At 51.0% G+C, this 57671-nt stretch carries 49 protein-coding genes, 5 tRNA genes, 2 pseudogenes and 1 riboswitch (2 of these 57 cut by a window edge); of the genes and pseudogenes, 26 read left to right on the forward strand and 30 right to left on the reverse strand.

Features of this window, described 5'->3' with window-relative positions; genetic code table 11:
* Window positions 1-839, forward strand: partial view of a C69 family dipeptidase gene (locus PTW35_RS17960; RefSeq protein WP_281028348.1) — the 3' portion only. 634 nt of this gene lie to the left of the window's left edge; 839 of the gene's 1473 nt are visible here — the last part of the coding sequence; its start codon lies off the left edge, out of view; its stop codon occupies window positions 837-839.
* A 121-nt stretch (window positions 840-960) separates the two neighbouring features.
* Here PTW35_RS17960 and PTW35_RS17965 read toward each other — a convergent pair whose 3' ends face one another.
* The 4 genes and pseudogenes from PTW35_RS17965 to PTW35_RS17980 all read right to left on the reverse strand — a co-directional run.
* Window positions 961-1932 (reverse strand): TAXI family TRAP transporter solute-binding subunit, encoded by a 972-nt coding sequence (locus PTW35_RS17965; RefSeq protein WP_281028349.1) that lies wholly within the window; start codon window positions 1930-1932, stop codon window positions 961-963.
* Window positions 1933-1991: 59 nt separating this feature from the next.
* Window positions 1992-2843, reverse strand: coding sequence for a 3-keto-5-aminohexanoate cleavage protein (locus PTW35_RS17970; RefSeq protein WP_281028350.1), 852 nt, complete (start codon window positions 2841-2843; stop codon window positions 1992-1994).
* A 44-nt stretch (window positions 2844-2887) separates the two neighbouring features.
* Complete coding sequence (locus PTW35_RS17975) at window positions 2888-4219, reverse strand: aspartate aminotransferase family protein (RefSeq protein ID WP_281028351.1); 1332 nt, start codon at window positions 4217-4219, stop codon at window positions 2888-2890.
* 140 nt (window positions 4220-4359) lie between these two features.
* Window positions 4360-5166 (reverse strand): annotated as a pseudogene (locus tag PTW35_RS17980) (alanine dehydrogenase); the annotation flags it as partial.
* On the opposite strand from PTW35_RS17980, the pseudogene PTW35_RS17985 reads away from it, so the two are divergent.
* Window positions 5152-5469: pseudogene (locus PTW35_RS17985) on the forward strand (ABC transporter permease subunit); the annotation flags it as partial. The pseudogenes PTW35_RS17980 and PTW35_RS17985 overlap by 15 nt on opposite strands.
* Window positions 5470-5811: 342 nt before the next feature.
* Here PTW35_RS17985 and PTW35_RS17990 read toward each other — a convergent pair.
* Complete coding sequence (locus PTW35_RS17990; protein ID WP_281028352.1) at window positions 5812-6447, reverse strand: alternative oxidase; 636 nt, start codon at window positions 6445-6447, stop codon at window positions 5812-5814.
* A gap of 410 nt (window positions 6448-6857) precedes the next feature.
* Here PTW35_RS17990 and PTW35_RS17995 point away from each other — a divergent pair, with 410 nt between their 5' ends.
* On the forward strand, window positions 6858-7865 hold the full coding sequence (locus PTW35_RS17995) for a substrate-binding domain-containing protein (protein ID WP_281028353.1): 1008 nt from the start codon (window positions 6858-6860) through the stop codon (window positions 7863-7865).
* 51 nt (window positions 7866-7916) lie between these two features.
* Here PTW35_RS17995 and edd read toward each other — a convergent pair whose 3' ends face one another.
* A complete protein-coding gene (gene edd, locus PTW35_RS18000; RefSeq protein WP_281028354.1) occupies window positions 7917-9713 on the reverse strand; it encodes a phosphogluconate dehydratase in 1797 nt (598 codons plus the stop codon).
* Window positions 9710-10264, reverse strand: coding sequence for a gluconokinase (locus PTW35_RS18005; protein WP_281028355.1), 555 nt, complete (start codon window positions 10262-10264; stop codon window positions 9710-9712). The genes edd and PTW35_RS18005 overlap by 4 nt, the downstream gene beginning before the upstream one ends.
* Window positions 10265-10477: 213 nt before the next feature.
* Here PTW35_RS18005 and PTW35_RS18010 point away from each other — a divergent pair, with 213 nt between their 5' ends.
* The 3 genes from PTW35_RS18010 to PTW35_RS18020 all read left to right on the forward strand — a co-directional run bounded on the left by PTW35_RS18010 (window position 10478) and on the right by PTW35_RS18020 (window position 14236).
* Window positions 10478-11095: a bifunctional 4-hydroxy-2-oxoglutarate aldolase/2-dehydro-3-deoxy-phosphogluconate aldolase gene (locus PTW35_RS18010; protein ID WP_281028356.1), complete on the forward strand. Its 618-nt coding sequence runs from the start codon at window positions 10478-10480 to the stop codon at window positions 11093-11095.
* A 126-nt stretch (window positions 11096-11221) separates the two neighbouring features.
* Window positions 11222-12706 (forward strand): PTS cellobiose/arbutin/salicin transporter subunit IIBC, encoded by a 1485-nt coding sequence (ascF, locus tag PTW35_RS18015; protein ID WP_281028357.1) that lies wholly within the window; start codon window positions 11222-11224, stop codon window positions 12704-12706.
* Window positions 12707-12805: 99 nt separating this feature from the next.
* Window positions 12806-14236 carry a 6-phospho-beta-glucosidase gene (locus PTW35_RS18020; RefSeq protein ID WP_281028358.1) on the forward strand — a complete coding sequence of 477 codons (1431 nt, stop codon included), beginning with the start codon at window positions 12806-12808 and terminating at the stop codon, window positions 14234-14236.
* A gap of 79 nt (window positions 14237-14315) precedes the next feature.
* Here the strand turns inward: PTW35_RS18020 and PTW35_RS18025 are convergent, their stop codons facing one another.
* A complete protein-coding gene (locus PTW35_RS18025) occupies window positions 14316-15230 on the reverse strand; it encodes a D-alanine--D-alanine ligase (RefSeq protein WP_281028359.1) in 915 nt (304 codons plus the stop codon).
* 386 nt (window positions 15231-15616) lie between these two features.
* Window positions 15617-17203 carry a Na+/H+ antiporter NhaC family protein gene (locus tag PTW35_RS18030; RefSeq protein WP_281028360.1) on the reverse strand — a complete coding sequence of 529 codons (1587 nt, stop codon included), beginning with the start codon at window positions 17201-17203 and terminating at the stop codon, window positions 15617-15619.
* Window positions 17204-17286: 83 nt separating this feature from the next.
* Window positions 17287-17457: riboswitch (Lysine riboswitch) on the reverse strand.
* 187 nt (window positions 17458-17644) lie between these two features.
* Between PTW35_RS18030 and PTW35_RS18035 the strand changes: the two genes are divergently transcribed.
* Window positions 17645-19558 (forward strand): BCCT family transporter, encoded by a 1914-nt coding sequence (locus PTW35_RS18035; protein ID WP_281028361.1) that lies wholly within the window; start codon window positions 17645-17647, stop codon window positions 19556-19558.
* 82 nt (window positions 19559-19640) lie between these two features.
* Here the strand turns inward: PTW35_RS18035 and PTW35_RS18040 are convergent, their stop codons facing one another.
* Window positions 19641-20765 carry a M14-type cytosolic carboxypeptidase gene (locus PTW35_RS18040; RefSeq protein WP_281028362.1) on the reverse strand — a complete coding sequence of 375 codons (1125 nt, stop codon included), beginning with the start codon at window positions 20763-20765 and terminating at the stop codon, window positions 19641-19643.
* 174 nt (window positions 20766-20939) lie between these two features.
* Between PTW35_RS18040 and PTW35_RS18045 the strand changes: the two genes are divergently transcribed.
* From PTW35_RS18045 to PTW35_RS18055, 3 genes are all read left to right on the forward strand, one after another.
* Window positions 20940-21383: an NUDIX domain-containing protein gene (locus PTW35_RS18045; protein WP_281028363.1), complete on the forward strand. Its 444-nt coding sequence runs from the start codon at window positions 20940-20942 to the stop codon at window positions 21381-21383.
* 129 nt (window positions 21384-21512) lie between these two features.
* Window positions 21513-21603: transfer RNA gene (locus PTW35_RS18050), tRNA-Ser, on the forward strand.
* Between the two features lie 41 nt (window positions 21604-21644).
* Window positions 21645-21721, forward strand: a tRNA-Asp gene (locus tag PTW35_RS18055).
* A 229-nt stretch (window positions 21722-21950) separates the two neighbouring features.
* On the opposite strand, the gene PTW35_RS18060 is transcribed toward PTW35_RS18055, so the two are convergent.
* Together PTW35_RS18060 and PTW35_RS18065 are read right to left on the reverse strand one after the other, a co-directional pair.
* Window positions 21951-23126 (reverse strand): iron-containing alcohol dehydrogenase, encoded by a 1176-nt coding sequence (locus tag PTW35_RS18060; protein ID WP_281028364.1) that lies wholly within the window; start codon window positions 23124-23126, stop codon window positions 21951-21953.
* Between the two features lie 103 nt (window positions 23127-23229).
* Window positions 23230-23574, reverse strand: coding sequence for a hypothetical protein (locus PTW35_RS18065; protein ID WP_281028365.1), 345 nt, complete (start codon window positions 23572-23574; stop codon window positions 23230-23232).
* 120 nt (window positions 23575-23694) lie between these two features.
* Here PTW35_RS18065 and PTW35_RS18070 point away from each other — a divergent pair, with 120 nt between their 5' ends.
* The 3 genes from PTW35_RS18070 to PTW35_RS18080 all read left to right on the forward strand — a co-directional run bounded on the left by PTW35_RS18070 (window position 23695) and on the right by PTW35_RS18080 (window position 24666).
* A complete protein-coding gene (locus PTW35_RS18070; RefSeq protein ID WP_281028366.1) occupies window positions 23695-24270 on the forward strand; it encodes a protocatechuate 3,4-dioxygenase in 576 nt (191 codons plus the stop codon).
* A 100-nt stretch (window positions 24271-24370) separates the two neighbouring features.
* Window positions 24371-24461 (forward strand) — tRNA-Ser (locus tag PTW35_RS18075).
* Between the two features lie 128 nt (window positions 24462-24589).
* Window positions 24590-24666, forward strand: a tRNA-Asp gene (locus PTW35_RS18080).
* A gap of 181 nt (window positions 24667-24847) precedes the next feature.
* Here the strand turns inward: PTW35_RS18080 and soxR are convergent.
* Complete coding sequence (gene soxR / locus PTW35_RS18085; RefSeq protein ID WP_281028367.1) at window positions 24848-25294, reverse strand: redox-sensitive transcriptional activator SoxR; 447 nt, start codon at window positions 25292-25294, stop codon at window positions 24848-24850.
* Between the two features lie 177 nt (window positions 25295-25471).
* Between soxR and PTW35_RS18090 the strand changes: the two genes are divergently transcribed.
* Window positions 25472-25993 (forward strand): NAD(P)H-dependent oxidoreductase, encoded by a 522-nt coding sequence (locus PTW35_RS18090; RefSeq protein WP_281028368.1) that lies wholly within the window; start codon window positions 25472-25474, stop codon window positions 25991-25993.
* Window positions 25994-26097: 104 nt separating this feature from the next.
* Here the strand turns inward: PTW35_RS18090 and PTW35_RS18095 are convergent, their stop codons facing one another.
* From PTW35_RS18095 to PTW35_RS18145, 11 genes are all read right to left on the reverse strand, one after another.
* Window positions 26098-26574, reverse strand: coding sequence for a TetR/AcrR family transcriptional regulator (locus PTW35_RS18095; protein WP_281028369.1), 477 nt, complete (start codon window positions 26572-26574; stop codon window positions 26098-26100).
* Between the two features lie 251 nt (window positions 26575-26825).
* Complete coding sequence (gene tkt / locus PTW35_RS18100) at window positions 26826-28817, reverse strand: transketolase (protein WP_281028370.1); 1992 nt, start codon at window positions 28815-28817, stop codon at window positions 26826-26828.
* Between the two features lie 82 nt (window positions 28818-28899).
* A complete protein-coding gene (tal, locus tag PTW35_RS18105; protein WP_281028371.1) occupies window positions 28900-29850 on the reverse strand; it encodes a transaldolase in 951 nt (316 codons plus the stop codon).
* Between the two features lie 469 nt (window positions 29851-30319).
* Window positions 30320-31732: a YfcC family protein gene (locus PTW35_RS18110; RefSeq protein ID WP_281028372.1), complete on the reverse strand. Its 1413-nt coding sequence runs from the start codon at window positions 31730-31732 to the stop codon at window positions 30320-30322.
* Window positions 31733-31782: 50 nt separating this feature from the next.
* On the reverse strand, window positions 31783-32847 hold the full coding sequence (locus PTW35_RS18115) for an alanine/ornithine racemase family PLP-dependent enzyme (protein WP_281028373.1): 1065 nt from the start codon (window positions 32845-32847) through the stop codon (window positions 31783-31785).
* 183 nt (window positions 32848-33030) lie between these two features.
* A complete protein-coding gene (locus tag PTW35_RS18120; protein WP_281028374.1) occupies window positions 33031-33957 on the reverse strand; it encodes a LysR family transcriptional regulator in 927 nt (308 codons plus the stop codon).
* 134 nt (window positions 33958-34091) lie between these two features.
* Entirely contained in the window at window positions 34092-36899 is a 2808-nt protein-coding gene (locus PTW35_RS18125; protein WP_281028375.1) for a hybrid sensor histidine kinase/response regulator, read from the reverse strand.
* Between the two features lie 153 nt (window positions 36900-37052).
* On the reverse strand, window positions 37053-38543 hold the full coding sequence (locus PTW35_RS18130) for a lactate dehydrogenase (RefSeq protein WP_281028376.1): 1491 nt from the start codon (window positions 38541-38543) through the stop codon (window positions 37053-37055).
* A gap of 393 nt (window positions 38544-38936) precedes the next feature.
* Window positions 38937-39647, reverse strand: a complete 711-nt coding sequence (deoD, locus tag PTW35_RS18135; protein ID WP_039457361.1) for a purine-nucleoside phosphorylase — start codon at window positions 39645-39647, stop codon at window positions 38937-38939.
* Between the two features lie 65 nt (window positions 39648-39712).
* Window positions 39713-39883 (reverse strand): XapX domain-containing protein, encoded by a 171-nt coding sequence (locus PTW35_RS18140; protein ID WP_039457360.1) that lies wholly within the window; start codon window positions 39881-39883, stop codon window positions 39713-39715.
* 436 nt (window positions 39884-40319) lie between these two features.
* Window positions 40320-41684, reverse strand: a complete 1365-nt coding sequence (locus PTW35_RS18145; protein WP_281028377.1) for an amidohydrolase family protein — start codon at window positions 41682-41684, stop codon at window positions 40320-40322.
* 162 nt (window positions 41685-41846) lie between these two features.
* Here PTW35_RS18145 and PTW35_RS18150 point away from each other — a divergent pair, with 162 nt between their 5' ends.
* Window positions 41847-42365: a porin family protein gene (locus tag PTW35_RS18150; RefSeq protein WP_281028378.1), complete on the forward strand. Its 519-nt coding sequence runs from the start codon at window positions 41847-41849 to the stop codon at window positions 42363-42365.
* Window positions 42366-42605: 240 nt separating this feature from the next.
* The gene (locus PTW35_RS18155) at window positions 42606-43379 is read left to right on the forward strand and encodes a hypothetical protein (protein ID WP_281028379.1); all 774 of its coding nucleotides are present in this window, start codon (window positions 42606-42608) and stop codon (window positions 43377-43379) included.
* 32 nt (window positions 43380-43411) lie between these two features.
* Here PTW35_RS18155 and PTW35_RS18160 read toward each other — a convergent pair whose 3' ends face one another.
* The gene (locus PTW35_RS18160; protein WP_281028380.1) at window positions 43412-43567 is read right to left on the reverse strand and encodes a hypothetical protein; all 156 of its coding nucleotides are present in this window, start codon (window positions 43565-43567) and stop codon (window positions 43412-43414) included.
* On the opposite strand from PTW35_RS18160, the gene PTW35_RS18165 reads away from it, so the two are divergent.
* The 8 genes from PTW35_RS18165 to tsgA all read left to right on the forward strand — a co-directional run bounded on the left by PTW35_RS18165 (window position 43562) and on the right by tsgA (window position 50640).
* Window positions 43562-43768, forward strand: coding sequence for a DUF3283 family protein (locus tag PTW35_RS18165; RefSeq protein WP_281028381.1), 207 nt, complete (start codon window positions 43562-43564; stop codon window positions 43766-43768). The two genes, PTW35_RS18160 and PTW35_RS18165, sit on opposite strands and share 6 nt — an antisense overlap.
* A 210-nt stretch (window positions 43769-43978) precedes the next feature.
* Window positions 43979-44704, forward strand: a complete 726-nt coding sequence (locus PTW35_RS18170; protein ID WP_039457345.1) for a response regulator transcription factor — start codon at window positions 43979-43981, stop codon at window positions 44702-44704.
* 29 nt (window positions 44705-44733) lie between these two features.
* Window positions 44734-46179, forward strand: a complete 1446-nt coding sequence (locus PTW35_RS18175; RefSeq protein ID WP_281028382.1) for an ATP-binding protein — start codon at window positions 44734-44736, stop codon at window positions 46177-46179.
* Between the two features lie 4 nt (window positions 46180-46183).
* Entirely contained in the window at window positions 46184-47431 is a 1248-nt protein-coding gene (locus PTW35_RS18180; RefSeq protein WP_281028383.1) for an ABC transporter substrate-binding protein, read from the forward strand.
* 293 nt (window positions 47432-47724) lie between these two features.
* Window positions 47725-48240: a histidine phosphatase family protein gene (locus PTW35_RS18185; RefSeq protein WP_044620548.1), complete on the forward strand. Its 516-nt coding sequence runs from the start codon at window positions 47725-47727 to the stop codon at window positions 48238-48240.
* 103 nt (window positions 48241-48343) lie between these two features.
* Window positions 48344-48434: transfer RNA gene (locus tag PTW35_RS18190), tRNA-Ser, on the forward strand.
* Between the two features lie 249 nt (window positions 48435-48683).
* Entirely contained in the window at window positions 48684-49391 is a 708-nt protein-coding gene (gene deoD, locus PTW35_RS18195) for a purine-nucleoside phosphorylase (protein ID WP_281029099.1), read from the forward strand.
* 76 nt (window positions 49392-49467) lie between these two features.
* On the forward strand, window positions 49468-50640 hold the full coding sequence (gene tsgA / locus PTW35_RS18200) for an MFS transporter TsgA (protein WP_281028384.1): 1173 nt from the start codon (window positions 49468-49470) through the stop codon (window positions 50638-50640).
* Between the two features lie 75 nt (window positions 50641-50715).
* On the opposite strand, the gene PTW35_RS18205 is transcribed toward tsgA, so the two are convergent.
* Complete coding sequence (locus PTW35_RS18205; RefSeq protein WP_281028385.1) at window positions 50716-51390, reverse strand: Crp/Fnr family transcriptional regulator; 675 nt, start codon at window positions 51388-51390, stop codon at window positions 50716-50718.
* A 155-nt stretch (window positions 51391-51545) separates the two neighbouring features.
* On the opposite strand from PTW35_RS18205, the gene PTW35_RS18210 reads away from it, so the two are divergent.
* Complete coding sequence (locus PTW35_RS18210; RefSeq protein WP_281028386.1) at window positions 51546-52574, forward strand: linear amide C-N hydrolase; 1029 nt, start codon at window positions 51546-51548, stop codon at window positions 52572-52574.
* Between the two features lie 120 nt (window positions 52575-52694).
* Complete coding sequence (locus PTW35_RS18215; protein WP_044620552.1) at window positions 52695-52958, forward strand: hypothetical protein; 264 nt, start codon at window positions 52695-52697, stop codon at window positions 52956-52958.
* A 111-nt stretch (window positions 52959-53069) separates the two neighbouring features.
* Here PTW35_RS18215 and PTW35_RS18220 read toward each other — a convergent pair whose 3' ends face one another.
* From PTW35_RS18220 to ebgA, 4 genes are all read right to left on the reverse strand, one after another.
* Window positions 53070-54500, reverse strand: a complete 1431-nt coding sequence (locus PTW35_RS18220) for an amino acid permease (protein WP_281028387.1) — start codon at window positions 54498-54500, stop codon at window positions 53070-53072.
* Window positions 54501-54693: 193 nt separating this feature from the next.
* A complete protein-coding gene (locus tag PTW35_RS18225; RefSeq protein WP_281028388.1) occupies window positions 54694-56127 on the reverse strand; it encodes an amino acid permease in 1434 nt (477 codons plus the stop codon).
* A 94-nt stretch (window positions 56128-56221) separates the two neighbouring features.
* Window positions 56222-56674 carry a beta-galactosidase subunit beta gene (locus tag PTW35_RS18230; RefSeq protein ID WP_281028389.1) on the reverse strand — a complete coding sequence of 151 codons (453 nt, stop codon included), beginning with the start codon at window positions 56672-56674 and terminating at the stop codon, window positions 56222-56224.
* A 14-nt stretch (window positions 56675-56688) separates the two neighbouring features.
* Window positions 56689-57671, reverse strand: the 3' portion of a protein-coding gene (ebgA, locus tag PTW35_RS18235; protein WP_281028390.1) for a beta-galactosidase subunit alpha. Its footprint extends 2122 nt past the window's final position; the window shows 983 of its 3105 coding nt (coding positions 2123-3105); its start codon lies beyond the right edge, outside the window; it ends in the stop codon at window positions 56689-56691.

The following is a 57671-nucleotide window of genomic DNA, read 5'->3' on the forward strand; positions in this document are numbered from 1 at the left end:
GCTTGCGGATCCACGGTGTCGACCTGGATGCACCGGATGTAATGCACTCCAAAGGGCTGCTGCAGTTTGTTAAACAGCATAAATTGCTGGATAAACCCGATGCTCGTTCATTCAATTTTGCCAAGGCCTTTGGGGTCATTGGTGATACCTATAATGTTGACCGCGAGTGGTTGGGGCAGGCGATGCTGACACCTTCGCAGGTACAGGACACCCGTGAGCAGCAGTATCCGCTGTTCATGAGGCCCGATGACAAAATTTCGGTCAAGGATGTGGCCAGCGTACTGAGCTCGACCTATGAAGGCACCGAGCTGGCAGAGAAGGGTGAGCGGCCTATTCGGGTAGAGCGCCAGCTTGAATCGCATATTATTCAGCTTCGCCCGGACATGCCTGAAGAGTTCCAGGGGATCATCTGGCAGAGTTATGGTGTGCTGTCCGAGTCTGTGTTGGTTCCGCTCTATACCAGTCTGCAAGAGTACCCAGTGCCTTATACGGTCGGGACTGATACCTACAGTGATGACTCGGCTTACTGGCAGTTCCGCAGCCTGACGGCATTGGCAACCGCCAATCCGGATAAGTACCTGCTAATGTTGAAAGCAACTTGGGATAAGGAAGAGAGCAAGTTGTACAAGCAAGTCAGCAACATGGATATGCTGCTCAAAGATATGTACAACCAGGACAAGGCGACAGCGGTAGAAATGGCGTCGGATTTCTCTTACGGCCAACTGCAGCGTACCTTGAGTATGGCAACAGAGATCCGCTACAAGATGATGACGGATCTGACTAAGAGCACCGAGAAGAAATATAGCGAAGAAGAGTTCAAGAAGATCATGAGTCTTTAACTAGGTATTGTTTTAGTAGGTCTGCTGAACTTAACCTTATTCTTTCTGAAATGTTTGCCATCAATAAAAAGAGCGCGTAAGCGCTCTTTTTTAGTTTTAGCATGGCTTGCTGTTAATCAAACTACATCAAGCCGACTTCTTTGTAGTACTTCTCTGCGCCCGGGTGAAGCGGGGCAGAAAGACCGTCTCTGATCATCTCTTCTTTTTTCAAGTGAGCAAAGGCAGGGTGAAGTCTCTTGAAGTCATCGAAGTTTTCGAATACCGATTTGACGATGCTGTACACCACATCGTCCGGCACTGACGTTGAAGAAACAAAGGTGGCACCGACTCCAAAGGTAGTGACATCAATCGCATTCCCCTTGTACATACCGCCTGGCACTGTCGCCACACGGTAGAAACTGTTGTCCTCGATTAGCTTGTTAACCTTGTCGCCGGCAACGGTAATGATTTTGCTATCGCAAGATGTGGTGGCTTCTTTGATGGCGCCGCTAGGGTGGCCAACGGTATAAATCATGGCATCAATCTTGTTGTCACACAGTGCTTTGGATTGTTCGGAGGCTTTTAGCTCAGAGGCCAGTTTGAAGTCTTTCATTGTCCAGCCGTACCTGTCCATCAGCACTTCCATGGTGCCGCGCTGGCCAGAACCTGGGTTGCCGATATTGACGCGCTTGCCCTTGAGATCTTCGAAGGTTTTGATCCCCGAGTCAGCACGGGCAACAATGGTAAACGGCTCTGGGTGGATGGAGAACACAGCTCGCAGATCTTTGTATGCCCCGTTATCGGCAAATTTGCTGGTGCCGTTGTAGGCGTGGTATTGCCAGTCAGACTGGGCGATACCTAAATCAAGCTCGCCAGCACGGATAGTATTGATGTTGTAAATAGAACCACCGGTACTTTCGACCGAGCAGCGGATATTGTGATCTTTTCTGTCTTTATTGACCAAGCGGCAGATTGCCCCACCCGTTGGGTAATATACTCCTGTCACGCCTCCGGTACCTATGGTGACAAAACGGCTTTCGGCAAAAGATAGTGCCGAGGTACCCAGTAGAACGGCGGCACTGGTGTAGGCAAGAAGCTTGTTGATAGATCCCATAAAATTCCCTTTATGATGAGTGTTATACAAAAAGCAAAGCCAATGTTTACTGCTTCTGGCTAGGCAGTGAGGAGCTGGCGAAAATGGTAAGCGTCAAGGGTCGCCAGGCCAAGTTGCTTGGCGGTTTCGGCAAGGTTAGCCACTTGTTGTGCGTTGCTTGAGGCTAATGTACCTAGATGATTAACATGATTATTTTCAAAGCCAACTCGAATATCTCCACCCATAATCATAGACGCTGTCAGGCAAAGGTGTTCATATTTTCCGAACGCGCAGACAGCCCAGCGCTTGCCATGGCTGAACAGACGCTCCTGTAAAAAAGGTGGCAGATCTTTCGGCGAGGCGGTTTGGTGTTTATCGTAGCGACCGAGCACCAGCAGTATGTGGTGGTTGCTTGTTGGCAGCAGCCCTTGATCAAACAGGGTAAAATAACGCTCGAGATCTCGCGGGCTGTAGAGAATGTACTGGGCGATGATCCCCTGTTCAGCAACATGGTGGAAAAAGGCGCTCGCCTTATCTAGCTGTGCTGTATCTGGGCCGTATCCGTCGGCGAGCAACTCGCTAAGAGCCAAAGAAGCCGCTTCCGGCCTGACCTCATTGATCAAGGCCATTTGTTGGGCTGGGGAATATTGCCCGATGGCTTCGGTGGTCAACTGGACAATAATACTCTCACCAACCCGTGCTTTGAGGCCATGGTATAGGTGGAGGTTATCTTCGATCTCCAAGGAGTGTTTGCCGCTTTTATCTCTGGCATGGAGGTGCACCATTGCCGCCCCTGCGTCGCGGCAGGCGATAACCTCGTCAATAATTTCCTGCTGCTCCATTGGTAGGGCAGGGTGATCGGTTTTGGTTTTCCTTGCCCCGTTGGGAGCCACAATAATGGCCGATTGCACGACTGACTGTATTGGCTGCATTTTGTTTCCTTTTTAAGCCTGAGAGTTTCTACAATTCCTAGTTCCTAGCTCCATAGAGCCGAAGCTTGCAACAGGGAGGTATGTAGTTTGCTAACCAGTTCATCCAATTGGTGTTCTTCAATAATGAAAGGCGGTGCCAACAAAATATGGTGGCCGGCTTTACCGTCGATTGTCCCAGCCATGGGGTAGCACATCAGCCCGTTGTTCATGGCGACTGTTTTAATGGCTTTGTGGGCCTGCGAACAGCTGGGAAGGGGGGCTTTCGACTGTTTGTCTGCGACTAACTCAATACCAATAAACAACCCCTTCCCACGGATATCGCCGACATAGGGCAGTGGCCCCAGTGTGTCGTTGAGCTTTGACAAAAGTTGCTTACCACGCAGCTTAACCTTGTCGAGTAGGCTGTCTTCGATAATGGTATCGATAGTTGCCAGGGCCGCTGCACACGCCATCGGGTGACCCATAAAAGTGTGACCATGCTGGAAGAAGCCAGATCCTGAGGCGATCGCCTGGTAGATATCGTCATGGACAATAGCTGCACCGATAGGCTGGTAGCCTGCGCCAAGCCCTTTGGCGACAGTGACAATATCAGGCACGATAACTTCCTGCTCAAAGGCGAAAAAGGTGCCGGTCCGACCGATACCGCACATCACTTCATCAAGGATCAGTAATACATCATAGGTATCGCAAATCTCCCTGATCCGCTTGAAATAGCCTTCAGTAGCAGGCAGGGCCCCAGCGGTTGCACCGACCACGGGCTCGGCAATGAATGCCATTACGTTGTCGGCGCCTAGCTCAAGGATCTTTTGCTCTAGCTCATTCGCTACCCTCATGCTGTAGGCCAGCTCTGATTCTCCCGGCTGCTGATCACGGTAGGCATAGCAAGGGGCGATATGGTGGGCTGCGGAGAGTATCGGCCTGAAAGGTTCGCGCCGCCATTCGTTGCCGCCGACCGAAAGTGCCCCGAGGGTATTGCCGTGATAGCTCTGGCGCCGGGCGATGAACTGGCTTTTCTGCGGCTTTCCCTTCTCGACAAAGTATTGCCGCGCCATTTTCAGCGCCGCTTCTACCGCTTCGGAGCCGCCGCTGACAAAGTAAGTGTGTTTCAAAGCATCGGGTGCGAGTTCTGCCAGTCGTTTGGCGAGTTGCTCACTGCTAATGCTGGTGAAAAAACCGGAATGGGCGTAGGGAATAGCCCCAAGTTGTTGGGCGATTGCGGCTTTTACCCGCTGGTGGTTATGGCCCAAATTAGAGACGGCGGCACCGCCGCAGCCATCGAGGTATAGCTTTCCGTCGCTGTCGGACAGGTATATTCCATGCCCGCTAACTACTGTGGGAAGCGGGGTATGGCAGTGGCGGTGGAAAACATGGCTCATTGTTAGATTCCTTGCATATCAACAGATGTGTTGATTGTTGAGCCAATTCACTTTCGTGGGCAAACGAATAAAAGTGGAGGGGTATGAGAAAAGGGAATAGGCCGGTAAGCGTTGAGTGACTCGCTACCGGCCTTTTTTGCTTACGCTAACTCGAGCGCTTTATCCTGAGCGATGAAAGACAAATCAAGGCTCTTGGCGACACTTTCGTTGGTCACCTTGCCGTGGATGACATTCAGGCCATTCTTGAGGTGCTGATCGGCCTGCAAGGCCCGCTTGTAGCCAAGGTTGGCCAGGCGCAGAATATAGGGCAGGGTCGCATTGTTGAGGGCAAAGGCCGAGGTACGGGCGAGGGCGCCTGGCATATTACCGACACAGTAGTGCACCACATCATCAACAATGTAGGTGGGTGCATCATGGGTGGTGACCCTTGAGGTGGCAAAACAGCCCCCCTGATCAATTGCCACGTCAACCAAGGCCGAGCCGGGGTGCATTGCCTTTACCATGGCTTCACTGACCAGCTTCGGTGCCGCGGCTCCCGGTATAAGTACCCCGCCAATGACCAAATCAGCGCCGACGACGGCATCTTCGAGGTTTTGCTGGTTCGAGTAGACCGTTTTCACGCTCGCGCCAAACTGGACGTTGAGCTTGCGCAGGGTATCGATGTTGTTATCCAGAATTGTGGTTTCTGCACCGAGGCCAACCGCCATTTGAGCAGCATTGGAGCCAACCACGCCGCCGCCAATAATGGTCACTTTGGCCGGAGCGACCCCGGCGACCCCGCCCAGCAGCAGGCCGATCCCACCATGGGATTTTTCTAAACAGGCCGCGCCGGCTTGTATCGACATGCGCCCTGCTACCTCAGACATCGGTGCCAGCAAAGGCAGGCTATTGTTAGGCCCGGTCACCGTTTCATAGGCAATACACACCGCCTCGCTTGCCAGCAGATCCAGGCGGCTTATTCAATGGGCGCAAGTAAATTTCAGGTGCTTTACCATGTGATCATCAAAAGTGCGATGCCGGAAATTCTGACCGGTTTGCGTATCGGGATCGGTTTCGGTTGGACAACCCTTGTAGCGAGTGAGATGGTCGCAGCCCAAGCCGGGATCGGGTATATGGTGCTCAACGCCGCAGAGTTTCTGGTAACGGATGTCGTGATTGCCGGGATCATTATCATCGGCTTGATAGCTTACTCTTTTGATCTTTTTATGCGCTGGTTAGAGAAGAAACTGGTTCCATGGAAGGGGTATTAATCTGTTAGCCCACTTGAGAGCGCCAGCCTTGTACTTGTAGGTGCTCCCAAGGTAGTAAAAACGACATCAAAGCATCCCGAAACAGTCATTCTATGCTGCGATGATAAAGAGGCTAAGAACCAGTGCCTGGCTATAGGCACATACTTCTCCCGCTTTTTGCACCAAACGAGGCTGTTTTGGCTGGCTCTGAGTACTTCACTATTTTGCGTTATCTTGAGACAGTTGTTTTCCGCTCAAATCATTATGATGGTTTGAGCGGATTTTTTATTTGTTGAAGTTATAGCTTGAGGTGAAAAAGGTGGTCATTTTAGCGACTGGCCACCTTCTGTTTAGAGAGTGAATTTAGTTCTGATGCGCAGGTAGCGACTTGTTCTCGTAGGCATCGGCAAAACCATGGTTCCTGTCTCGGTGGCCCGCTTCGTCTTCGCGGATACGCAGGATGACATCCCTTAACTTGGCATTGGCCGCGAGCTGGTAGTATTCAATCGCAATGTCTGGTGCGTTGATGTTCTCAACTTCACCGGCATCGATTTTTTCGAGATATTCGGTGTAGCTTTTGCAGGCTTCTTCCTCGAAATACCCCACCACACGATGGGCGATCCGTGATGATAGTAAGTAGATGAAACTGTACACCACAATAAAGACACCTTGTCCGAGCAAGACTAGCATCCGCTCTATCCAGCTTGGCTTAGCGATATCCAGGAAGATCATTAGGTGCATCCGCTCGTTCTGCGCTTCATCAAGCAGCTGTTTGATCCAACCTTCGTCATCTCTCATTCGGCGCAGAGACTTAAGGTGGTTGAACATACCTGCAACCATACCCGGTACGGCAGCAATGGTTTCTAAAATGACGGCTCTTTTGGCGTACTTAGAGCCATAAAACAGGTTAAGGGAAAATTTAAGGAACTGCGTGATTTGATAGGCAACTCGCTCCGAGAGCTTGGTTGCGCTTCGGTGGGTTATTTTGAAACCTGACATAGTTAATCCCCTACTTATAATAATGTTTTAACGCGGCAGCATTAAAATTCCCGAATAATATATAAAACCGCTTTGTAACCAACTGTATTGTTCAACTAGGGACTGTTGTGCCGGGTAACTGATTGTTTTGATTGTAAATAACCATTTGTTTTTAATGGATTATATTTGCTCTTAACCATTTGCTATTGTTGAAGAAGTTACTTTTGCCAAATGTAACGGAAGTGGCGTGAGATAATTAACGGGTTAGGATGATAAATCCCTGTTATTTATAATGACTTATCGATAAGTAACATCTTACGAGCATTGCGTGAGCTTGGATAATGATGAACAGGTAAATCATTGCTTTCTGGCTAGGCAAAGTGGTATGTTACTGTAACATTTCAAACCTAGCTGTAACTTATCCTATTGTTATGACACAAGAACAACGAAAAGCGCGCCCAACCCTGCAAGATATTGCTGACCGTGTCGGCATCACTAAAATGACCGTGAGCCGCTATATGCGCAATCCTGAATCTGTGTCGGCCAAGACAAGGGATAAGATTGCCGAGGTGGTAGAAGAGCTGGGGTATATCCAAAACCGCGCGCCAGCCATGTTGTCGAAGTCTTCCAGCAAGGCGATAGGGGTGTTGCTGCCTTCTTTGTCGAACCAGGTGTTTGCCAGCTTTGCACAGGGCATTGAAGCGGTGACCAATGCCAACGGCTATGAGATCCTGATTGCCCACTTCAGTTACGATGAAGAAATTGAAGAGCGCAAAATTGCCTCTTTGCTTTCCTACCAGGTTGATGGCCTTATCCTGACCGGTACCTCCCATACCGAGCGGACATTGCAGATGATTAAAACTGCCGGGGTTCCAGTGGTGGAAGCAATGGAGCTGCCGAGTAACCCTGTCGATATGGTGGTGGGGTTGGATCATATCCACGCATCCTATACGGCGGTGAAAACCATGCTCGATAAGGGCAAGCGCCACATAGCCTACTTTGGTGCCCGCTTGGATACCCGTACCAAACTGCGTATGGAAGGCTATGACAAGGCGATGGAACAAGCCGGTTTGCCGAAATACCACATCCTGACCCATGAACATTCCAGCTTCACTCTTGGTGGAGAGCTGTTAAGCCGTGCCTTGGCAGAGTGTCCGGAGTTAGACGGCGTGTTCTGTACCAATGATGATATCGCCATTGGCACAATCCTGGCCTGTAATGAGCGGGGTATCGAAGTACCCCAGCGGATCAGTGTTGTTGGTTACAACGCCTTGGATATCGGCCAGGCTATCACGCCGCGTCTGACCAGTATTTACACCCCACGTTACCAAATTGGTGAGAAAAGTGCAGAGCTGCTGCTCCAAGCCCTTGACGGTAAGCGCAGCGAACGAAATGTTTTCGATATGGGCTTTACCATCAGCCGGGGCGAAAGCTTGTAGCGAACCGCTTTTAAAAAATAGAAATGGGAGCAAGCCGCTCCCATTTTTGCCTTAGAACAAGAAGCTCGCCCCCTCATCGGCACTGCCGACATTTTCCCGCATCACTTTGAAGATATCCCGTCCCCAGGTAATTTGGCTGGCTTCGGTGTCGAGTTGAACCGGTTGGCGTTGGTCAAAATCAACCGCGGCTTCCAACAGGCCGGTGTTACAGTCAAGCTTCACGATATCGCCATTTTTGATCATGCCGATGGCACCGCCGCGCAGCGCTTCCGGTGATACATGGATAGCCGCCGGGATCTTGCCTGATGCACCCGACAAGCGGCCGTCGGTAACCAAAGCGACCTGATGGCCTGCTTTTTGGATATTGCTAAGGATGGGCATCAGTTTGTGTAGCTCTGGCATACCATTGGCAGCAGGACCATTGTGGCTGACGACGATGACGCAGTCCCCGGTGAACTCACCGGCCTGATAAGCCGCTTCTACGTCATGCTGGCAACGGAAAACTTTGGCTGGCGCTTCAATGAACTGGTGTTCCTGCTTGACCGCAGAGACCTTGATAACGGCTTGGCCCAGATTGCCTTTGAGCACTTTGGTTCCACCAGTTTGGTTGAATACTTGGCCGTTGGCGGCGATGACTTCAGGGTTGTGGCTCTCGCCAACAGGTTGCCATATTAGCTTGTTATCCTCGATAGCTGGCTGGGTCAGCTGGTCGGCAAACTCACCAAATACCGTTTTTACGTCTGAGTTAAGTAGGCCGCGCTCATGCAGGGCTTTCATCAGTGCCGGAACACCGCCGGCTTGCTCGAAGGCGTTGATATCTGCCGGGCCATTCGGGTACATCTTGGCCAGCAGCGGCACGATATCAGACAGCTCACTGATATCATCCCAGGTAAGGAGCAGCCCGCCAGCGCGGGCGATTGCCAGCATATGGATAGTGTGGTTAGTACTGCCACCCGAGGCCAGCAAGGCCACTACGCCATTGACCAAGTTTTCGGCAGTGAATACGTCAATAAGAGGGCGGTAGCTAGGGGAATCCGCAGTCATGGATGCCAGTGCTAGGCTGGCGTGCTCGGTCAAGGCTGAGCGCAAGTCAGTGTTGGGCGCCACGAAAGCCGAGCCCGGTAGCATCAAGCCCATGGCTTCGAAGACCAGCTGGTTGGTGTTGGCTGTGCCGTAGAACGTACAGGTGCCACCGGAATGGTAGGCTTGGCACTCCATCTCTAGCAGGGCGTCTTTGCCCACTTCGCCGGCGACATACTGCTGGCGCACGGCAACTTTCTTGTCGTTGGTAATGCCTGTAGGCATTGGGCCTGCCGGAATGAAGGCGGTAGGCAGATGGGCGTAGCTAAGTGCCCCCATCAACTGTCCCGGGGCAATTTTATCGCAAATGCCCAGCAGCAATGTGGCATCGAATACATTGTGGCTCAGCGAGAAGGCGGTGGACTGGGCAATTAAATCTCGGGAGAACAGCGACATATCCATACCCGGTTGGCCTTGGGTTACCCCATCGCACATCGCGGGTACACAGCCGGCGATTTGGGCCGTATGGCCGAGCGACTGCAGGGCTAACTTGATTTGATCCGGGTAGTTTTTGTAAAGCTGGTGGGCACTTAGCATGTCATTGTAAGACGAGACAATGGCAAGGTTGGCACGGGTGAAATCGAGGATCTGCTGCTTTTCCTGCTGGCAGGACGCTGCTACCGCGTGGGCAAGGTTGCCACAGGACAGGCTGGCTCGGCCTTTTCCCTGCTCAGCCTGATACGCTGTTTTATCTTCAAAGTTCGCACGGATTACTTGGCTGCGGGCTTTGATACGCTCGGTGATCCGGGTAATGGTTGGGTGGATCATGCGGTGATCTCCTGGGCCGTAGCTGGTGTGCCTTGTTCATTCATAGCGTGCTCTGTCAGAGCAGCAACAGCGTCATCCAATATGGCTTCAATACTCTGGTCAATGTTCACGGTGATGACGTCGGTTTCATCAATAGGTGTTTCAAGGACCGCAAATTGGCTGGCGATCATGTTTTCTTTCATGAAATGCCCTTGCCGTAGCCGGATACGTGCTTTAATCACCTCTTGAGAGCCTGACAGATACAAGAAAGCTAAGTTGCGATTTCCCTTACGAATTTGTTCCCGGTAACATTTCTTCAAGGCTGAGCAGACAATCACGCCCGTTTCGTTCTTGCTTTCAATGCTGAATGCGGCATCGCGGATCCGCTCTAGCCAAGGCTCACGGTCTTGGTCGTTCAGTGGCTCCCCTTGGGCCATTTTCAGGATGTTGGCTTTTGGGTGCAGGTCATCCCCATCGATAAACTTGCCGCCAATACGCTGGGCAAGTTCATAACCGATAGTACTTTTCCCTGATGCAGATACCCCCATCACTATGATGCTTTTCCCCACCATGTAAGCTCCTTGAATCTTTTTCTGATCTGGATCTCATTTTTCAGATGATCTTCAAAATCGGGTTTATTTTACCAATGTTATTGGTAACATGTTACCCGTAACTTGAATGGTTGTGAACCACTGAATCAACAAATCATCAAAACACCATGTTCTGCACAGTCATAATTTTGTTCCAGTGTTAGAGAACGCCTGTGCCATGGAAAGGGGAGAGAAATGGAACAAACAATTGAAAGCAAGTTAAGTGCGATGAAGGTCGTGCCAGTCATTGCTATCAAAGATGCCGACCAGGCAAAACCACTGGCCAAGGTCTTGGTCGAGAACGGTTTGCCGTGCGCCGAAATTACGTTTCGCACCGAAGCGGCAGCTGAGTCGATTCGCCTGATGCGCGAAGCATACCCAGACATGCTAATCGGCGCGGGCACGGTGTTGACAAACGAGCAGGTTGATCAGGCGGTTGAAGCGGGCGCGGATTTTATCGTTAGCCCGGGTTTGAATCCGACTACGGTGGCGTACTGCCAACAGAAGAATGTCGCGGTTATTCCGGGTGTCAACAACCCGAGTCTGGTGGAACAGGCGATGTCGCTTGGCTTGAAAACACTGAAGTTCTTCCCGGCGGAGCCTTCAGGTGGCATTGGCATGCTAAAAGCGCTATCGGCGGTTTATCCGGTTGAGTTTATGCCGACGGGCGGTATTAGCCCTGCCAATGTGGCCGACTACCTGGCACTGGAGAAAGTGATTGCTTGTGGCGGCACTTGGATGGTTCCGAACAACCTAATCGAGCAAGGGGATTGGCAAGCCATTGGTCAACTGGTGAGTGAAATCAACCAGTAAGCAAAATAACAAATTGATGGTCACCAGAATTTACATTTTACCGGGTGACATTTAACGCATTTTATTGGGGAATAGGCCGCACATTGAGCAAGCCAACTATTCTCCGTACACGCAGGAGTTGAGAAGATGTCGAAAGATTACAGCGCGGTAGCCCGCTCGGTCGTCGAAAAATTGGGGGGCGCCAATAACGTTGTTGCCCTTACCCACTGTATGACCCGCCTACGTTTTGTGTTGAAAGATGAGGCAAAAATTGATGCCGCAGCGCTGAAAGGCGTGAAGGGGGTTATGGGCGTCGTGCACAATGGCGACAAGTGTCAAGTGATCATTGGCAACAACGTGGCCTACGCCTACCAGGAAGTGATGAAACTGTGCAGCCTTGATGGTGCAGCTGCAGATACACCGGCACCGAAAGTCAAACTGACGCCGAAAGTCATCGGCGCGAAAATGCTCGATGCGCTAGTTGGCACCATGTCGCCATTGATCCCGGCGATTATCGGTGGTTCGATGGTAAAACTGGCTGCCATGCTGCTGCTGATGTTCAATATCTACGAAGCCGATCACTCAACGATCATTTTGCTTAACACCATCGGTGACGGCGCCTTTTTCTTCCTTCCTATTATGGTAGCGGCTTCTGCATCGATTAAATTCAAAACCAACATGTCGCTGGCAATCGGTATCGCCGGTGTGTTGGTACACCCGAACTTTATCGACCTGATGGCACAGGCCGCTGACGGTCGTGCGGTTGACTTGTTCGGGATTCCGGTGACTTCTGTCCGTTACACCTATACCGTTATTCCGGTTCTGATCATGACATGGATACTGTCATATATAGAGCGCTGGGTGGATAGTATTACGCCTGCCGTGACCAAGAATTTCTTGAAGCCGATGCTTATCGTGTTGATCGCCGCACCGATCGGTATTCTTCTGGTTGGCCCGATGGGGATCTGGATCGGTACAGCAATCTCTGCTGCAGTATATGCAATTCACGGTACTCTCGGCTGGCTGGCTGTCGCTATCATGGGGGCGCTATGGCCGCTATTGGTACTCACCGGTATGCACCGGGTATTTACCCCAACGATTATCCAGACCATCGCGGAAACGGGCACGGAGGGCATGGTAATGCCGTCTGAAATCGGTGCAAACATCGGTATGGGTGGTGCGTGTTTGGCTGTTGCGTGGAAAACCAAAAATATTGCACTTAAGCAGACGTCTATGGCGGCGGGGGCATCGGCACTGATGGCGGGTATCTCTGAGCCTGCACTATACGGTGTGCTGGTTCGTCTCAAGCGTCCACTAATTGCTGCGCTGATCACGGGCTTCATAGTTGGTGGTCTGGCGGGCATGGCCGGTATTGCCAGCCATTCAATGGCAGCTCCGAGCTTGTTCACCAGTGTTCAGTTCATTGATGTCAACGATCCGATGAGCCTGGTATGGGTACTGGGTCTGATGGCATTGTCAGTCGTCCTGTCATTTGTACTGACGCTTATCCTAGGGTTTGAAGATATCCCTAACGATGAGGATGAAGCCAGCCCGACAGCGGCAAAAGAGTCGGCGAAAGAAAACGCTGAAGAAATCGAAACACCGGTGCCAGCAAAACCTGCTACGGCCTAGTGCTCCCTGAAGAGTAAAACGGGCCACCTCAGAATGAGGTGGCTTTGCGGCAATTAGCGGTAACGTGCGGTAATTAGCGACACAATTAAGAGGCAAACCATGTCTGATATTACATTCCCGCAAGGGTTTCTATGGGGCGGCGCAATTGCGGCCAACCAATCTGAAGGTGCTTACCGCGAAGGCGGCAAAGGGCTAACCACTGTAGATATGATCCCTTACGGTGAAAACCGGATGCCGGTTAAGCTGGGCCAAGTTGATAAGGTTGAATTAGACGCGGACGAATTCTATCCAAGCCATCAGGCCATTGATTTCTACCACCGTTACAAAGAAGACATCGCGATGTTGGCCGAAATGGGTTTCAAGGTGTTCCGTATGTCGATTGCCTGGGCACGTATTTTTCCAAATGGTGATGAAGAAACCCCGAACCAGGCCGGTATTGATTTCTACCGTTCTGTTTTCGAGGAGTGCAAGAAATACGGCATTGAGCCACTGGTGACCCTTTGCCACTTCGATGTCCCGATGCACCTTGTCAACGAGTACGGCTCTTGGCGCAATCGCAAGATGATTACTTTCTTTGAGCGCTATGCCCGCACGTGTTTCGAAGCGTTTGATGGCTTGGTGAAATACTGGCTGACGTTCAACGAAATCAATATCTTGCTAGCAAGCCCGTTCTCTGGTGCCGGTATTGCTTTCCAGGAAGGCGAGAACCACGACCAGGTTAAATACCAAGCGGCGCACCACGAGTTGGTAGCCAGTGCGCTGGTGACCAAGATCGCCCATGAAATCAACCCGGAAAACCAGGTTGGTTGTATGCTGGCTGGTGGCCAGTTCTACCCGTATTCGTGCAAGCCGGAAGATGTTTTCACGGCGATGCAGAAAGATCGTGAAAACCTGTTCTTTATTGATGTCCAGTCACGCGGCTACTATCCGTCTTACGCCCAGAAAGTGTTTGATGAAAAAGGCGTGAAACTGGAAATCCACGAAGAAGACTTCGACATCTTGAAAAATACCGTCGACTTCATTTCATTTAGCTACTACGCATCCCGCTGTGCATCTGCCGATATGAACGAGGGTAACACCAGTGCGGCAAACGTGGTGAAGTCGATTAAAAACCCGCACCTAGATGCCAGTGACTGGGGCTGGGTGATTGACCCGCTTGGTCTGCGTATCACCATGAACACGCTGTATGACCGCTATCAAAAGCCGTTGTTCTTGGTTGAAAATGGCCTGGGTGCCATCGATACCGTTGATGAGAATGGTGTGATCAACGACGATTACCGCATCGATTACCTGCGCGCTCACGTTGAAGCAATGAAGGATGCGATTGCCGATGGTGTGCCGTTGATGGGCTATACGCCATGGGGCTGTATTGATCTGGTGGCGGCGTCTACGGGTGAAATGAGCAAGCGTTATGGCTTTATCTATGTCGATCGCGATAACGAGGGCAACGGTAGCTTGGATCGCACCCCCAAGAAATCCTTCTACTGGTATAAGAAAGTCATTGCGAGCAATGGCGAAGATCTAGCTTAAGTGTGTTCTGTTGTCTGAGGGGAAACCTCTGACAGTTTGCCGGTAAGGCCCACTCTGCTCTTACCGGCTTTTTTGTATATTATTTCACATCATCAAAGGTTGCACTTTCGAGCAACGCAGCGATGGTGTCTTCGAAGCTCATGCCGGCTTCTTTGGCCGCCATCGGGAAAACACTGCGGGTGGTCATTCCCGGTACTGTATTCATCTCGATCAGGCAGATATCGCCGTTGTCATCCAAAAACGTATCAACCCGGCCCCAGCCCCGGCACCCCAGAGTCTTGTAGGCTTCAAGTGCTGCGCTCTGCATGGCTTCTTCTTGCTCGGCAGTCAGGTCTGACGGACAGTGGTAGGTTGCACTTTGATCACCGAACTTGGCGTTCCAGTCGAAGAAGGTATCTGATTTGATTTGTACAACAGGCAATGGCTTGCCATCAAGGATGGCACAGGTGTATTCACGCCCGGTGATGAATTGTTCGACGAGGATGTCATCGTCATATTCAAAGGCATCAACCAGTGCATTGAACAGCTCTTCTGGAGAGGAGGCTTTAGATACCCCGATACTGCAGCCTTGATTGAGGGGTTTGACTACAACCGGGTAGGAAAGATCCGCCAGTGTTGTTTTGATGGTATCGGTTGGCGTGTGCTTGTTGACTTTGATCCAGTCTGCTGTCGGCAGGCCATTGGCACGCCACACTTCTTTGGTCTTAAGTTTGTTGAGGGAGATGGAAGAGGCCAGGAGGCCACTGCCGGTATAGGGGATTTTGAGTAAATCCAGAAGGGCTTGGATATGTCCGCTTTCCCCCATACCGCCGTGAAGGGCAATGAAAACCTTGTCGAGGTTGAAGAAGCCCTGCAAGGTGATGTCTATGTGGCGAGGATCAATCTTGATAGCCTCATGGCCCAATGACTCAACGGCATCGGCAATGCAATTGCCAGACTTTAATGAGACTTCGCGTTCGCTAGACTCACCCCCATATAATATTCCGATTCTCATGGTATTGTTCCGATTAAGCTCTGCAGTGGAAAGTCGTAAAAGAAAAAGCAAGCAATTATTTGCGTGTAAGTGCTTGTATACCCAGAAAGTTTTAGTCACTGGGAATAGTAATATTAAATCGCGTGTATAGTGCGCGGTGGCTTATTGTAATGATTTGCTCTTGTGGTTGAATTTTTATGCCCAATAAATTTGACATTGTGCATAATTTTTTCTTCACCGGCAGAGCCGGATGGCTTTTTTTTGACCAGGGAAGAAGGGCGTCGGTGCGGTTGGGGGCTGTGATGTGTATTGCTCTTATTTGGCAAGCAAGCTGAGTCGCTAAGCAATAACATCTAAAAAAAGAGCAAGGCCATGGCCTTGCTCTGAGGAGGGACGATCGGTGCGCTTTAGCTCGTTACAGGCTCGGCAGCCATAACTGGCTTGCTCTTGCGAACGGCAAAGGCGCAGAATGCCAAGAACCACAGGCCGCTGACAGCCACACCGGCCCATGCCGAGTGGGTGTAGCCAATGGCGAGGTAACCCAGTAGAGCACCGAAAGCAACCGAACAGGCGTACGGTAGCTGGGTCATAACGTGATCCATATGGTGGCAGCCGGCACCGGTTGCCGACAGAATACTGGTGCTGGAAATTGGTGAGCTGTGATCACCAAATACCGCACCAGCCAGAACCGCTGATAGCATCGGCAGCAGCAGCGCAATGTCACTGGCCGCGGCAATATCACCGGCTAGCGGGAGCATGATGCCGAAGGTGCCCCAACTCGTGCCGGTCGCAAAGGCCATGGCACAAGATAGCAGGAAGACAACTGCAGGCAGTAGCTCAACCGGCAGGTTGCCGTTAGACATTGAAGCTAGGTAGATGCCGGTTTGCATATCGCGTACAACCGCACCAATCGTCCAGGCGAAGAACAGGATGATAATCGCAGGCATCATGGCTGAAATACCCTGCGGGGCCGCCTTCATCCAGGTACCCGCATCCAGTTTCAGACGCAGGGCAAGAGCGATAGACACCACCAAGCTGCAGATCGCACCGTACACCAGCGATGAGCCGACATCGGTGTTCTCAAATGAGCCGAGCACACTGAAGGCTTCACCGTTGGCTGCCAGTACATCGGCACCCGACTGCACCATGAAAAATACCGTTGCCATGGTCAGGGTCAGGATCGGCAATACCATGTCGATCATACCGCCTTGGGCAGATTCCGGCGCCTCGACGTCCAAGCCAGCAGGCTTGCCTTTCGACTCATCCCATAGCTTGCCTTCTAGCGCCCACTTCTCATGTTTGCGCATTGGGCCGATATCGAGCTGGAATGCAATCACACACAGCACCATCACAAGCGTGAATACCGCGTATAGGTTCATCGGCATCATCTCGACAAAGGCAGAGATAGGGCTTTGGTCGGTCACGCCATGCGCCACCATGATGCCGCCAACCAGGGCGATGATGTAGGCTCCCCATGATGAGATAGGCATCAGTACACAAACCGGAGCTGCAGTGGAGTCGAGCAGGTAGGCCAATTTCGCGCGTGAAATATTGAAGCGGTCGGTAACCGGGCGGCAGATTGCGCCGACTGACAGGCTGTGGAAGAAATCGTCGATAAAGAAGATGAATACCATCAGGCCGGTGAGTGATTTGGCACTGCGGCGGTCTTTACAGCGTACCGCTGCCCAGTCGGCGAAGGCCTGCGTTGCCCCCGAGACACTCATCAGGCTGATCAGCGCGCCGAGCAGCAGCATGAAGATGATCATGTTGACGTTGTCGCTGTTCATCGCTCCGTCAGCCCACACAATCGCCAGCACTTTGCCGACTAGGTATTGCAGAGACTCAAGCGGTGAGTATTGGTTTAGCATCAAGGCACCGGCAAAGATACCTGCTCCGAGGGAGAGTAAAACCCGCCTGGTGGTGACCGCAAGAATAACAGCCAGCATGGCAGGGACTACGGACATTAGCGAGTCCGAAAAATCGACAAGGTTCATGATCTCATCACACCTACAACTTAAAGGTGGAGATCTACCGAAAGGAAGTGTAACTAAGACGCAGAAAGGTATGACTTGTTACCCCTTCAGGTAGCGCTCCATAGGTAAATACTATGGCAGTTCTGTGCCTATTCGACACAGACCCAGCGACTGAGTTGATGGCTGCAGTCACTTCGGCGCTGACTCCTTTCTCCGGCTTCACAGGTATCACCCTCTGCTCGGTTACTCTTAGGCAGCGCGCCTCTACTGATTTAGGGTTTATCACCGTCAATCCTACTGGATTATGGCAATAAGTCTAACATTATATACGGCTGAATAATTATGTCAGCTAATAATAAGCTTTTTTCATCTTTATCATCAGAACCTTGGTTTGAAGCGTTGGCCCTTTTTCTCTGATTATCCCTATAACCATTGCTGGTTTTATTTTTTTAAGGAGCTAACGTGTTTTCTCGCAAACACTTTGAATTGATTGACAAACCTACGTTCTTCGGGGCGCTGGGGATGTTGATCTCGGTTGTGGTGCCTTTGCTGCTGTTTCCGGCGCAAGGGGCAGAATGGATTGCTATCGCCAAAACGTTTATGACCGATAAGCTCGGTTTCCTCTATCTGGCGCTTGGTGTCGGTGCATTTTTCTTTATGATCTATATCGTTTTTTCCGATATCGGCCAAATCAAGCTGGGGGATCCCGATGAACAGCCTGAGTTCACGACGGCCTCGTGGGCAGCGATGCTGTTTTGTGGCGGGATCGGGGCCAGTATTCTGTATTGGGGTACGATTGAGTGGGCTTATTACTACCAGGCACCGCCGTTCCAGCTTGAGCCGGGGAGCGAGGAAGCGGTGCGCTGGGCGGCCACCTATGGCTTGTTTCACTGGGGGCCGATTGCCTGGTCTATTTATTTAGTGCCAGCCTTGCCGATTGCCTATTTCTTCTACGTCCGCAAGCAGCCTGTGCTGAAGGTATCGGCAGCCTTGATGCCGGTGATCGGTGAGGCCCGCAGTTACGGCTGGCTGGGTAAAGTTATCGATGTGCTGTTTATCTTTGGCTTGCTGGGTGGTGGTGCCACGACACTGGGTCTGGCTGCCCCGTTGATCACCGAAGGTGCCAATTACCTATTCGGTGTGCCTAAAGATACCGTCACTCAGGTGATTGTGCTGATGATCTGTACCGCGATTTTCGCCTACTCGGCTTACGCGGGGATGGAGAAGGGCATCAAGCTGCTCAGCAATATCAACTTCTGGGGAGCCCTGGGCCTGCTGGCTTTCATTCTGGTGGCCGGTCCGACGATTTTCATGCTGGAAACCGGCTTGGATTCATTAGGCCGTATGTTGTCGAACTTCTTTGTCATGGCAACATGGGCTGAACCGTTCGGCGGCTATGGCTCGTTTGAAAATACCCACTTCCCGCAGGATTGGACGATTTTCTACTGGGCGTGGTGGCTGGTATTTGCCCCGAGCATGGGCTTGTTCGTGGCGAGGATTTCCCGTGGCCGTACCATTAAGCAAATGGTCACCGGTTCGATCTTCTTCGGTTCGATGGGCTGCTTCCTGTTCTTCATGATCTTGGGTAACTACGGTTTGTCGCTGCAGCTATCCGGTGCGCTTGATGTGGTCAGTATTTTGAACACGGAAGGGGCGACCAAGGCGATTTTCTCAATCCTTGAGCAACTGCCGTTCAGTACTTTGGTCATCGCGGCGTTTACCCTGCTGTGTTTGATTTTCACGGCCACGACGTTTGACTCGATCTCCTATATCTTGGCTTCAGTGGTGCAGAATAACGTGACCGAAGATCCGATGCGTTGGAACCGCCTGTTCTGGGCGTTTGCCTTGTCATTCATGCCGTCTGTACTGTTGTTCATGGGCGGTCTATCGACGCTGCAAACGGCGGCGATTGTCGGTGGTTTACCGCTGTTGGTGATTGCTGTAATGCTGATGATGTCGGCTGTGAAAGCGGCAACACTCGATTTGACCCATCAGGAAGGCTATGAAGATCCGGTGATCAATATCGAGGAGCTACCTGATGTTGACCCATGGTCGAAGGAAGGTATGGCTCTGACCAAGTTCGAGGAGCTCAAAGAGATCGCTATGGCAGCGGCAGATGCTGAGCGTGAAGCGCTCTATAAAGTATGGAAGCTGAAGAAGAAAATCCGCGCCGAAGCAGTGGCTAACGGTGAGTCTGGCATGGACTTCAGTGATGCGCCGCAAGAGCGGTTGGATCATCTCCAGCAGTTGATGGACGATGCCATGACAGCCAAAGAGAACAAACTGGCTGCTTCGGAAGAAGCGCAGGAAGCCCGCAAGGTGTTCAACGAGCTGATGCGTACTCGTTTGGAAGCAATGGTCGAGCAGGAAGTGTAAGTAAGTACTGACCTGTAATTTTAAAAATGCCGAGTCGTTTGACTCGGCATTATTGCTCCTAATGTTTTTGCTAGAGCAGGCGTTAGATCTGATCGACCACAGCCCACACGGCAGCCAGTACATCCTGGCCGAAAGCAACGCTTCTCTCCGGCGACCAGCCATAGAACTCATCGGGGTGGCTGATGTGATCCTTAAAAGGCATCTCGATAGTGTAAGACAGGCATTTGAATTGCTCGGCTACCCAGTTGGAGCCAATGGTCAGGTTGGCTTTGCCCGGTTCGTCTTTATCGTAGCCATGGGCAACCTGGAACTCTGGGGTGATAGTGAGCAGGGCTGCTTTGAAGGCGTTTTCCAAAGCGGCATGTCGCTCATTGTAAGACGGGATCCCCTCGCTGCCTGCGACGAAGTTATACGGGATCGCCTCGTCACCGTGGATATCGAGGAACATGTCGACACCAGTAGCGAGCATGCGCTCGCGAACCAGGAAGACTTCCGGGCTCTTCTCCATTGATGGGGTTTGCCATTCACGGTTGAGGTTGACGCCGATTGCGTTAGTACGCAAGTGACCACGGATACTGCCGTCTGGGTTCATGTTCGGTACGATATGGAACACCGCTTTGTCGAGCAGAGCTTTGGCGACAGTATCGGTGTCATCGAGCAGTCGTTGCAGCAGGCCTTCGATGAACCACTCGGCCATGGTTTCGCCAGGGTGCTGGCGGCCAATGATCCAGATGTTTTTCTTTCCGTCTGACGGCTCGCCGACGGTCAGCAAGCTCATATCGTTGCCGTCAAGGGTAGCTCCCAGGGTTTCCAGTTTGCAGCTGAACTGGCTTTGCGCTTGGTGCAGTAAATCTTGGTGGCGGTCGTAGCTGTATGGGGCGAAGTAGGCAAAATACATCGAGCCGTATTCTGGGATCACCTTGAAGCTCAGGGTATCGCCATCAAACTCTGCCGGAATACGGAACCACTCTTCTCGATCGTACGAGGCGACAACATCATAGTCCTGCCAGCCTTCCGGGTAGGCGGATTTGGCCAAGTTTAAGATTGAGAACTGGTGTTGCTGCTGGGGCTCGCTTTCTAGGCGGAAATGGAACCACTGCGCGATGTCTGACTGGTTATCGGCAGGGATAGTCAGCTGGATGTTGTCTGGTGAGTCGGCACTGACGATATGGATGTTACCACTTTCGAAATTGCTGAAAATTTTCATTGTTATCAATCTTATGTTTGTTGAGGTGAAAGGAGGTTAGCAATAACTATAGCCTTTCTGAAGCAAATAACTGTTACAGAGCGTTGATAACCCTGCCTGCAAACTCAGTAAGGACTTCGGCCTGTTAGGCTGCTGGGGTAACATGGGTACAAAAATGATAAACAGGAAGATAGAGTGGCTTTTCATTATGTAGCGCGTGGTTTGATTAGAGATGGCGGTCATATCCTTTTGGTCAGGGCGATTGGCGATACGATGACGTTTTTACCCGGCGGTCATATAGAATTTGGCGAATCCGCTCCGGTAGCGTTGGCGCGTGAACTGCGCGAGGAAGCGTCGATAGCAGCCAAGGTTGGGGCTTTTGTTGGTGCGGCGGAAAATGAGTGGTTCCTCGGGGGGCAACTGCAGGCAGAGATCAACCTGATCTTTGATGTTGAAACAGACTTATCACACCATGAGACTGTAGTCTCTAATGAAGCCCATCTTGAGTTTTTCTGGGTGCCTTGCGAAGAAATTGAATATTGGAACTTATTTCCTGAGTCTCTCCGACAGTTAGTGAAACAAAATAGTCTTCCTAAATACGCTTTTTGGGGGACAGGAATTTCACTAAAATCAGAGTGATCCTATCTTTTTTCGGCTTTTTCTTTGGCTTTTTATGTTAATTTGGCTTGTTTTGTGCAATGTGTGACCAAACGAACGGTTTAGGGGTTTACACAAACCACTAAGCTTTATATTATACGCCGCACTTACGGAGAGATGGCTGAGTGGTTGAAAGCACCGGTCTTGAAAACCGGCATACGTTAATAGCGTATCTAGGGTTCAAATCCCTATCTCTCCGCCACATTCTAAAAGTTTGACCAAGGTTGAGCTTTACAAAGAATTGGAGCGGTAGTTCAGTTGGTTAGAATACCGGCCTGTCACGCCGGGGGTCGCGGGTTCGAGTCCCGTCCGCTCCGCCACTACACTGAAGCCCTTGTCGAAAGACGAGGGCTTTTTTGTATGCGTTTGATATGGGCGTCAGTTCTGCGAACTGATGAGTCCCGCTGGAGCGCCAGCCCGGCCGTTCCGCCACTACACTGAAGCCCTTAACTAGGCGTCCCCGACGAAAGACGAGGGCTTTTTTGTGTGTGTTTGATATCGGTGTCAGCCCCGCAGAAACCTGCAGGGCCCTATCTTTTCAGCGGTGCTCTATGCTGTTATTTCGAGAAACCGCTTCAGTAACGCCTCGCCCTGCTGTTGGGTGAGGTAGCCTGGTACTGGGTAAGTGCCATGGGCTTCGGCTAGAGCCCGCTTGGTGATTAGCGGGATCTCTTCTTCCTTCAGCTCTGGAAAAGAGGTTGGAATTCCGAGTTCGGCGTTGAGGTGGCTTATCGCGTCGATAAACTCTTGTGCCGTACTTAGCCCGACAGCCTCAGCCAGCAGTGCCAAGCGATGCTCACAGTAAGGCTTCAAGAGGGTCAATACATTCGGTAGCAATACGGCATTGGCGAGACCGTGGGGAATGTTATACATGCCGCCTAGCTGATGGGCGAAAGCATGAACATAGCCAACGTAGGCACGGGTAAAGGCGCAACCAGCTTTATAGGAGGCGATGGCCATTTGTTCCCTGGCTTCGAGGTTAGTTCCATCGTGGAATGCGACAGGCAGGTGGATGAAAATTTGCTCTGTGGCTTCGGTGGCGTATCTATCGGTGAGGGGAGTGTGGTATGTGCCGATGAATGCCTCGATGGCATGGGTCAACGCATCCATCCCGGTTGCGGCAGTAATTGGCTTGGGCAAGCCAACCATGAGTTTGGGATCAATCAGTGCCACATCCGGCAGGATGGCCGGATCGACAATCGTAAACTTCTCACGTGCGCCGGGATCAGAAACGACGGCTGCGACGGTGGCTTCTGAGCCGGTCCCAGCTGTTGTGGGAATCGCCATAAATGGGGGAAGTTTTTTCCTGATCTTTAACTTGCCTGCAAGCCTGCGGACGGGCTTATTCCTTACCACCTTAGCGCCTATCGCTTTAGCACAATCTATTGGTGAGCCGCCACCGATGGCAACAATGGCGTTGCAGCTATGCTCGCGGAACAGGTCTGCTCCTACTGCCACATTGGCAATTGTTGGGTTGGGTTTCACTTCATCATAGATAACATACTCAATGCGTTGGGCCTGCAGGGAATCGCATAGCGAGGTTGTCAGCCCCAGTGAGTGGATCATCGCATCGGTAACAATAAGTACTTTTTGGGCCCCTTTCTCGGCCATCAAAGCACCGGCACTGGCAACACTGTCAGTACCCATTTCAAGCTGAGGGAATGGAATCGTAATGAGTTTGTTGAGCTGTTTATTGATTCCAACCACTGTTTTGTAGAGCAACATAGTAAACATCCTTTTAAACGCGTGTTTGAATTATAACCAAAGTGGGTTAGGCGTGTATGGGATGTGCTTCATAGTTAAGTAAAAATATGATGCTATATGCTTATTAGCTATTGGCTAATAACTCCGCCAGAGAGGAAGCCTGTGCCGTGAGCTTATTGTCTTGGTATAGGTAACTGGTTGTGGTTTGAGTGCCATCGGTAAATCGCTTGGTAATTTGGTAGGGGGTTCCTTTGGCTAGATACCAAAGAAAGTGCTCGGTTGCTTCATCGAAGGTTTTATCTGCTACGGCTGTGGGAGTGTGAAAGTCAAATTGGGTCAAGGCGATGGTATGGTTACTGTCGATACGATGCTTTTCAACATGTTTAAAGCCAAACTCATGGGCTACCGGGGCAACACCTCCGGGTAGCATGTGGGCAGGAATGACTATTCGTGCTTGGCAAAGGGCCATTATATCTCCTTATGATTTATTATGATCTTGGCACATGCCGACCAGAATAGACAGTGCCCGAGCACGCAAATTCCTGATGGACTGCCACACTGTAAGTAAGTTCGCGAAAGGAGATAAGCAATGAAGCGAAGGGACTTTTTGGCATTGTGGTCGATGTTGTTTGTAGCTCCGGGTTGGGCTAGGCAGCCTTTTCTTGTTACCCCGTCGCAGGCCGAGGGGCCGTTTTATCCGGTAAAGCCGATCCCACCGAGAGCGAATTTGATTTTGCACCAGCAAGGCCTTACTGGAGAACCTATTGAGTTATCAGGGCGGGTGATGGATGAGTGGGGGCAACCACTTTCTGGTATCAGAGTCGAGATTTGGCAATGTGATGGCGAAGGTGTCTATGATCATCCTCAGCAGCCCAATCATCAGGCGTTTGATAGTCATTTTGCGGGCTGCGGTGCTGTTGTTACCCAGAACGATGGTATGTATCGTTTTCGAACGATTCGTCCTGTGCCTTACACCCGTCGCCCTCCGCACATCCATGTCAAACTATGGCGTGGGGCTGTTGAACTGCTTACCACTCAGCTTTACCTTGAGGGCCAAACCGGTAATGAGTGGTGGGGGGGCCGGGAGCGCCAATACTTGCAGTTTAAGTTGGTAGAGCGGCAAGATGTGGAAGTCGGTGAGTTTAATTTTGTTGTGATTGCTTAAAAATACCCAAAAAAGCGCGAATATTGGTGTAATTTAAAGCGGTCGAGCTTTTAAGGTATTTACTTCATTCTCAGAGCTTTATATTATACGCCGCACTTACGGAGAGATGGCTGAGTGGTTGAAAGCACCGGTCTTGAAAACCGGCATACGTTAATAGCGTATCTAGGGTTCAAATCCCTATCTCTCCGCCACATTTTAATAGTCAGTAGCAATACTGGTTATTTGACCTTCTGGGTAAGCAGGGTTCAAATCCTCCATACCCAGAGCGTCTCCACCACATTCTAGAAGTTGGGCTTTAAGCCGAGTTTCACACAGAATTGGAGCGGTAGTTCAGTTGGTTAGAATACCGGCCTGTCACGCCGGGGGTCGCGGGTTCGAGTCCCGTCCGCTCCGCCACTACACTGAAGCCCTTGTCGAAAGACGAGGGCTTTTTTGTATCTAACGCTCCCGAAAGTGCTGCGCACTTTTGTCTGCGGAACTAGGCGTCCCCACCGGGGTGCCGGACCATCAAGTCCGTCCGCTCCGCCACTACACTGAAGCCCTTGTCGAAAGACGAGGGCTTTTTTGTGACTCAAGATTATGGTTGGTTATCTGAGTCAGTGCTCACCAGCCTTGCACCTGGCTCATAGATGCCCTTGGTGTCTTCTGGGTTGTAAAGCTCACAGGTGCCAAGTGACAGGCAGCCACAGTTGATACAGCTACTAAGCTTCGATTGCAGGCTTTTTAGTGCCTGAATTCGCTCCTCGAGCGTTTTATTCCAGTCTCGCGCGAGCCTTTCCCATTCTTCCTGCTTAGGCGCTCTATGCTTGGGCAGATCTGATAGGGCCTCAGAGATCTCTTGCAGTGAAAGCCCGATATTCTGCGCGGCTTTGATCACCGCGATCCGGCGCAAGATTTGCCGATCATATAGCCTGCGGTTTGCGTGATCCCGAGAACTCACAATCAAGCCTTTCTCTTCGTAGAAATGCAGGGTAGAAACATTAATACCAGAGCGTTTTGCTACCTGGCCGACGGTCATGCTCATGTTAATTTCTCCGCCTCATGCTGTTGCAGAGACACTAGCTAAGTTGAATTAGGGGCTGTCCCATTATTTTTTATTTAGCCACAAAAAAAGCTTTACCTCAACCTAACTTGAGGTTTTATCATCCTTTCCATACCAATAAGCGACAGTAGTTAAGTGGTTAAATTTTAAGGGGTAATAATGAAAGTTTTGGCAATTGGCGCAACAAACAGTACCACATCCATCAATAAACAACTCGCGACGTACGCTGCAGGCTTGGCCGAAGGTGCAGACGTTGAAGTGTTGGATTTGAATGATTTTGATATGCCTATTTACAGTGAGCAAAGAGAAAAATCATCGGGTATTCATGAACATGCCAAGCGCTTTTTCAGCAAGATTGGCGAAGCAGACGCTGTGGTGATTTCATTCGCTGAATACAATGGGTCATATACTGCGGCGTATAAGAATATTTTTGACTGGGCATCACGGATTAATATGAAAGTGTACCAGGGCAAACCCGTTATTATGCTTTCTACCTCACCAGGCCCGGGCGGTGCAAAATCGGTTTTGTCGGCGGCTTTGGAATCAGCGCCGTATTTTGACGCAGAAGTAAAAGGCTCATTATCTGTGCCAAGCTTCTATGACAATTTTGATGTTGAAAAAGGTGAGCTATCGAACATTGAGCTAGCTGAAGAACTTAAATCGGTCATGCGCAAAATTTAACTACCGATATACCCAAGTAATTTCATGATGCTTGGGTATATTTGAAATGCCTTAACTTTTCCGCTAGCCCTGCCAGTAATGGCGGGGCTTGATGATATTAAGTCTTAGGCTGCCTTGCTTGTTGTCAGCATAAAGATACTGCGGCCGAGCAAGCGGGGAAGATCGTTTTCTTTTACCTCGGCTCCGAGCTTCTCTTCTATAAGGTCCTCAAGATCCCGCCATGCCTGCTTTGCGTACTCAATAGCCACATGGTGCGAGGCATTATTGAGCAGTAACTGCATGACTGCATTAAATGTCGGGCGAGCCAGGGCTGACTCAAATGATGAACTGAAGGCGTCTCTGCTCGACAAATCGAGTTCATTCAGTACGGCATTGAAAATCCTGCCATCAAGCGCCGATAGAAAGTGCTCTTTTTTACCAAAGTGATTGAGAATACCGCCACGCGAAATACCTGTCATGGTTTGTAAGCGGGTGTAGGTCATTTTTTCATAACCGACCTGAGGGTCTAGCAGGCACTGAATGACTGCATCCAAAATTCGCTGGCGGGTTTTCAATGCTTCTTCTGGGGTTACTTTTGCCATCAATGGGGTCCTACGTCGAAGTTAAACACCCAAAGGTGCTTGCAAGAAATGATGCGCTATTAATTTACGGTTTATTGTACTGTAAAGTTCGAGTGGGTATCAATGTCAAAATCTTAGAGAGTGCTTACCGCTGCTTGCAAAGGGTAGGTGATTGGCTGGTTTTACCCGATAAATGATTTTGGCGAAAAGAACAATAAAAAAGGCGCTAAGTGATTCACTTAGCGCCTTTTATTTACTTAATGTTGGCTAACTTAGCTCAGCAATTCTTTAGCTGTCTCAACTGCGTTTTCAGTCGTGAAGCCGAACATCTTGAATAGTTCGCCTGCAGGTGCTGATTCGCCGAAGGTTGTCATACCGATGATACGGCCGTCGAAACCAACGTACTTGTACCAGAAGTCGGCAATACCCGCTTCAATGGCAACACGAGCCGTGACGTCTGATGGCAGAACAGCTTCACGGTATGCCGCGTCTTGCTTGTCGAATGCATCGGTAGATGGCATTGAAACAACGCGTACTTTCTTGCCTTCTGCGGTTAGCTGGGCAGCCGCTTCTACCGCTAGCTCCACTTCAGAGCCGGTGGCGATAAAGATAAGCTCTGGCTTGCCTTCACTGTCTTTCAGGATGTAGCCACCCTTAGCGATGTCAGCAACCTGTGCTTCGCTGCGCTCCTGCTGTGCTAGGTTCTGGCGCGAGAAGATCAGAGCTGTTGGACCGTCTTTGCGCTCGATAGCCAGTTTCCATGCTACGGCAGATTCAACCTGGTCACATGGACGCCATGTGCTCATGTTAGGAGTCAGGCGCAAAGATGCCATCTGCTCAACCGGCTGGTGAGTCGGGCCATCTTCACCCAGACCGATAGAGTCGTGAGTGTAAACCTGAATGTTCTGCACTTTCATCAGTGCTGCCATACGCATTGCGTTACGCGCGTATTCCATGAACATTAGGAACGTTGCACCGTATGGTACGAAACCACCGTGTAGCGCGATGCCGTTCATGATTGCAGTCATGCCGAACTCACGTACACCGTAGTGGATGTAGTTACCAGAGAAGTCGTTCGCTTCTAGCGACTTAGAACCAGACCACATAGTCAGGTTAGAAGGTGCCAGGTCAGCAGAGCCGCCCATGAACTCAGGTAGCATTTGGCCAAAGGCCTCTAGTGCGTTCTGAGAAGCTTTACGAGATGCGATGTTGGCTGGGTTCGCCTGAAGATCTGCGATGATAGCGTTCGCTTTCTCTTCCCACTGCGTAGGTAGTTCACCGTTTACACGGCGCTTGAACTCAGCTGCTAGCTCTGGGTGAGCCGCTTCATAAGCTGCTAGTTTTTCGTTCCAAGCTGCTTCTTTCGCCGCGCCCGCTTCTTTGGCATCCCACTCAGCGTAAACGTCAGCAGGGATTTCGAATGGACCGTGGTTCCAGCCTAGGAATTCACGAGCCGCTGCGATTTCGTCGTGGCCCAGTGGTGCACCGTGACAGTCGTGAGAGCCAGACTTGTTAGGCGAGCCGAAACCGATGATAGTCTTGGTACAGATCAGTGTTGGACGCGGATCTGCTTTTGCTGCTTCGATTGCTGCATTGATTGCGTCTGCATCGTGACCGTCTACTGCTGGGATAACGTGCCAGCCGTAGGCTTCGAAACGCTTAGGCGTATCGTCAGAGAACCAACCTTCTACGTGACCGTCGATAGAGATGCCGTTGTCATCCCAGAACGCAATCAGTTTGCCAAGGCCTAGGGTACCCGCAAGCGAGCACGCTTCGTGAGAGATACCTTCCATCAGGCAGCCGTCGCCCATGAAAGCGTAAGTGTAGTGGTCAACGATATCGTGGCCGTCACGGTTGAACTGGGCTGCCATGGCTTTTTCTGCCATTGCCATACCCACCGCATTGGTGATGCCCTGGCCTAGTGGACCCGTTGTGGTTTCGATGCCCGGAGCGTAGCCGTACTCAGGGTGGCCCGGTGTTTTCGAGTGTAGTTGACGGAAGTTTTTCAGATCGTCAATTGATAGCTCGTAACCTGTTAGGTGAAGCAGCGAGTAAATCAGCATTGAACCGTGGCCGTTGGACAGCACGAAGCGGTCGCGGTCAGCCCACTCAGGGTTTTGCGGGTTGTGGTTCATGTGGTTGCGCCACAATACCTCGGCAATATCAGCCATACCCATAGGTGCACCCGGGTGACCAGAGTTTGCCTGCTGTACACCGTCCATGCTCAGGGCACGGATTGCATTTGCCAACACTTTACGTTCCATATTTGTATCCACTATGAAATTGTCTAAATCGAAAAAGGAAGAAAGCGGCAAATGGCCGCTTTCTAAAATTATATCTGTAGGATTACAGACGCTCTGCAATCATGGCTTCTAGTTTGCCCTGATCGATGGCGAAGTTACGGATACCTTCCGCTAGCTTTTCAACAGCCATTGCGTCTTGGTTGTGCTCCCATAGGAACTCTGCGTGCGTCATCGCCGCTGGGCGTTCTTTGATTTCTGTGGCAGGCGTTAGCTTCTGAACAACTTCGCCTTGCGCTTCTTCAAGTTCCTGAAGCAGCTGTGGGCTGATAGTTAGGCGGTCACATCCTGCAAGCTCAAGGATTTCACCTGTGTTGCGGAAGCTCGCACCCATTACCACTGTATTGTAATCGTGCTCTTTGTAGTAGGTGTAGATCTTGCTTACAGATAGCACGCCTGGATCTTCAGCTGCTTCAAAGTCACGGCCTTCTTTGGCTTTGTACCAGTCCATGATGCGGCCAACGAATGGCGAAATCAGGTAAACACCGGCTTCGGCACAGGCACGTGCCTGAGCAAATGAGAACAGAAGTGTCAGGTTACAGTTGATGCCTTCTTTTTCCAGAACCTCAGCCGCGCGGATACCTTCCCAAGTAGAAGCAAGTTTGATCAGGATACGGTCATTTGGAATGCCTGCATCGTTGTACATTTTGATCAACTGGCGGGCTTTGGCAATGCTGCCTTCTGTGTCGTAAGAAAGGCGTGCATCTACTTCGGTAGAAATACGGCCAGGAACTACGTTCAGGATTTCTTTACCGATGTTTACAGCCAGCATGTCACAGGTGTCTTGGATTTGTTGTTCTTTGTTGTCACTCTGTGCTTTGGCGTAAGCAATGGCTTGCTCGATTAGCGGGGCATATTCGGCAATTTGAGCCGCTTTCAGGATCAGGGATGGGTTGGTGGTCGCATCTTCCGGCTTGTACTTACTGATAGCTTCAATATCACCTGTATCAGCAACAACAGTAGTTAGCGCGCGCAGTTGTTCCAGTTTAGTACTCATATATTCCGACCTTATCCTCGTAGGGCATTGTTTCAATGCTAGCTAAAAAATCCTGCTGGCAAAGTTATAATTACGCTTTCTTAACCTTTCCGTATCAGACCAAAAACATGGCTAATGAGCGGATGGATCGCTTAAGAACAATTGATGCTTCGATAATTAGCGTTTTGGCATATTTTGTCAATCATAAAAGTGCTCAAACCGTGTTTTGATCTCAGTTTTATCCAGTTGCGGTGCTTGATGACCAATAATTCAGCTGTGCTCTCATCCTTGGAGGAATGGATGGAATGCTTTTGTGGTGAGCATATGATCGCGAGATGGAACATATGTTCGGTGTGGGCGTAATATAAGCAGGGTGGAGGACCGGTGAGTTGTTGCTTAGCGGTGGATATCTCTGTGTTGGCGATTTACCGGCGGAAACGAACGGCCCCGGGAGTGGCGATACTCCCGGGGCCGACTGCGGTAGGAAGGGTTACATGGTGACGCCGATGGAGAGGATGATGCAGTTTAGCGCAACAAAGAAGGCAACCAGCGGTGCGATAAATTTCAGCCAGGTCACATAAGGGATACGCGCAATTGCCAGACCGCCCATCAGTACACCGTAAGTTGGGGTTACAAACAAGACAGTACCAATTCCGCTCATAAACGCGGTAACGACTAATTCGCGGCCAGTGTTGGCAAAATCACTCAATGGAGCCAGGATAGGCATACTCATCACTGCCAGGCCGGAGGTAGACGGTACAATGAACGACAGCAGCATTTCAATGCCGTAGACGGTGTTGATAAACAGTACCGAGCTCTTGCCGGCAACAAGCCCTTCGGCATAGTTAAGAATGGTATCGGTGATATTGCCCGCTTCCATTACGACAACGATACCGCGTGCAACACCGACAATTAATGCAACCCCGATGAGATCGGCAGCGCCGGCGACAAATGAGTTAATCAGGTCATCTTCGCTCAGTCGGCCGACAATCCCGCACAGGATCCCCATGAAGATAAACAGGGTTGCCATCTCAGCCATCCACCAACCAAGGACGGATACACCGTATATCATGATAGCGAATGTCAGGATAAACAGTACCAGTACCGCTTGCTGCGGGCCGGTAAGCACCGGCAGGTTGCTGGTGGTGTCTTTGTTACCAAGAAAATGTTGCTCGTGATCATCGCGCAGGTGGGCAAGCAGCGATGACTCTGGATTGTTCTGAATCTTTTTGGCGTAGCGCATGACGTAGCCGATACCGACAACCAGAGCGATTGCCAGAATCGCGAAACGCAGCTCTACACCGCTGAGGAAGTCCACGCTGGCCGCGTTAGAGGCGATCACCGTACCAAACGGGTTGATAGTCGAGCCCAGGGTGCCGATCCCGGTACCCACGAAGATCACGGCAACGGCCACCAGAGGGTCAAAGCGTGCTGTCATGAAAATGGGGATAAGCAGACCGTAAAATGCCAGTGATTCCTCTGCCATACCGTAGGAGGTACCGCCGAGCGCGAACAGAACCATCAGGATCGGGATCATATAGATCTCTTTGCCTTTCAGGCGCACCATGATCCGCGCAATACCGGTATCAATTGCCCCGGTTTTGGTGACTATCCCTAAAAAGCCACCGACCATCAGGACAAAGAGGCTGACATCAATGGCCCCGATGACGCCGCTGATAGGATCATAGAAACCGGAAATGGGTGCCATTAGTGTGTCGAAAAAACCTTGCGGCGACGATTCAATGATTTGGAACGAGCCAGGTAAAGGGACTTCACGGCCGAGTTGTTCGTTCATCTCGCGGGTGTATTTCCCTGCTGGCAGTATGTAGGTCAGCATGGCAAAAAATGCTATCAAGAAGAATAGGATGGTAAATGTATTGGGAAACTTTTTAATTTTTAGCATGGTGCTTCCTTAGCAGGTTGTGGTTCGATCCTGCATTAGTTGGGTCGAAATTAAATGAAGCGTTTGGTGACGTATTCGGATGTCATGCATTGCAGGACACCCCCGTAAGAGAGTTCGAACTCGACCAGGCTGCCTGTGTGGTAGTCTGTTTTGCTGTCACTGATGTCGATGATCAGGTGGTCGCTACTGCCACCGATAACGATGATGTCTTTGTCTTTGGGGGTGATCTCGTTAATATCGACATCTTGTTTGCCGATTGCGCAAATGGCGCGTTTGCGTAATCCCCGGTCAACAAACTCAGGCTTGTTGCCAAAGGCATCGAGGGCGGTGGAATTGATCGGTACTGAAGGTTTTATTTTGAGCTCGACGATTTCGGCGGTGAGATCGAAAGTATCTTGCCGGGTGTTGGGGATTGGATCATCGTTTAAGCCAATCCCCATCAGGAGTGATGCCCCGAGCCTGAGCTGATTGATATCTTGTGGAAGCTGACCGTTGAGCATCAAAGGCAGAGCGGCCGAACTGGCGCCGGAGATGTACTTCAGCGTGATGCCTAGTTCAGATTCAATCTGCCTGGCGAGGCTGACCAGTTTGCTCTGGTTCTCTTCTGTGGGCTCCACTCCACCGTAGCAGGCGAGGTTGGTGCCGAGACCGACGACCTCTATGCCTGGCAGCGCCATCGCTTTGTGAGAAAGCGCGATCGTCTCTTCTTCATAGAACGCCCCTTCGCGGAGATCACCCAAGTCATGCATGAGGATAATCTGATGAGTTTTATGCTGCCTGACTGCCGCGTCAGACAGTGCCTCCAATGTCGTGAGTTCTGAGTTGAGGGAGATATCGGCATAATGCACCACATCGTCGGCCTCGCTGATGGCGGGTATTCTTAACAGCATTTTTTCCGCATCAAGTCGCTGGAGTTTTTTTAAATTGGCAATGCGTGAATCGGCCAGCAGGTGAATTCCGCCGTTGATAATTGCCTGTCCAACCTCCGGATAGGCGCAGGCCAGTTTGGTTACGCCAGCGGGGGAAACGCCGTAGCTGTGGCAGGCGGAAACCATATTCTGAGTATTTTTGGTGATCGTATTTAAATGAATATTAATGCAAGGGTAAGTGCTCATATTATTACCTTTAGGCAATATTGTTATTTGTTATTATTGAGCGCTATTTACAGGTGAATATAAATAATGAGTTTTGTATGGTTACTTTGAAAAATGACAATGTATTATTTTTGATGAAATAATATCCGCGGGATAAGTAATTTTATCCCACGGTAATAATAATTGTATTTAAAACACAGTTTGTTATTTGGATAGGAGGAGCGGTGATTGTTGCTGTTGGTGCGAAATGGTGATGGCACGAATTAATTCAGCGGCGGCCTTTGATAATTCTTTTGATTCAAGGGTGGTCAAATGAAATTTGGCAAAATACTCCAGAGAAGGGGCGTTAACTTTGACCATTTCTCCTCGCTGCGCCCAAATCGATGCGTAGTGATCTGGCAGATAACCAACAAAATTGCCGGATAGGATAAGATGGGCTGTGGCTTCCATGTTGGTACTGCAGGCAAGATGGAGCAGATCTTTGGTACCGCTAAGCGGTGTGATTTTGTGGGACAGACCACGCTCTACAACTGGAAACTGTCGGAGCTCCTGGGGAGTGATCTCCTTTGAGATAGCGAGTATTGGGTGGTCGGGTACGCAGTACAGGCACTGTCTTTCGCTAAACAAGTAGGTGTATTTTAAGCCGTCTTTGGGGACTTCGGAAGAGGTGATCCCTACTTCTGTTTTACCGTCAAGCAGCATCATCTCTATTTGGTAGGAATCCCAGATATCGGTGTTAATAGAGACTTTCGGGTGCTCACTACAAAAGCTCCTGATGGCTTGTTGGATTTTGCATTGCGGGTTGGTGGCAATGTTATCGGTTAAGGTTAGCTTTATATGGCCATGGAAAACATTTCTGATGTTATCGAGCTGCTCTTCAAAATGGACAATATTATCAAATAGTTCTTGGCATAGCTGGTAAACCTTGAGGCCATCATGGGTAAGACGAAAGCCTCTGCGTCCCCGGTGGCAGAGCGTCATTCCGAGCCGGGTCTCCAGATCGTTCATTCGGGTGCTAATTGTTGATGGGTGCATATTTAATTTAAATTGTGCAGCGGAAAAACCACCTGAATCAACGATTGTCGTAAATAAGTGGAGGAGTTTAATGTCAACGTCATTAATTTTTCGCATCTCATATTCTCATTTTTATTATTGGTTTTAATATTCAAGCCAAATAGGTGCACAACAGAAAAGTAATAACCTGTCATGAATAAACGGGTTGTTGTGCGATGCCATTAAACCGGAAGAATAATGGCACTGCGTTATCAAGTGGTGAGGGCTATCTGATAGTGAATCTCTTCAATCAGCAGCGATAATCGCTGTTCGAGCAATGAAAGAACCTCATCTGAAGGGGGGATGCCGGCCTTGATATTCTTTTCGACCGCTGCTGCAGTTTGCTGTACATAGATGGCACCGATGCTGCCTGATGCCCCTTTCAGTGAGTGGCTAATCAATAGCGCTGAATCAAAATCTTGCTCAACCAGGGCTTGCCTTAACTTTTCCATATCCAGGTTATGCTCGTCGGCAAACATCTGCAGGAACAGGCATACGATATCGTGGTCGTCGTCCATCATCTCTAGCAGGCTTGTCAGGTCGATTTGCTTAAAGCTGTCTGGATTAAGGTTGCCCACGCCGTTTGTTGGCTGACTGCTGTCGCGGGGGGAAGCTGCTTCATGGGGAAGGGCCTGCCCCTCAGCTTCCAGATCCGAGCGTAGCCGAGCCATATGGGTGATCTTGCTCTTAAAACGCTGCAGGGCATCGACTAACTTTCTTTCATCTAGTGGTTTGGTAAGCATACAGTCCACGCCGGCCTTGAGCATATTGCGCTGGGTTTCGGCAAACACATCGGCGGTACAGGCAAAGATCGGCGTATGGCTGGCCGGAGGGGGCAGTTTACGGATCCGCTGGGTCGCCTCGATACCATCCATGACAGGCATATGGTTATCCATCAAAATCAGATCAAAGGCCTGGTTTTCGAGGATTTTCAGGGCTTCGGCACCGTTCTCGGCTGTGGATGTTATAAATCCTCGCTGCTTGAGGAAGCTTTCGATGATCAGCACATTGAGATGGTTATCCTCCACAATCAAGACGTTTAAATTGGCGAAGTCCTGACTGTCAACGCTGATATCACTGTTCTCGTCGCTGGTGTAATGGCCCGGTTGCAAAACGAGATCGACCCGGAAAGCGGAGCCAACGCCCTGCTCGCTGGAAACCGAGACATTCCCTCGCATTAGCTGGGCCAGCTGCTTAACGATACTCAGACCCAACCCCGTTCCGCCAAAACGGCGGCTGGTTGAGGCTTCGGCTTGGGCAAACGGGTCAAAGATGAGCCCGATTCGGTCGGCTGGGATCCCTATACCAGTATCGGAGACCTGGATATGGAGGTACTGGTCGCCACTCGATTCGCCTGCGGTTATGGACAAGGATACTGTCACCTTGCCTTTTTCGGTGAACTTAATGGCATTGCTAATAAGGTTAAACAACACTTGCCTGATCCGAGCCTTGTCGGCATAGAACCACTGGCGGCGGTCGAAGTCGCAATAGATATCAAATTCAATGCCTTTCTCCTTGGCAAGGGAGTGGTAGGTGCTCTCTATTGCCCCGACGAGGTCCGTAAAGCAAAAATGGGTCGGGTTGAGTTTCAACTGGCCCTGTTCAATCTTGGAGAAATCCAAAATATCATTCAGCAGTGCCATCATATGCTTGCCGGACTCCAGCAGGGTGCGCAAATGTTGCTCCTGCTCTTTGCTGAGATCAGTTTTGAGCAGTAGCTGTGAGAGACCCAGCATCCCGTTCATCGGGGTTCGGATTTCATGGGATAGGTTAGCCAGGAACACCGATTTTGCTCTATCGGCGGATTCAGCTTTGTGCAGGGCTTGGTTTAGGCGCTGGGTATCGTGGGCGATTTTGTTGGCCCCTTGGTTGAGTGCATCGTGCAGGACTTTGAACTCATATGGCCCCTTGAAGTTGTTCTGCCGGCTATAGTTACCGAGTTTGAACTGGGCCGCGAACCGGGTCAGGGACGCGATGGGTGCCGTGATGTGCTTTGTTAGCATCAGGGACAACACGACGACGATACCTGCTGTGATCAGCAGGGCCAGCATGAAGTACTGCTGCAGGTAGTCAATGGTTGCCGTGACAGTGTGTTTGGGGGTGATCGAAGCGAGGTACCAGTTTGTCCGACCCGGCAGTTTGACGTTGAGCGGAGCCAGAGTTGTGACCATGGCGTGGCCCTGGCGGTTGGTAAAACTGTTCATGTCGATTGAATGTTGTCGGCCCGTTGCCGTGCGCAGCTGGGAAAGCGGCAACTGCTGATGGACATACGCTTTGAAGTCATCGAATATGGCCAGGTCTTGGCCTTGGTGGCGGCCGGAGAGGATGATTTCTGCCTTGTCGTTGATCAGCATGATGTAGTCGCTGTTGCTGATCTGCTCGCCGAGGAAGGTTAGCTGGGTATTGAGCTCGTTGAGTTGGTAGCGAATCAGCAGATAGTTTTCGTGCTCATCATCGGTGTGGTGCTGATGCGTTACTGAACTGATGATATAGAGGTACGCGGTGTTGTTGCTGTACTGCACCTGTGAGACCAGAAGCGATGCCCTGCCATTGCTCAGGGTCGCCAGCTGGCGGTGAATATCTTCCAGTCCGGCTTGTTCCAGGGTGCGGGTTAGTCCCGTTGGCTGGGTCTCGGCAGAGCTGGCGATAACGGTTAATGTCTCTTGGTGTCTCTTTAGCAGGTCTAGTTGGCTGAAGCTAGGGTCAACTGAAGACAGTTCTTTGAGATAGTTGCTGATAAACGTCTGCTGGCCTGGTAGCAGTGTCTCATCGCGGGCAAGGAGCGGGAGCTCAAACACCGGAGAGCTGGCCAGTTTACGGATACTGAGCAGGCGCTGAGCAAGAATGTCATCGAGGTTGTGCGCAGCAAGTGCAGTGCGGCTACTCAAGCCTTTGGCGATTTGCTCGGTCGCTACCGTTATTAGCTTATCGCTGCTGAGCCAGTTGTAGATAAAGGCTGGCACGATGCCAATAAACAGCATACTCCCAAGTAAGATTGGCTTAATTCTATTTGGTATCATCCGTGAAAATCCATCTCGTTACAGCTTATAACACGCTTTGTAACGAGTGTGATATATCTTCCATGAATTGATCAACTGCAACCGTGAAGCGAGGGGGAGAAATTGGATCTCCCCGTCATTATTTGCTTGGTTGGCCTAACCGACCAAGAAAAATTAGCTAAGCAGTTGCTCGAGGGTTAGAGGAGTTGCCACCAGGCCCATGCGTTGGGCTGGGGTAATGCCGTCTTTATCTTGGTGGCACAGGTTATGCCATGCACGGTAAATATCCAACAGAGGCAAAAGACCACCTGGCCGAAGTTTACGGCGCGGCTCGTTTATGAAGTGACTGAAATGATCTTGGAAGCGCTGTTGGTAGCGAGTTATCTCTTTGTGGGTGGCAATTTCAAGCCATTTCCCTTCATCGCCTTTTGCGCCGCCTAGATGACAGATCCCTTTGCTGATCTCTTGGTGGCGTGTGAATGCCCAGCGATCACGCCACCACCCCATCAGCACGATGTCAATCCGGCCTGCCGGTTGACCGTGTTGCCAGTTAGGATCCGTTTCAACATAGATCGGGTGTATGGTTTTGTCCTTGATGCGGTCACTAAAAATGGAGATGCAGGCCGAGCGTAACAAGGTTTCCTGCGGCATATAAATGGCCAGTTCTTTGTTCTCACTCAGCATCTGCTGCAGGTGCATATAGTGGGCATAGACCGTGTATTGCGGCCTGATCAAGCAGCCTTTGGACGGATAGTTCAGTCGAGGCTTGCTCGAAAGGGGGTCCTCAAAATTGGGGCGCGCCATGATCTGCCGGTAAACGGCATCGATGTGGGCCAGCAAGCCTTGCGGCTGCGGTGGCTGGGCCTCGATCAGTTGCGCTGGAGGGGCTGCCATAAAACGTGCCCCGTCGGTGTAGGGGTCATGCCACTCGCTGCGCTCTTCGTGCTCATCGGGCTGGTAATTGATGTCCTGGGCCAGTACATACCCTGACTCGGCTTCGCAGCTGGCTACCCAGAGTACACCGTTTTCACTATTGGGCTGTAACTCACTGATATTGGATGCGAGAGCAAGCTGGGGGGCATTTTTGACCAAACGAGCATCGAACATCGCCAGCTGGCGGCGACAGCGGCTGGCAATATGTGTCAGCTGATCGTAGAACGATTTGGGATTCATATTCAGGCGACGGCAGATATCCCTGACAGGATAGCCAGTAAATAGCATCGCCAATAATTTCTGCTGGATTTGATTCTTGCCATTGAATCCCGACCAACGATCCACAAAGGTGGCATGGCAGCATTTACAGCGATAGCGCTGGCGGTCACCACTAAAGCCAAAAGCATGGTATAGGTGGCGATGGGTCAGTACCGGTAGCCCGTGGTTTTCACACTCAGGGTTGCTACATGCCGGCATCCCGCTGTTTTGCTGTTGCTTAAGACGCAGGGCTTCTTCGACCACGTCATGGTTATTGATGATCGGAGGGAAAGCCCCACACTCTTTACAAACCAGCATAGGTTTGTTGGGGTTGTTACGTTGAAGGACGTAATTATGCGTGTCGATCGAACCGAAATTGCTGCAGCTGACGGTTTTACAATGATTAAGTTGATGACCGCTGCAGGCTTGCGGGAGTAATGAATCGTGGTTGTCGATACGGCGTGTATTCATCATGTCAGCCTAACCTTATCCATGGGCTTAAGCAACAAGCGCGTTATGTATAATTATTGGCAGGGGAGAGAGCCCTTTAGGGGGGTGGTACAGAGCAGGTTTCCCTGCTCTGTACCATTAGTGTCTACAACAGACCTTGTCTAGCAACCTACGCCGGCCTTCTATGGAGAGTGCCATTCAAATTGTGTAAGACGCCACATTTTACAAAATTTTGAGCTGCGAGATAGCAAGGCAAAGCAATACTGTAGAGACTAATAATTCTCACTGTCTGTCATACCAATACCATCTGGTCAGATGGTATTGGTATGAGTGCATCCCCAAACAACTTGAAGTTACTTGGACATACAATAAGGCGTGGCCGATGAATCGGGGGTACACCGGCCACAGGTAGGTTCGTTACAGCTTGATTGCCGTTTCCAGTGCAACGTTCATCATCTGTGCAAAGGATTTTTGGCGATCGTCTGAGCTTAGTTTTTCACCACGCTTGATATGGTCTGAAACCGTTAGGATAGTCAGGGCCTTGGCGCCTAGTTCAGCCGCCACACCGTAGATACCCGCAGCTTCCATATCAACACCCAGCATGCCCAGTTTTTCCATCTTGTCGAACAGGTCAGCTTCTGGGCTGTAGAACAGATCGGCAGAGAAAACGTTACCCACACGAACAGGAACATTCTGTGCGCGTGCTTCGTTAACAGCGGTCTCTAGCAGGCCAAAGTCAGCGATGGCGGCAAAGTCGTGGTTGTTGAAGCGAATACGGTTAACTTTAGAGTCTGTTGACGCGCCCATACCAATGATGACATCCATCAGTTTAACGTCGTCGTGTACAGCCCCACAGCTACCTACACGGATGATGTTCTTAACACCAAACTCTTTAATCAGCTCGTGTACGTAGATAGAGCATGACGGGATACCCATACCGTGACCCATTACAGAGACACGCTGGCCTTTGTATGTACCGGTGTAACCGAACATATTGCGAACGTCACAAACAAGTTGAACGTCTTCAAGGTAATTTTCAGCAATGAATTTCGCACGAAGCGGATCGCCCGGCATCAGGACTGTTTCTGCAAAATCACCAAGTTCAGCATTGATATGTGGGGTAGCCATAATTCACTCCAGGTATGTTGTTTGTACGTTATAGTTTCGTTGTGTCGTTTCTATTCAATTGCGTATCAAGAGAAGAAACGCTCAACGATGCTTTGGTAGGCAATGCCACCAAGGTAAACACCGACGATTCCCATAATGCCTGGTAGCACCGGTGGCGCAGGCAGCGGAAGTTTAATGGCCGAGAAAAATAGACCAACAATTAATCCTGCAAAAATTGCAAGCAGAATCTCATTCATGTGTTTACCCTCTATGTTCATTGTGTATTACGACGTCGTTGGCTGCTCTTTTGGCGCCTTAGTTAGCGTTGTCGTTTTGATGGCTAAAGTGTAAGCAAGGATGTCCGCAAATCTCGCGATCATGATCACACTTTATTGAGCTGTTAGTCAAAAACACACCATTGATTACCAAATCTGTTGAAAGGGTGAGGGGTATCGTTTGCGTGAATGTTGGAAAGATAACATAAAGTGGAATTAAAAATGATGCTTAAGTTTCTGAAAATTGACGTTTTATGTGTGCTTATGGTGTTTGGTGACAAGTGAGGAAACAGACTGAAACAGTGTGAGCAAAAACGTGATGTTGTAATGGATTTCATTGGGGCTAAAGTCAAAATCTGCTACGGATCCCCCGTTTTTTGTTTAATTCGCCACCCTACCTGACTTAGTGCCAGCCTAATTAATTACTCGGAGGATCCCCTTTCTGGGTCTTCGAAGCCGAAGGCCGGCGATAAATTGTTTTACCTTGCTTGATTGTTTCGACAACCTTGATATCTCTAATCAAACCGGGGGCAATTGCCATCGGGTTTTCTGAGAGGATCACTGCATCCGCAAGCTTGCCGGGCACCAACTCTCCCTTGGTCTCATCTTCAAAAAACTGGAAAGCCGCGTGTTTGATCATGGTCGTCAATGCTTCCAATGCCGAGAGACGCAATCCGCTACCGATGATTTCTCCCTCTTTGGTCACCCGGTTAACGGCGGACCAGAGGACAAAAGTGGTGTTGAATGCATTGGGGCCCGGCAAACAGATGTTGCTGGCGGGTAAATCATCCTCTAGGGCTTGCTTGAGCGGGCTTTGCCCGTTTGCCCGGCTGAGGCCGAGCTTATCGACATCGTCCTCCCCGTCCTGATAGATGTTGCTGGTGTCAAAGCAGCCGATCAGTCCCAGTTTTGCATATTGCTGTATTTGGCTATTGCGCATAAAACGCGACATAACCACGACATGGCGTTGGTCCTGCCCGGCATTGATTTTGAGGTCATAGCTTGCTTGGATAATGGCGTCGATAGCAGCATCGCCCATAGCATGGATGAACAGCTGGTGCTCATATTCGACCGCCTGCTGAAAGAGTGCATGAAACTGGCTGAAAGGCATTAATGGTTCACTGCGCCAGTTAGGTTCGGGCAATCCGGGATTCTCTTGGTAGGGATAGGCCATCCATGCGGAATAATCGTTGGTGGAGCCATCCAGTGCGAGTGAGAAGCCGGCAACCTTGAGCCGGTTGTTGTATTGGCCAAACTTGATCTGACCGCTGCCGGCCAAAGCCTCCAGCTCGCTGGCGCTGGGGATCGCAATTATGTCCAGCGTCAGCTTATTTGCGTTTGCCTGGTTGAGCAGGGCTTCGAGCGCTTTTCGGTCGATACCGATATCCACCAAGGTCGTGATGCCCTGGCTGGCATAGGCAGCCAGAGTTTGCTCAATGTTCCCGGTCTGCTCGAGCAATTGAGAAAACTGGCTGTTGCCGGCAAAAAATCCCGGGATCATGGTCTGGCCGTCTAGATCGATTACCTCGGTGATGTCGCCTTGGTGGCGCATGACTCCGATCCGTGTACCTATCGCCTGAACCTTGCCGTTTTTAAAGGCAATGGCTGTGACTTTCTGCGAGTGCGGTGACAGAGTGAGAATATTGCCGTTGAAATAAATGGTATCGGCGTCCGGCGTATCGTCCATGCTGTCACAGGCAACCAAGGCAACCAAGGCAACCAAGGCAAGCAGACTGGCTGCGGCGACATAGCGCTTGAGTTCTTTGAGCATGGTAGTGGGCATGAGCGAGGCATACTCCGACGAGAGGTAAATGAAGAGCCAGTTGTTTGAGTATAGGCTTGGTTGAGCCGCTGCACGGAAAACAACAATGGGATTGGTAATTTGCAGCAATTCGCACTACCCATAATAAGGATGCGGTGAGTTTATTTTCGAAGGACAGGAAGCATGAAAAGAATAGGGCTAGTGGTAACGTTATTACTCTGCGCAGCACCCGCCTCGGCAGACTTGTTGGGTTTCTCCGTCGGTGCGACTGTTGGTGGCGCCAGGGTGGAATACCAAGGCAATGACGATACGGGCGTCGAGTATGGCATTAACGGTGCTTATCATATTAACGATATTTTCAGTATCAATGCTAGTGTGGTTCAGGGCAGCGCCGATGTCGATGCACCTAACCAACGGGCAAAAAACGAAATTGACTACACGGCGTTTCCGTTGACGCTACGGGCGGACTTGCCTTTGGTGATCGGTAGCGTATACGGCAAGCTTGGTACCAATTACTACGATTATGATGTTGACCAGTCAGGCCAGCCCAGAGAAAGTGACGATGGTTGGGGGTTTGCGGGTGGGGCGGGAGTGGTTTTTACCATGCTGCCGTTTATCGATCTGTCGCTGAATTATGAATATCGCGATATGGGCGATGTAACCAACAATTCTATCCTGTTCGGGATCAGTGCCGGCTTGTAGTCAGTTGGCTTTCCACACTGGTTATGTTGCCAGTATGGAATAGGGCATCTTTTGGGCTTGGCGGGAACTTCTTAAAGTGCAGGTTTGGCATAACTGATAGATAACATGACAAAAGGGATTTGATCTTATCGCATTGTGGTGCTTTTGACCGGTTATTCAAAACAAGATTCTGATCACCATAAGCATGGACGTTTTTTTATACAATGAGGTCAGTCCAGATAACACCCCCGGAGGTGCCCGATGAGCAACTACGAGCATTACCAATCCACGGTTGAGCAGGTATACCGGGCTATTATGCGAAAAGTCGCGAAACCCTGGCATATTGAATATCTTCCTTCGATGGAAAACTGCCAGCAGGCGCTGAAATTAGTATCCCCGAAAGGCACTATTTGCCAACGCCTAACCCTACCCACTTCATCCGCCCAGCAGTGCTGGCCCAATCAAAGTGATGTCAGCCTGCATATTACCGATTTCGTGGTAAGGGGGGCCGCTCGCCTCGCTCCGCTTCGCCAGAGTGCTTTTCGCAATAATTTTCCGTATTGGTTGGAAACCTGTATCCAGCAACTGCACGCATTGTGTGACGTAAAAGAAAAGCTGCTAGATATCGTGAGCAATGTACGCTTTCCTTTCCCCAGCCAAGTAAATATAGAAGGTAACTATCTGCCTTGTTGGGTGTGGAGTGAAGATCAGGGTTACATGGCAGTGTCAGTTGTCGACCGCCGCACCGGACGCTTTTCTGGAGTAAGGCATGTCGAGTCTGGGCAGTTGATAGACCAAGAGCGTTGGTTAGGTGCGCAGGTTATTGACTCGGTAGAAGAGTCGATCGATACCATAGACCACTACGTCAATGAGTTGATTCAATCGCAGAAGAAGGTGGAGTTTGAAGAGCCAAGCTTGGCCGATGCCATCAATAACCCGTGTGCTGCGACGTTAAGCCCGGTAGCCAGTGTGGCGCTGACGATGGCGGTCGTCGCCGGATTCTTCATCACCTTTAAATGGCTACTCGGCTTTTAGCTGGGCCTGCTGTTTGCTAGATCCTGCCCGCGTTATTCCTGGTTATCATCAGGATGCGCGGGTTTTTTGTGGGTATTGCTCACCCCTAGCTGGTCGCTGGGCGATAGGCCGTGAAGTTGCTTGGGTCTGGCCGGGGTTTGCGCTAAAATCGCCAGCGCAATGATCGGGGTAGGAATATCAGCATGCATAATTTGACGTTGCTTTCTGAAGCAGAAAAAAATCGGGTGGAACTGGATAAGCAGGCCGCTTATTCCGTTTGGCAAGTGAAGAACGGCAAGAAAGGCTATGAGGTATTCGCCGAGGTCGCGGGGAATATCGATGACGACGATGAACGTGAGTTTTTTGAACAGGCAGTCGCGAAGTACAAGATTAAGATGGGCGTTGCATAAACACTAGTGGCAGGTTGTTGCTATGGTTGTCATTTTTATCTATTCAGATCATGATTATTAGGCGCAGTACGCGCCTTTTTTGATTCAGTTTGATATGTTAGCGAACTGGTTTGTATTTGGCGCTAATATATTGCTTTTCGGCATATTATTGCCATGAAGAGTGTATAGTCATGCTTGGGGGTTCCCTTGCTAGGGCAGAAGGAAGATGTAATGAGCACAAGCAAGAAGGTTCTTGTTGTTGATGATGATCAGGAAATTCGTGAGTTGCTGGACGAATACCTTACCAAGGCAGGGTTCACGGTCGTAACCGCTGCCGAAGGGGAGGAAATGAAACGCCGTCTTGCGATGGGGACACCTGATCTGATCTTGCTGGACGTGATGATGCCGGGGGATGATGGTTTTACCCTGTGCCAATACATCCGTAAAACGTCTGATGTGCCGATTATTATGCTGACTGCCGTATCAGATGAAATGGACCAAATCATCGGCCTTGAGCTTGGGGCGGATGATTATATTGCCAAGCCGTTTAGTCCTCGCCAGCTGATGGCACGGATCAAAGCGCTACTGCGCCGCGTTAAGCCAACCGAAGCCCAGCAGATGCCGTCTGCCCCCAAGGCGATTAGGTTTGCCAACTGGCGCCTGGATACGGCCGCCCAGCGTCTGTACGATCTGGATAAAGAGAAAGATTACGAGCTTAGCGGCAGTGATTTTGCCTTGTTGATGCTGTTTTTGACGCGTCCGAACGAAGTGCTGGATCGTGATACGATCTCTTTTGCAACCCGTGGCCGCGAGGCGACCCCGTCGGCGCGCAGTATTGACGTGCAACTTAGCCGGTTGCGCCAGCGGTTGGGGGATAAGGGTACTCAGCAGCGCTTGATCAAGACAATCCGCGGCAATGGTTACTCATTCAATGCCGAGGTCACCTACGAGGAATAAACAACCTCGCACAGCTTGTGGTTTTAACTATGAATATTCGAAAGTGGTGGCCAAAGTCCCTGTTGGCCCGCACGCTTTGGTTTACCCTGCTGGCAGTGTTTCTTGCCCAGGTTATCGCAACCAGTATTTGGTATGGGCAGTCGAAGCAACGTGATTTGGAAGGCCTGGAGTCGGCCTCGGCCAGCATGGCCAATATGTTTGCCTCGACAGTGACCTTCTTCCAGTCCCTGCCCCTGGAGTACCGCCATATTGTGCTCGATCAGCTGCGCAATATGGGGGGGACCCGCTTTTTCGTTTCCTTCAACCAAGAAGAAATATTGATTGACCCCATTCCGGACTCGCTGATGAAGCGGACCGCGGTCGGGGCCTTTGAAGAAGTGCTCAGTGAAAAGCTCCCCCGGTTGGATGTGATCCGGGTGGAGTTTTCCCGTCCCGAAACCTTACATGTTTTGAAAAATGATATCTTGCTCAGCGATCTGCCTCGCTCTTGGGCGCACTATACCCTGAGCCTCGAGCCGTTCAACCCGCCGATTTTGGTGGTGCAGCTTGAGTTGGCAGAAAATGAGTGGCTGTATATCGCCGCCTTGTTGCCAGCACCTTATGTGACCTTGGAAGACGAAATTATCACAGGCCAGCAATTGGTGTTTATGGTGTTCATGACTGCATTGCTGCTGGTGTTCACTTTCCTGATGATCCGGCGTCAGACCAAGCCGCTTAAGCGCCTTGCTTATGCGGCCAATGCTATGAGCTTTGATATCTACCAGCCGCCGCTTAAAGAGGAGGGGGCGACGGAATTGGTGACGGCGACACGGGCATTCAACCGGATGCAGTCGCGGGTACAGCGCTACATCGATGATCGCGAGCACCTGTTTTCGTCTATTTCACATGATTTGAAAACACCGATCACCCGGTTGAGACTGCGTGCCGAACTGATTGATGACGATGCCAAAGTAGAGAAGTTCAATCGCGACCTCGATGAGCTGGAGATGATGGTCAAAGGGGCTTTGCAGACGGTGAAGGATACCGACTTGCATGAGAACCTGGCCCAAGTCGATTTGAAGGAGATGCTTTTTAGCATCGCGGAGCGCCACAACCAGCACCAGGTCAAGGTGACCATCCCGGCAACGAAAATAGCCCCGCTGATGGGGAAGCCGCTGGCCTTGAAGCGCTGCTTTAGCAACCTGATTGACAACGGGGTCAAGTATGGCGGAGAGGTGCGGCTGATCATCGTTGATGAGAAAGACTCGCTGATCCTTATCATCAAAGATAAAGGCCCGGGTATTCCCAATGAGTCCCTTGAAGCCGTGTTCGAACCTTACGTACGGGTGGCGAAGGATGAGGAAGGGCATGGTTTGGGGCTGGGTATTGCTCGCAATATCATCCATGCCCATGGTGGTGATATGGCCATCCATAACGCGGTAGATGGCGGGCTGGAAGTGAAAGTCTATATTCCCCGCTTGTTGAAAGAAGATTAAGGCAATGAACACGAAACACACCTTGATAACGGCTTTGTTGATGCTGGCCAGTGGTGCGGCTTCTGCTGGAGAAGTGGAGGTCTTGCACTGGTGGACATCAGGGGGCGAAGCACGATCAGTCTCCCTATTGAAGGATAAGATCCAGGCTCAGGGCAACCACTGGAAAGATTTTGCCATTGCCGGTGGTGGTGGCGAAAGCGCGATGACAGTGCTGAAAACCCGTGCCGTTTCGGGCAACCCGCCTTCAGCGGCGCAGATCAAAGGTCATGATATTCAGGAGTGGGGGCGGCTCGGCTTCCTGACGGATCTGAATGATGTGGCAAGTACCGATCATTGGTCGCAGATCCTGCCGCCTGTTGCCCGCCAGATCATGATGTACGGCGACAGTTACGTCGCTGTGCCGGTCAATATTCACCGGGTAAATTGGCTATGGGCGAACCCCAAGGTGTTTGCCAAGGTGGGGGTGGATTTGCCGACATCGCTTGATGAGTTTTTTGCCGCCGCGGACAAAATCCAGCAGGCCGGATATGTCCCGCTGGCCCATGGTGGTCAGCCGTGGCAAAACGTGACCCTGTTTGAAGCCGTAGCCTTGGCGGTGCTGGGGCCTGAGGATTACCAGCGTGCGTTTGTTGAACTGGATATGTCAGTCCTTGGCGGCGATAAGATGGTCGCTGTCTTCACCCAGTTTCGCCGGATGCGAGATTATGTCGGCGCCAGTTACCGGGGCCGTGACTGGAGTACGGCGACAGCCATGGTGAGCAGCGGCGAAGCGGCGATGCAAATCATGGGGGACTGGGCCAAAGGGGAGTTCGAGGCTGACGGCAAAGAGCCAGGCCGGGATTACTTGTGTATGGCAGCGCCGGGCACACAGGGGTTATTTACCTACAATATCGACAGTTTTGCCTTCTTCAAGCTTACCGATGCAGCCAACAGCCAAGCTCAGAAGGACTTAGCCCGGGCAATCCTGGATAAGGAGTTCCAGTCGTCGTTCAATCTCAGCAAAGGCTCGATCCCGGTCAGGATGGATATGGACTTGGCCGAGTTTGACCAGTGCGCCAAAGATTCGCTGGTGGTGTTCAAGCAAAGCAGCCAGTCTGGTGGCTTGGTACCGAGTGTCTCGCAGGGGCTGGCGACAACCAGCTATGTACAGGCCGCGATATTTGATGTGGTAAGCAATTTCTTCAATGCCAAAACAGCTGATCCCGAGCAAGCGGTTGATCGCTTGGCACGGGCGGTGAAATCTGCCATGTAGTGGTTTGATGGATAGGCTGATTTCTCTCAAGGGTTGCTGTATTGGCAACCCTTTTTTGTAATCGAAACAGCCTTCCTCTTTAAGTTTTATATACTTATATCCAAGTAACTCCAAGTTGCATGACTGCGCGCGATTAGCTCGGCTGTCAGGCAAGGCCGCGATAAGTTGATCTGGCGGCGTCAATATAAAAATCGTATGCAAACATCAGGAAGGAGCCAGGATGTAGAAGGTTTGAGCAAGGCCCGCGCTTGATGGGGTTTCTGAGTGTGGCCTGTTTTAACAAGGGGAGAGCAATGAAATTATTGTTTTTAGTCCGTCACGGTAAATCTCAATGGGGTGACCCCACCTTGGATGATCACGAGCGTCCTCTCAACAACCGTGGCCTGAAAAATATTCCCAAAATGATCCACCGCTTGAATGGCTGGCAGCAGGGCCCGCAGCTAATTGTCACCAGTTCTGCGCTGCGTGCCGCCCAAACGGCCTATTTGTTTGCACAGGGGCTGGAGTGTGCCCCCAAGCTCGAATCAAACCCTAAGGTTTATACCGAGTCGGCATTTGAACTGATGGATATCATCCACGAGAGCAGTGATGTGGTCGATCGCTTGATGCTGGTGGGCCATAACCCGGCCATTACCATGCTCGCGCAAATGTTCGGCTTCAAAGGTGACAACATCCCCACCTGTGGTGTGGCAGTGTTTGGTTTCGAGGTTGATTGCTGGCAGGCCATTGCCGAAGAGCAGGGAACCTTGTTCTATTATGATTACCCCAAGCGGCCCCGGCCAGATAGCACGTCGAAAGATATCGGGTGATTGATTAGTAAGTCGTTTGGCTGGATTTTGCTGAAACTATAACCATACAGTTATTGTGGGGTTTACAGCCTTGTGAATGCTGTATATCATACGCCGCACTTACGGAGAGATGGCTGAGTGGTTGAAAGCACCGGTCTTGAAAACCGGCATACGTTAATAGCGTATCTAGGGTTCAAATCCCTATCTCTCCGCCACATTCAAAGGCCTTGTCGCAAGACAAGGCCTTTTTCGTACGCATTGAGTTCTGAGTAAGGGATTTGAATCAAATCCACCATACCTAAAGCGCTCCGCCACATTCAAAAAAAGCCAGCTTAATGCACCGCCCCCTCACGCTGTAATCATCCATTTTTGAGAAGCTAGCCGACCAAAGCGGACTTTTGTCCTGAAAATTTCCTCTTCCTCCTCACTATGATGGCGCCATCAGAACGAAAGAGGAAACAATGATGACTGCTCATATCGCAGGTTCTGCAGAAGATTTTGCTTCAACCGTAATCATGCCGGGCGATCCGCTACGCGCTAAATACATAGCTGAAACTTACCTCGAAGATGCCAAGCTGGTGACGGATATCCGCAACATGCTTGGCTATACCGGCTACTACAAAGGCCAGCGTATCTCTGTCATGGGCCACGGCATGGGTATTCCCTCGATGGTGCTATACGGCCACGAACTCATCAATGACTTCGGCGTCAAACGCATCATCCGTATCGGTAGCGTGGGCGCAACGCAGAAAGATGTACACATGCGCGATGTGATTCTGGCCCAGGCGGCAGGCACCGACTCTCCGACCAACGCCAAGCGCAGCAGCGGTTACCACATGGCGACGTCGGCAACCTTTGAACTGCTGCACAATGCCTACCTGTCAGCGACAGAGAAGGGCATTGATGTCAAAGTCGGTAACGTGTTTACTGGTGATCTTTATTACGATCCAGATGAAGATCTGATCCCGGCCCTGGAGCGCTTCGGGGTACTGGGTGTCGATATGGAAGTGGCGGGTCTGTACGGCCTTGCGCACCAGCATGGCATCGAGTCGCTGGCGATCCTCACTGTGTCTGACCATTGCATCACGGGCGAAGAGACCACGGCGGAAGAGCGCCAGCTGTCGTTCAATAACATGATTGAAATTGCGCTGGAAACCGCAATTAAGGCTTAACCCTACACTGAGGGCCGGCAGGTTCGGCTCTCCATGATTTTATGAACATCTCCTCAATGAGCCCTTGGAGTGAGCAATGAATAATAAAATGACACTCACCGTGATTAGCTTCCTCGCCAACTTCATTATGGCAGGCTTCGCCACCCAGTTCGGCATGCTGATCCAACCTATCGCCGATGCATTCGGCGCCAATGTAAACGAAGTCGCATCGATTTTCTCGCTGCTAAACGGGGGGGCACTGGCCGGTACCATTGCGGCTTTCTTCCTGATTGAAAAGATAGGCATCAAGCGTATCACTGTCCTGTGCTACGGCGCGATTGCACTGGCCGCTTTGAGTTTATACGCAGCACCCTCGCTATTTATCGTAATGCTCTGCATGACAGTGATCGGTTTTTGTGGCGGCGTCGGTCTTTGTATTGCAGGTACTATCGTGGTGTCGGTATGGAAAGACAAAATCCAAAGCACGATCCTAGTCGTGCAGGATGCCACCTTTAACATTGCCGGTGTCGTGTTCCCGATGATCACCACCTATGCATTGACCAACGCAATGAACTGGAGCATCAGCTACCTCAGCGTCGGGGTTGTGGCTCTGGCGACCATGTTTGTTGCCCTACTGACAAACTTCAACCAATGCAGCGGTGACAGCAGCACAGAGCAAGAAGCGAAATCAGAATGGAACTTCGGCATCATCAGTGGCGGTGTGGGCCTGTTCCTTGGCATGCTGGCGCTGTATACCTTCCTGACATGGGCTCCGATGTTCGTGCAGACGAAATTCGATATCCCATTCGAGCAAGCTGGCAATATCATCACGCAATACTGGTCGGCGGCACTGATCGGTGCACTGGTTTCGACTGTGATTGTGTCCCGGGTGAAGATCCAATATTTCCTGCTGACCATCATTTCTGTCGCGATGGTGCTGACCGGCGTTATCGTTGTCACGGAGAAGCTGGAGTTGATCTCTTACCTCACATACGGCTACGGCTTTGCCTGTGCGGCGCTGTACAACGCATTTATCGCTTATGGTGTGTCTTTCGTACGTAATGCAACTAGCAAAAACGTTTCTTACATCTTGATCAGCGGCAGTGCCGGTGCAATGTTTAGCCCGGCAATCAGCTCGGTCATGGAGAGCGTGGTCGGTCTACAAACGGTAATGTACTCGATTCCGGTGATTTACGCGGTGATTGTTGCCATGCTGGTGGCTTCGGTGAAATACAAAACCGCCGACGCGAGCCAAGCGCAAGCGGCCTAACCGTCTTTAAAGATTATCAAACCGGCAAAAGGTCTGCGTGGTGCAGGCCTTTTTCTTTGCCGTTCAACTGGAATACTAGCCCTCAACGAACGCGCGCAAGCCGTCTAAATCAAGAATGCGTAACCCTTTCTTTTCCTTGGCGATAAAGCCTCTATTTTCCAGCTCTTTGACCGCCCGCCGGTACACGCGGTCAGAGGTCGCAAACCGCTCAGCCTCAAGGTAGTTCTTTTGAAAGCCGTCAACGGGAAGATCATTTAGGTACTGGTGATAGATGTCATATGCCACATTGTAAGCAATGGGATAGAGCATGCGCCGGGTCAGGATCTCTACCGTATCTTGGTAATCGATGGCAATAGCACTGGCAAAGTAGAGCGAGAGGCGGGGTTGCTCCAGCAGGCAGCGTTGCAGCTTCTGGGGATCGATGATGGCAACGTCAACCGGTTCGACAGGCACAATATCCATCTGACACCGATATCCCGTGAAGAACTCCATCTCGCCGAACAACTGTTGTTCGCACTCAAGAGTCCCGAGCTGAAAGGTCTTGCCGTTACGGGCTGTCATGCCCATCGATATTCTTCCCGAGTCGACAAGATACAGGTTTTCAACGTGTTCGCCTTGGGTTAGGAGCTTTTCGTTCTCATCGAAAATACGGCGCGTGCAGATACAATCTCGAATCGTCTGTTCGATGAGCTGTTTATCCTGACTCCATTCCGATTCAAAACGTCCTTTGCCTAGGGTTTGTAGTTGCATTGAGTTACCTTGGATACTGACTTCAGCAGTGGACGAGCATGCTATCACAAAAAGGGGAGGCTGCATTTACTCCAAATAGAGAAGAAGATCCCGCGCCATCAATAAGCAATTAATGGCATAATGTTGGGCTCGTTAACGGTATCAGGAGAAAAGGGATGTGTTCTTCGTTGGGGGTAATGTCAGCCGGACAGTCAGTATTGGGTGTGAATTATGATTTTCAGTTTGGCCATGGGATGGTGGTGATCAACCCGCGCAGGTTGCAAAAATGGAGTGAGTTACCCCAAGGTGGAGTGTTCCGCTGGCAGAGTCTCTACGGCTCTGCCACGTTAGTACAGTTTGGCTGTGAGTTGCCGAGCGGAGGGATCAATGAATCGGGGCTGAGTCTTCATCTGCTCGAGCAGCGAGATGCCGCGTATCCGCCACTGGCCGCTACGGATACTGTGCTGGGGGAGTTGCAGTGGATTCAATACCAATTAGATGTTAGCCAAAGCGTTGATGATGTCGTTGCGAGTTTGGATACTGTTAAAGTTCATAGCCAATTTATTCCGTTGCATTACGTTGTCGCGGACAGTTTTGGCCAGGGGGCCGTGATTGAGTTTGTTCGCGGCCAGGTCGAAGTGACCCGGTTCAGGGAGGGGCAACCCTTGGTGCTTACCAATCATAGCCTGTCAAGCAGCCGCCAGCACGACCAGAGCCAAGCGAGCAGGACTGATGATAACAGCTCTTTTTCCCGCTATTGCCGGTTGAGTACGTACAGCCTGTCTTATTGCAACGGCGTGGAGCCTGAGTCATTTGTTTCGATAGGTCTTGACCGGGTGGCGATAGCCGGGAAGTTCTGGGACCCGATGTTGCATTTATTTCGCGGTGCGAGCAGTTTCAGAACCTGTTGGCAGGTGCTTTTTCTTCCCGCGACAAAGGAAATGAAGTTTAGGCGCTATGAAAATGGCAAAGGCTTTAATCTAAGCCTGGAACGGTGGGATTTTTCGGCATTGGATAAGCGATTGAGTAGTGATTTCTCTTGCTTGCAAACTGGCGGCGACAAGCCGGAATTTTCGTCTTATTCGTTAAAGGACAACCGGCGCATCGTGACCAAAACGTATCGGCCATACCGGCGACATTTTCCTGCTCAGGCCGTTGAAGACATTGCTCGCTACCCGGATGAATTTATGTTATCTGCGGAGTAAAGGGAGGCCGATTGATACGCCTGTGGCCACATAATCTAATAAACAAAGTTACTTAGTTCTACACTTGTTGCAGGGGGCTTTTACGCTGTTTGGGTAAATTCATGATGCTGGATGTCAATCATGTTGAGTAACAGGATCAATCAACTTGTTGAGAGAGCGTTGTTGGAAGGGGACATTAAGGCAAAGGTCGCGATAGAGAAAATCAACCAGAAGGCGATTCCTGACGTGGAGATCCCAGCAAGCACTACCACTCAGTACGAAGAGAAGATGATGCTGGAGATCCAATTGCAGTCCGACAGGCTCAATCAAAATGCCAGAAAAACGGCAACGGTTGTCGCCAGTCTGCCTTTTATTCTTTTTCTTCTGAGCCTAGTGACAGCTTGATGTCAATCGATGGCGTCTTGGGATCCGGGCGCTCCGTGTATTTTTGCCTTATAGAGGGCAAAGCCCGCCGTTGACGTACACGGCGGGCTTTGTCGTTAGTGGGAAACGATTTTACTGAGTGATGACTGTTTCCTGCTCAGTAACAGCCAGCTTGCCCGCCTGCTTTTTTTCAAAGCGGGAGATCCACCACCATGCAATGGCAGAGAAGACCGCAGTCATGAATACATTGATGAAGAACGCGCGGACCAGGTTAACACCAGTTGGGAAGGCTGATGCGGTCATGCTCACCACGAAGATAACGATAAGTACCGACACAATTGCCATACCGACTTTGCGCGAGCCCATGCGGAAATCGCGTGGGGTGTCATCGTATTTCCAGCGGAACACAAAGTAGGCCGCCATGATGAAGATTGGCGGTAGCATTGCGGTACCGGCTGTCAGGTTGATGGCTTGGTTCATCATGTCCTGTACCGACTCAGAGCCGAAGCCGTTGACGATAAGCATCACAAATACGAAGGCAAACTGCCACCATGCGGCGCGCACAGGTACACCGTGTTCGTTAAGCTCAGTGGTTTTCTCGCCGTAGACGCCTTTCGGGATTTCAGAGAAGTGGATTTTTACCGGAGCTGCGGTCCACATCATCATCGAGCCGAACATGGCGATGAACAGAACGATACCGACAAAGCGGCCAACCAGAGACTGGGAAATCTCGAAGTAGTTCGCCATACCGGTAAAGATTTCGACCATACCGCCGGCGTAGGTCAGATCTTCACGGGCGACGAAGACGTTGACCAGCAATGAGCCCACAGCGTACATCGCGCCGATTGCGATACCCGCGGCAATGATGACTTTGATGAATGACTTGTGGCCGCCTTTCACGTCGTTGAGGTAGGCTGCCGCTGTTTCAGCGCCGCCTGCTGCCTGGAAGATCCAGCACATAATACCCAGCGTTGCCCAGTTGATGGTCGGGCTCATGGCTTCCATGGTGATTGGCTGGGCTGGCGTATAGTCGCCGCTCAGTGCCATTAAAGCACCAAGCACATAGATGCCGAACAACGCGAATACGCCGTAGGCCACTATCTCGGAGATTTTACCCAGCCAAGACGCCCCTTTGGTGGAGATGTGGGTAGCCGCCGCAAACAAAACGATAGAGATCAGCGAGGTGACCATTGGCGAGAAGGTGTATTCGTAACCCAGCATAGCGTAGGACGCATAGGCGATAACGTTCGGTAGTAGCGATACGAACCAGAACAGGTTAACGAACCAGTAAAGGAAAGAGCCAAGGTAAGCCGCTTTGGTGCCCAGAGGTTTTTTCAGCCAGTCGTACATTCCCGACTCGGAGTTCTTATTGGCCGATACAAACTCGGCAATAATGAACACGAACGGGATAAAGTAGACCACGGTAGCCAGCAAGAAAATGGGCGCGGAGCTCAAGCCGAGCTCGATGTTGTTGTTTACGATGTTGCGCACGTTGAAAACTGCCGCAAAGGTCATCGATAGCAACGCAAATTTGCCAATCGTGCCGCGTAAGGATTCAGACATTGTGTCCTCCGTTATTTTGTGTCTGTTAGGACTGATGTTGTGTGGTTATACCCAAGTAACCTGGAGGTGTCCGACGGTTACTTGGGTATAACAGCACTTGGTTGCGAAGTCCAATTAGTTATCTGTTGCCTTTGCCTTTGCCTTGCTTGGCAGAGAAAGCACAATGGGCTTCCTCTGCCATTTGATTTTGGGGTTACTCCGTGGCTAATGTCGGTGCGGCTTCTTTCATCCGCTCTTCATCACCAAGGGACTTCTCGTACTGGCTGTACTTCCACCAGGCAAAGCCAAGGAAGATCACGATGCCGCCCACGTTGTAGAAAATGATGGTCATGATGTCTGCGCCGGTCGGGAAGGTAGACGCGAGGAATCCGACCGAGAAGATACCGATCAGAACCGACACCACGGCGATACCTAATTTGCGCGAGCCCATCTTGAAGTCACGCTCCAGGTGGTCGAGCTTGAGGCGCAGGTTGAGGTAGGCCAGCATGATGAATAGCGGTGGCAGCATTGAAGCCGCTGCGGTCATGTTGATCACGGTATTCATCAGGTCTTGCGCCGTATCCGAGCCCAGTGTAGGGATCACCATCAGCGGGAAGACAATGGCGTATTGCACCCATGCCGCGCGGGCAGGCACACCGTTTTCGTTCAGCTCGACGGTCTTCTTGCCGAAGATGCCTTCAGGGATTTCAGAGAAGAAGATTTTTACCGGGGTCGCCGTCCACATCAGCAGCGAGCCAAACATCGCGGTGAAGGACACCAAGCCGACAAAGCGGTTCATCAGGATTTCCGGCAGACCGAAGTAACTGGCCATACCCTCGAACACCTGCACCGAGCCGCCGGTGTATTTCAGCGCGTCGCTTGATACGAATACGTTGATCAGGATAGAAGCCACGGAATACAGGGCACCGATGATAATGCCCGCCACGATAATCACCTTGACGAAAGACTTGGAGCCGCCTTTGACGTCGTTAACGTAAACTGCGACGGATTCGGCACCACCGGCTGCCATGAAGATCCAGGAGGTAATACCTAGGAAGGCCCAGCTGAATTCCGGGATCATTGCCTCAACAGTGATAGGATCAGCAGGTTGTACCCCCCCGATCAGTGCGGCGCCCGACAGCAGGATGTAGGACATGGTCAGCAGCAGCATCAGGGAGGACGTCACAGAGGTGATGGGACCTAACATCTTCGCACCGTTGGTCGAAACGTAGGTGGCGAAGGCGAACAGGATCATACTCAGCGCCGTGGTAGTAAACGGCGTCAGGATGTATTCGTAACCGAGGAAGGCATACGACGCATAGGCGATTACCCTTGGCAGCAGCGACGTAAAGAAGAACAGGTTAACGAACCAGTAGGTATAGGCCGAGATGAACGCCCAGCGGCCACCCAGCGAGCTTTTCACCCAGGCATAGACCCCAGCCTCTGAATCTTTGTTGAGCGAAACAAATTCCGCGATGATCAGGCAGAACGGAATGAAGTAAAACAGCGTGGCCAGGAAGAACATCGGCGCTGAGGCCAAGCCAATCTCAATGTTGTTGTTGATGACATTGTTGAAGCTGAACACTGCCGCAAATGTCAGGGAGAGCAAGCCAAATTTGCCTATCGTATTACGTTTTGTATCAGACATTTTAATCTCCGAAGAGTCACGTTATATCTAGGGTATTGGAAGGGCTGCCGGCCGAGGCCGGGCCCTTCTGTTATTATTTTTTTGAATGTCTTGTTTACTTGTTAAGGAAGTAGCCATCTTCGATGGTCACTTTCAGCACGACCTTGCGTACCCGGTTGTCACCGTGGAAGCGATACGCTTTGCGGTTGTCGCAAATCGCCACTTGGCCTTCGTACAGCTCGCGGGTTTCGCCGGCACCTTGCAGGTATTCGCGGTCGGTTTCGTCGCGGTAGGCCTCCACCACGTCAAGCTCTGACTTGTCAGCGAACTCAACGGTTTCACGGCCTTCCAGGTAGTAGTGCACATCGAAGTAACGGCGGTTGCCTTCGAAGGTGCCGGTGTTGCGGGCAACACCGTCTTCAATCATGTAAACCAGCGAATCGCCGATGGAGTGCATTACGCCATCTTTGATATTGGCGATGTTTTCAATCGCTTCGACACAGCGATTCCATTTACGGCCATCGCGGTATACCACTTTGAATTGCTCTAGGCTCTCTAGCACGATCATGATTGTCGCCTCGTTTACTGGTTGTCTTGGGTTGATGGAGCGTTGAAAAAGCCGTTGCCGAAGTCATGGCCTGCCATGGCTTGCGCGCTGCAATCACCGGCCTGCAGTGGCATCAGGGTGAGGCCGTAGCGGAACTCATCCATGTAGACACGGTAAGAGTCGAGCACTTCGCTACCCCACGAGTTGGAGCCGAGGCCCATCAACTTGTGGTCAAGGTTCAGGGTGATATAGCCGCTCTTGACCAGCTCGATAGTGTGCTGGGCTTCATGCAGGTTCTGGTTGGTGTAGAACCAGGCACTGAAATTGATTTCCTGCTGCGGCTTGACCAACAGGCCGGCACCGTGACGGTTGGTCAGGGCTGCCCAGCGAACATGCTGGCGGTTACCGTTGTTTTGCGGGAACGGGTAATTCTCGAACATGTCGGCAACGGTGCTCTGGTAGATATCAATCAGGTTGGCCTGCTTGCTGTCCTGGTAGTTTTCTTCCGGGCCGCGGCCGTAGTACTTCACCTGGTCGAAGTCGCTGTTGATCCCCAAGTCGAGACCGATAACCGGAATGACATGCGGGTAGTCGCCGTAGCGCTCGCCGCTCAGTTCAATATTGAGCTGGCCTGCGGCGTTGATCTGGTAGCGGTACTGGCAGCGCATGCCGAAATCAAACACCGGCGGAGCAATGATGCTGGTGGTGGTGATGTCAACGGCGTCGGCGTTTTTAACCACGTTGATACTACGGAAGTGCTCCTGCATAATTTGCAGGTGGGCTGGCTCCCACAGGCCTTCGTGCTCTTGCTTGTGGTTGTCGATCATCGGCTTGAAGAAGTTCAGCTTAGGCTCTGACTTGATCAGCTCTTCACCGTTGACCACCCACGAGGTCAGCTTGCCGTTGATCTTCGAGAAGGTCAGCGCAAAGTTGTTGCCGGAGATCACTGTGTTCAGGCGGCTCTCTTCCACCATCAGCGGTGTGGCGTTGTGATTGACAAAGCGCGCTTCGGTCGCGG

It is taken from the genome of Photobacterium sp. DA100 (genome assembly GCF_029223585.1).
GTDB lineage: Bacteria > Pseudomonadota > Gammaproteobacteria > Enterobacterales > Vibrionaceae > Photobacterium.

Excerpts from the sequence above, each read along its gene's own strand:
- PTW35_RS17965 (WP_281028349.1), bottom strand. The coding sequence starts at position 1,932 with ATGGGATCTATCAACAAGCTTCTTGCCTACACCAGTGCCGCCGTTCTA.
- PTW35_RS17970 (WP_281028350.1), bottom strand. The coding sequence starts at position 2,843 with ATGCAGCCAATACAGTCAGTCGTGCAATCGGCCATTATTGTGGCTCCC.
- PTW35_RS17975 (WP_281028351.1), bottom strand. The coding sequence starts at position 4,219 with ATGAGCCATGTTTTCCACCGCCACTGCCATACCCCGCTTCCCACAGTA.
- PTW35_RS17990 (WP_281028352.1), bottom strand. The coding sequence starts at position 6,447 with ATGTCAGGTTTCAAAATAACCCACCGAAGCGCAACCAAGCTCTCGGAG.
- PTW35_RS17995 (WP_281028353.1), top strand. The coding sequence starts at position 6,858 with ATGACACAAGAACAACGAAAAGCGCGCCCAACCCTGCAAGATATTGCT.
- edd (WP_281028354.1), bottom strand. The coding sequence starts at position 9,713 with ATGATCCACCCAACCATTACCCGGATCACCGAGCGTATCAAAGCCCGC.
- PTW35_RS18005 (WP_281028355.1), bottom strand. The coding sequence starts at position 10,264 with ATGGTGGGGAAAAGCATCATAGTGATGGGGGTATCTGCATCAGGGAAA.
- PTW35_RS18010 (WP_281028356.1), top strand. The coding sequence starts at position 10,478 with ATGGAACAAACAATTGAAAGCAAGTTAAGTGCGATGAAGGTCGTGCCA.
- ascF (WP_281028357.1), top strand. The coding sequence starts at position 11,222 with ATGTCGAAAGATTACAGCGCGGTAGCCCGCTCGGTCGTCGAAAAATTG.
- PTW35_RS18020 (WP_281028358.1), top strand. The coding sequence starts at position 12,806 with ATGTCTGATATTACATTCCCGCAAGGGTTTCTATGGGGCGGCGCAATT.
- PTW35_RS18025 (WP_281028359.1), bottom strand. The coding sequence starts at position 15,230 with ATGAGAATCGGAATATTATATGGGGGTGAGTCTAGCGAACGCGAAGTC.
- PTW35_RS18030 (WP_281028360.1), bottom strand. The coding sequence starts at position 17,203 with ATGAACCTTGTCGATTTTTCGGACTCGCTAATGTCCGTAGTCCCTGCC.
- PTW35_RS18040 (WP_281028362.1), bottom strand. The coding sequence starts at position 20,765 with ATGAAAATTTTCAGCAATTTCGAAAGTGGTAACATCCATATCGTCAGT.
- PTW35_RS18060 (WP_281028364.1), bottom strand. The coding sequence starts at position 23,126 with ATGTTGCTCTACAAAACAGTGGTTGGAATCAATAAACAGCTCAACAAA.
- PTW35_RS18065 (WP_281028365.1), bottom strand. The coding sequence starts at position 23,574 with ATGGCCCTTTGCCAAGCACGAATAGTCATTCCTGCCCACATGCTACCC.
- PTW35_RS18070 (WP_281028366.1), top strand. The coding sequence starts at position 23,695 with ATGAAGCGAAGGGACTTTTTGGCATTGTGGTCGATGTTGTTTGTAGCT.
- soxR (WP_281028367.1), bottom strand. The coding sequence starts at position 25,294 with ATGAGCATGACCGTCGGCCAGGTAGCAAAACGCTCTGGTATTAATGTT.
- PTW35_RS18090 (WP_281028368.1), top strand. The coding sequence starts at position 25,472 with ATGAAAGTTTTGGCAATTGGCGCAACAAACAGTACCACATCCATCAAT.
- PTW35_RS18095 (WP_281028369.1), bottom strand. The coding sequence starts at position 26,574 with ATGGCAAAAGTAACCCCAGAAGAAGCATTGAAAACCCGCCAGCGAATT.
- tkt (WP_281028370.1), bottom strand. The coding sequence starts at position 28,817 with ATGGAACGTAAAGTGTTGGCAAATGCAATCCGTGCCCTGAGCATGGAC.
- tal (WP_281028371.1), bottom strand. The coding sequence starts at position 29,850 with ATGAGTACTAAACTGGAACAACTGCGCGCGCTAACTACTGTTGTTGCT.
- PTW35_RS18110 (WP_281028372.1), bottom strand. The coding sequence starts at position 31,732 with ATGCTAAAAATTAAAAAGTTTCCCAATACATTTACCATCCTATTCTTC.
- PTW35_RS18115 (WP_281028373.1), bottom strand. The coding sequence starts at position 32,847 with ATGAGCACTTACCCTTGCATTAATATTCATTTAAATACGATCACCAAA.
- PTW35_RS18120 (WP_281028374.1), bottom strand. The coding sequence starts at position 33,957 with ATGCGAAAAATTAATGACGTTGACATTAAACTCCTCCACTTATTTACG.
- PTW35_RS18125 (WP_281028375.1), bottom strand. The coding sequence starts at position 36,899 with ATGATACCAAATAGAATTAAGCCAATCTTACTTGGGAGTATGCTGTTT.
- PTW35_RS18130 (WP_281028376.1), bottom strand. The coding sequence starts at position 38,543 with ATGATGAATACACGCCGTATCGACAACCACGATTCATTACTCCCGCAA.
- deoD (WP_039457361.1), bottom strand. The coding sequence starts at position 39,647 with ATGGCTACCCCACATATCAATGCTGAACTTGGTGATTTTGCAGAAACA.
- PTW35_RS18140 (WP_039457360.1), bottom strand. The coding sequence starts at position 39,883 with ATGAATGAGATTCTGCTTGCAATTTTTGCAGGATTAATTGTTGGTCTA.
- PTW35_RS18145 (WP_281028377.1), bottom strand. The coding sequence starts at position 41,684 with ATGCCCACTACCATGCTCAAAGAACTCAAGCGCTATGTCGCCGCAGCC.
- PTW35_RS18150 (WP_281028378.1), top strand. The coding sequence starts at position 41,847 with ATGAAAAGAATAGGGCTAGTGGTAACGTTATTACTCTGCGCAGCACCC.
- PTW35_RS18155 (WP_281028379.1), top strand. The coding sequence starts at position 42,606 with ATGAGCAACTACGAGCATTACCAATCCACGGTTGAGCAGGTATACCGG.
- PTW35_RS18165 (WP_281028381.1), top strand. The coding sequence starts at position 43,562 with ATGCATAATTTGACGTTGCTTTCTGAAGCAGAAAAAAATCGGGTGGAA.
- PTW35_RS18160 (WP_281028380.1), bottom strand. The coding sequence starts at position 43,567 with ATGCATGCTGATATTCCTACCCCGATCATTGCGCTGGCGATTTTAGCG.
- PTW35_RS18170 (WP_039457345.1), top strand. The coding sequence starts at position 43,979 with ATGAGCACAAGCAAGAAGGTTCTTGTTGTTGATGATGATCAGGAAATT.
- PTW35_RS18175 (WP_281028382.1), top strand. The coding sequence starts at position 44,734 with ATGAATATTCGAAAGTGGTGGCCAAAGTCCCTGTTGGCCCGCACGCTT.
- PTW35_RS18180 (WP_281028383.1), top strand. The coding sequence starts at position 46,184 with ATGAACACGAAACACACCTTGATAACGGCTTTGTTGATGCTGGCCAGT.
- PTW35_RS18185 (WP_044620548.1), top strand. The coding sequence starts at position 47,725 with ATGAAATTATTGTTTTTAGTCCGTCACGGTAAATCTCAATGGGGTGAC.
- deoD (WP_281029099.1), top strand. The coding sequence starts at position 48,684 with ATGACTGCTCATATCGCAGGTTCTGCAGAAGATTTTGCTTCAACCGTA.
- tsgA (WP_281028384.1), top strand. The coding sequence starts at position 49,468 with ATGAATAATAAAATGACACTCACCGTGATTAGCTTCCTCGCCAACTTC.
- PTW35_RS18205 (WP_281028385.1), bottom strand. The coding sequence starts at position 51,390 with ATGCAACTACAAACCCTAGGCAAAGGACGTTTTGAATCGGAATGGAGT.
- PTW35_RS18210 (WP_281028386.1), top strand. The coding sequence starts at position 51,546 with ATGTGTTCTTCGTTGGGGGTAATGTCAGCCGGACAGTCAGTATTGGGT.
- PTW35_RS18215 (WP_044620552.1), top strand. The coding sequence starts at position 52,695 with ATGTTGAGTAACAGGATCAATCAACTTGTTGAGAGAGCGTTGTTGGAA.
- PTW35_RS18220 (WP_281028387.1), bottom strand. The coding sequence starts at position 54,500 with ATGTCTGAATCCTTACGCGGCACGATTGGCAAATTTGCGTTGCTATCG.
- PTW35_RS18225 (WP_281028388.1), bottom strand. The coding sequence starts at position 56,127 with ATGTCTGATACAAAACGTAATACGATAGGCAAATTTGGCTTGCTCTCC.
- PTW35_RS18230 (WP_281028389.1), bottom strand. The coding sequence starts at position 56,674 with ATGATCGTGCTAGAGAGCCTAGAGCAATTCAAAGTGGTATACCGCGAT.